We start from the raw sequence: 57,527 nt of genomic DNA, 5'->3' as shown, positions 1-57,527 counted from the left end.
TGCACGACTACGCGGGCGCGGTCGACGGACAGGGCAATGAACTGCACGTCACCCTGGTCGCCATCGCCGACGAGCTGGCCGCCGCCGCGGACCTGGTGAAGGGCAAGCTGGGCGGCGTCCCGATCGCGGTGGTGCGCGGGCTGGAGTACGACGACGACGGCTCCACCGCCGCCGATATCCCGCGCCGGGGCGTGGACGACCTGTTCTGGCTGGGCACCGAGGAATCCATCGAGCTGGGCCGCAATCAGGCGGTCCTGATGCGGCGGTCGGTGCGCCAATTCGCCGACACCCCCGTCGAACCCGGCATCATTCGCGCCGCGGTCGGGGCCGCGCTCACCGCGCCGGCCCCGCACCACACCCGCCCGGTGCGCTTCGTCTGGCTGCGCAAGCGCGGGCTGCGCGATCAGCTGCTGGAGGCCATGGCGGAGAAGTGGCGCGCGGATCTCTCCGGCGACGGCCGCACCCCGGAGAGCGTGGAACGGCGGGTGGCGCGCGGCCGCATCCTCTTCGACGCCCCCGAGGTGATCATCCCGTTCTGCGTTCCCGATGGCGCGCACGACTATCCGGACGAGCGCCGCCGCGCGGCCGAGCGCACCATGTTCACCGTGGCCGTCGGCGCGGCGGTGCAGGGGCTGCTGGTCTCGCTGGCGGTCAAGGGCGTGGGCAGCTGCTGGATCGGCTCCACCATCTTCGCGCCCGAGGTGACGCGTGACGTCCTCGGCCTGGAAGCAGACTGGACGCCATTGGGAGCCATTGCCATCGGCTACCCGACCGAGGAACTCGCACCGCGCGAGATTCGCGAATCGGGCATTGGGCTGGTGGAGCTGTGAGCGCCGAATCGTTGCACAAATCCGCCACCGAACTGCTCGAAACCTGGTCCCCGGCAACGGGTCCGGAGCAGTCCCTGCGCGAGGCCATGCTGGCCTTCCTGGGCTCCGCCCCGCGCGGCTGCCTGCGCGAGCACGCGCCCGGGCACATCACCGCCTCGGCCATCGTGCTCTCCCACGACGAGCGCGAGGTGCTGCTGACCCTGCACCCGCGCGTGGGCCGCTGGATCCAATTGGGCGGGCACTGCGAGGAATTCGATGACACGGTCGCCGCGGCGGCCTTCCGCGAGGCCACCGAGGAATCCGGCATCGACGGCTTGGTTCTCGAACCGGGCCTCTACGGCGCTCAGGCGCACCCCATTACCTGCTCGCTCGGCGTACCCACCCGCCACCTGGATCTGCTCTTCAAGATCAAGGCTCCGAAAGGGGCTGTCCCCGTCCGCAGTTCGGAATCCGACGACCTGCGCTGGTGGCCGCTGGACGCGCTGCCCGCCGATGCCGACGTGCAGCTGTTCTGAGATCCGGCAGAGATTCCACCCCGCCGTGCCCGTGTTAGAGTCCGCTCTGTACACGTTCTCAGGGCGGGGTGGAATTCCCCACCGGCGGTAATGGCGTCCGGACCGATCCGGAGCGCACGAGCCCGCGAGCGCCGCACATCCACGGATGTGCGGGTCGAGCAGATCCCGGTGTGATTCCGGAGCCGACGGTCACAGTCCGGATGAAAGAGAACGCGACACGGTGCAGTCCGGTCGTTCGCGGCCGGTCCTGTTCGCGTCGCCATGCCCTGGGTGACATAGCGAACAGGAGAAGATCTCATGTCACCCAATCGAATCGCCATCATCGCCGCCCGCTGGCACGCCGACATCGTCGACCAGGCGGTACAAGCCTGCCGGATCACCCTCGCCGACAACGGCTATCGGGACGTCGATGTCATCGAGGTCCCCGGCGCCTTCGAAATCCCGCTGCGCGCCAAGCGCCTGGCCGCCAGTGGCGAGTACGCCGCCATCGCCGGCTGCGCCCTGGTGGTCGACGGCGGCATCTACCGGCACGATTTCGTGGCGGCGACCGTCGTGGACGCGCTCATGCGCGTCCAGCTCGACACCGATGTGCCCGTCTTCTCGGCGGTGCTGACCCCGCACCACTTCCACGAGCACGAGGAGCACCTGACGTACTTCGGGCGGCACTTCGCGGTCAAGGGCGAACAACTCGGCAACGCCATCGTGGCCACGCTGGGGCTCGACGTCACCGTCTGACGACGACAATCGGGCCGGTCACTGTCGAGACCGGCCCGACTCTCCGCCGGGCAGTGACAACGCAGGCCAGTGGCTCGATTCACGGTACGTGACCACTACACCGAGACCGATGCACCGTCCCAGCTTCTGGCTGGCCGTGGGTGTGCTTATCGTCGGCGCCGCCGCCATAGGCTTCGGCTTCGCCGGGCATTCGTGGCACATCTCCCTCCTGCGCATCGTGCTCCCGGCCGGTCACGTAGATGACCGACCCGACTTCTATGCCCTACAGGCTCTTCCGCTCAGCCAGCCGACCCGTGGGCGACACCCGCGCCCAGCTGGTCATGCGATCACCGGGAACTGGTGGCGGCATTCGTCGAGAAGGGTCCGCCACCAGTTCCCGGTCGATGGTGTTTCACATCGAGCTCACCGAGCAGATGGAAACCGCCGCCGCGCAAAGGGGTTGCGCGGCGGCGGTCGTATGGTCCCGGCCCGGGGGTGGGTTAAGCCGAAACCAAGTTCTTCTCCCCCTTGTCGATGGCAGGGGATTCGACTGGGTGGTCGTCGACCATGGTCGTCTCGTCGAAGGGGATCTCCTTGTCGAGTACGGCGCGGACCCGGGTCGGGTCGATGGTCTTGGTCCAGGTGCCGATCAGCAGGGTGGCGACGGCATTACCGGAGAAGTTGGTGAGGGCGCGGGCTTCGGACATGAAGCGGTCGATGCCCACGATCAGGCCGACGCCGTCGAGCAGGTCGGGGCGATGGCTCTGCAAGCCGCCCGCGAGGGTGGCCAATCCGGCGCCGGTGACGCCGGCCGCGCCCTTGGAGGCCAGGATCATGAACAGCAGGAGGCTGAACTGCTCGGCCAGGGTCAGGGGGTTGCCCATGGCATCGGCCACGAACAGGGTCGCCATGGTCAGGTAGATGGCGGTGCCGTCCAGGTTGAACGAATAGCCGGTCGGGACGACCACGCCCACGGTGGTGCGCTCCACGCCCACGTGCTCCATCTTGGCGATCAGGCGGGGCAGCGCCGATTCCGAGGACGAGGTGGCGACGATGAGCAGGTATTCGCGGGCCAGGTAGCGGCACAGCTTGAAGATCGAGACGCCCGAGACCGCGCGCAGCAGCACGCCGAGAATGCCGAAGACGAACACGATGCAGGTGAGATAGAAGGCCACCATCAGCAGGGCCAGCTGCTTCACCGCGTCGAGTCCGGTGCGGGCCACCACATTCGCGATGGCGCCGAAGGCGCCGATGGGGGCCAGCCACAGGATCATGGTGAGCACGCGGAACACCAGCTTCTGCAGCAGCGCGATACCGCGCAGCAGCGGCTCGCCGGTCTTGCCCATGGCCTGGATGGCGAAGCCGATCAGCAGGGCCACGAACAGGGTCTGCAGCACCTTGCCGGCGGTCAGCGAGGAGAACAGCGTGGTGGGGACGATCTCCTTGATGAAGTCCCAGGTGCCGCCCGCGCCCTCGGCGTCCTTCACGTACTTGGCGGCGTCCTTGGCGTGCCCGGCCACATCCAGTCCGGTGCCGGGCTGAATGATATTGCCGACCACCAGGCCGATGCCCAGCGCCGCGGTGGACATGGCCAGGAAGTAGGCGATGGCCATGCCGCCGACCTTGCCGACGCTGGCGGCCGCGCGCACCGAGCCGATGCCGAGCACGATGGTGCAGAAGATGACCGGCGAGATCATCATCTTGATCAGGTTCACGAACAGGGTGCCGAGTTCGCCCACCTGCTTGCCGAAGCCGGGTGCGAGCCAGCCGGCCAGGATGCCCGCCAGCACCGCGACGATGACCGCCAGGTAGAGCCAGTGCGTGCGGTCGCGCTTCTTCGGGGTAGGTTGCGCGGGCTCGTCGTGCCGCTCAGCTGTCGTCGTATCACTCATCAGGGAATTGCCTCCGGGTACTGCCTGCCGTGAGCCCGCTCACGTGGTTGTGAAGAATGATGGTTTGCCCAGTGATGCAGGTCACTGTTTCGTAAGTTTTGTTCACAGAGAGGAACGGTTCGGAAACGGTCGTGCACGGAGGCGAAGTGATAGGTCGAAGAACGCGGGCCCGCCGCACGCTGGCCGGGCAGGTGTTCGTGGTCCAGCTGGTGGTGCTGGCGGCGGTCATCGCCGCGGGCACCGCGCTGGCGGTGGTGCAGGCGCGGCGGGCGCAGGACGACGCCACCCGGGTGCAGGTCACCGATATCGCGGTGACCGTGGCCGCATCGCCGTTCACCATCGCGGCGGTGCGGGGCCCGGATCCGACGGGGCAGTTGCAGCCGGTGACCGAGCGCACCCGCAAGGCCGCCGAGGTCGACTTCATCGTCGTCATGGCGCCGGACCGGACCCGCTACACCCACACCGATCCCTCGCGCATCGGACATCCGTTCAGCGGCACCATCGATCGCGCGCTGGCGGGGGAGACCTTCACCGAAACCTTCACCGGGACACTGGGTCCCTCCATTCGCGCGGTCACGCCCGTGCGCGACGAGGCGGGCGAGATCATCGCGCTGGTGTCGGTGGGGGTGACCCGCGCGCACATCGGCGATCAGGTGCGCGATCAGCTGCCCAGCATCCTGACCATCGCCGCCGCCGGGCTGGCGCTGCTGACGCTGGCCTCGTTCCTGTTGCGCCGCAGGCTGCTCCGGCAGACGCACGGGCTGGGAGCGCGGGAACTGCAAGCCCTGTACGAGCACCACGACGCCGTGCTGCACTCGGTGCACGAGGGATTGATCGTCTTCGACAAGACCGGCGAGCGGGCCGAGGTCGTCAACGATCAGGCCCGGCTGCTGCTCGAACTGCCCGACGGCCGGGTGACCCGCGCCGATCTGCCGGTTTCCCTGCAGCGCTTGGGAACCGGGGTGGTGCGCGACGAGATGCACGTGACCTCCGATCGGGTCCTGGTGGTGAACCAGGACCTGGTCGAGCACGACGGCCGCCATATCGGCACCGTGCTCACCCTGCGCGATCACACCGAATTACGGGATGTGCTGGGCGAATTGGATTCGGTGCGCGGCTTCGCGGAATCGCTGCGCGCCCAGGCGCACGAGGCCGCCAATCGCCTGCACACCGTGGTCACCATGGTGGAGCTGGGCCGCGCCAAGGAGGCGGTGAACTTCGCGACCGCGGAACTCGAACTGTCCCAGGCCCTCATCGACCGGCTCACCGGCGCGGTGGCCGAGCCCGCGGTGGTGGCGCTGCTGCTGGGCAAGGTGGAGCAGGCCGCCGAATACGGTGTGGAGCTGACCGTCACCGGCGACACCCTGCTGGATTCCACCGATCCGCTGACCGCGCACGAAATGGTGACGCTGCTGGGCAATCTCATCGACAATGCGCTCGAGGCCGTCGGCCACGACGAGGATGCCTGGGTGGAAGTGACTGTGCGACGGGAGGATCAGGACCTGTACGTGAAGGTGGCCGACAGCGGCCCGGGCATGTCCGAGGAAGTATTCGAGCAGGCCACCGAGCGCGGCTACTCCACCAAGACCGACCACCACGGGCTGGGACTGGCGCTGGTGCGGCGGCTGGTGGCGCGGCACGGCGGCGAACTGCGGGCGCAGCGCGAGCCGGAATCGGCGGTGCTGGTGCGGTTTCCGCGACGCGGGGTGGGTCCGGCATGATCCGCGTCCTGATCGTGGAGGACGAGCCGCTCATCGCCGAGGCGCATCGCTCCTATCTCAACCGGCTGAGCGGTTTCGACGTGCGGGCCGTCGTGCACACCGGCCGCGAGGCCATCGCGGCGGCGAAAAGGTCACAGGAATCCGGCGAGCCCGTCGATCTGGTGTTGATGGACATCGGTTTACCGGATATGAGCGGTCTTGCGGTCGCAGCGGCGCTGGCGGGATTGCGGCCGCGCCCCGATGTCATCGCGGTGACCTCCGCGCGCGATCTGGCCATGGTGCGCGCCGCCGTCGCACACGGCGTGGTGCTGTATCTGCTGAAGCCGTTCACGTTTTCGGCATTCCGGGAGAAGCTCGAGCGCTATCTCGAATACCGCGCGGCCCTGCCGGCGGGCGAGGCGGCGGTCTCGCAGCAGGACATCGACCGCGCCTTCGGCGCGTTGCGCACCCCCGAGCAGCGGGCGAGCACCCCGAAAGGCATTGCGCCGCAGACGATGGAGGAGGTCTCGCGCGCCGTGCGATCGGCCGCCGCAGGGCTGTCCGCCGGCGAAGTCGGGCGAGTCGTCGGCGTTTCGCGGGTTACCGCGTGGCGATACCTGGAACGTCTCGCCGAAGACGGCGTGGTGGATCGCCGGACCGACTACGGTCGCACGGGTCGGCCACAGGTTCGCTATATGTGGTTGCACTGAGCTTGGATTCACCAGTCGTTTGCCCGTGAGGTGCGGTGACGCGGGTCACATGGTCGGTTGCCCGAGCAGGTCCTACCGATGATGTAACAGTTGCCACCCTCGAGCGACGAACGGTGTCGTAACAAGCCTAGGGTTTGTATATATCTAGCTTCGAAGTTCTGAGGTATCTAATTAGCGGGGCGAACGTGCAAATGGTTGGCAAACGGTCGGGTTCGCCGGACCCGAAACGCCACCTGTGGGTGTTGGGGCTCATCGCCCCGGGGGCTGCGCTGTTGCCCTCGCAGCTGGTCCTGCGGACCGGCTCCGAGGTCTTCTGGTGGATCGGGCCGATCCTGGTGCTGATCGTCATTCCGGTGCTGGACTGGGTCATCGGCGACGACGGCAGCAACCCTCGCGACGAGGACTACGAACTGCTCTCCAACGACCGGTACTACCGGTGGTGCACTTACCTGTTCCTGCCCATCCAGATGGTCGGGCTGTGGATCGCGGCCTGGATGTGGGCCGGCGACGACCTCTCGGTCGTCGACAAACTGGGCCTGGCGGCCACCCTGGGCTTCGTCAGCGGCATCGGCATCAATGCCGCCCACGAACTCGGCCACCGGGTCGAGAGCCTGGAACGCTGGCTGTCGAAAATCGCACTGGCGCAATCGGGCTACGGCCACTTCTTCGTGGAGCACAATCGCGGCCACCACGCCCGCGTCGCCACCCCCGAGGATCCGGCCAGCGCCCGCATGGGCGAATCCCTCTGGGAGTTCCTGCCCCGCAGCGTCATCGGCGGCTTCCGCTCCGCCATTCACCTGGAAGGCGAGCGGCTGCGCCGAAAGGGGAAGCGCTGGTGGAGTATCCACAATCACATCCTGCAGGCATGGAGCATGACTCTCGTCCTGTTCGGCTCCCTGGTCCTCGCCTACGGCCCCGCCATCCTCCCGTACCTGTTCCTGCAAGCCGCCATCGGCGCCGCCCTCCTCGAAACCGTCAACTACGTCGAGCATTACGGCCTGCTGCGCCGCCGCCGTCCCAATGGCAACTGGGCCCGCTGCTCGCCCCGCGACAGCTGGAACAGCGACCGCTTGGTCACCAATATCTTCATGTTCCACCTGCAGCGACACAGCGATCACCACGCCAATCCGGGACGCCGGTACCAGACCCTGCGCACCTCGGAAGAGGCCCCGCAACTCCCGGCCGGCTACGCCACCATGATCGTGCTCGCCCTCATCCCGCCGCTGTGGCGCTTCGTCATGGACCCGCGCCTGCTGGCGCACTACGGCGGCGATGTGCGCCAGGCCAACATTCAGCCCCGCAAGCGCGAACGGATCCTGGCCCGGCATATGGCCGCCGCCTGATCCGGCCACGCCGCCGCGCACCCTTCGCTGTGTCGCCTCCGATCGGCACCGACTAGCCTTCCAAGGGAAGCAGCCGACCAGGAGAGGCAGATGACGACCGCAGTGTCCAGCAATATGACGCCTGACGTCCGCAACGGGATCGATTACAAGGTGGCGGACCTGTCACTGGCCGAGTTCGGCCGCAAGGAGATTCGCCTTGCCGAGCACGAGATGCCCGGGCTCATGGCCCTGCGGCGCGAGTACCACGAGGTGCAGCCGCTCAAGGGTGCGCGCATCTCCGGGTCGCTGCACATGACCGTGCAGACCGCCGTGCTCATCGAGACCCTGGTCTCGCTCGGCGCCGAGGTCCGCTGGGCCTCCTGCAATATCTTCTCCACCCAGGATCACGCCGCCGCGGCCATCGTGGTCGGCCCGCACGGCACCGTCGAGGAGCCCAAGGGCGTCCCGGTGTTCGCCTGGAAGGGCGAGACCCTGGAGGAGTACTGGTGGGCCGCCGAGCAGATGCTCACCTGGCCGGGCGAGCCGGCGAACATGATTCTCGACGACGGCGGTGACGCCACCATGCTGGTGCTGCGCGGCGCCCAGTTCGAGAAGGCCGGCGTCGTTCCGCCCGAGGACGAGACCCACTCGGCCGAGTACAAGGTGTTCCTGAACCTGCTGCGCGCCAGCCTGGAAGCCGACAAGGGCAAGTGGGGCAAGATCGCCGAATCGGTGCAGGGCGTCACCGAGGAGACCACCACCGGCGTGCTGCGGCTCTACCAGTTCGCGGCCGCGGGCGAGCTGACCTTCCCGGCCATCAATGTCAACGACTCGGTCACCAAGTCCAAGTTCGACAACAAGTACGGCACCCGCCACTCCCTGGTCGACGGCATCAACCGCGGCACCGACGTCCTCATCGGCGGCAAGAAGGTGCTCATCTGCGGTTACGGCGATGTCGGCAAGGGCTGCGCGGAATCGCTCAAGGGCCAGGGCGCGCGCATCCAGGTCACCGAGATCGACCCGATCAATGCGCTGCAGGCGCTCATGGACGGCTTCGACGTGGTCACCGTGGAATCCGCCATCGGCGACGCCGACATCGTGGTCACCGCGACCGGCAACAAGGACATCATCACCCTCGACCACATGAAGGCGATGAAGGACCAGGCCATCCTGGGCAATATCGGCCACTTCGACAATGAGATCGACATGGCCGCGCTGGAGCGCTCCGATGCCGAGCGGCTCAATATCAAGCCGCAGGTCGACCTGTGGACGTTCAAGTCCGGCAAGTCCATCATCGTGCTGTCCGAGGGCCGCCTGCTGAACCTGGGCAATGCCACCGGCCACCCGTCGTTCGTCATGTCGAACAGCTTCTCCAACCAGGTCATCGCCCAGATCGAGCTGTGGACCAAGCCCGACGAGTACGACAACGAGGTGTACCGCCTCCCGAAGCACCTGGACGAGAAGGTCGCTCGCATCCACGTCGAGGCGCTGGGCGGCGAGCTGACCAAGCTCACCAAGGACCAGGCCGAGTACATCGGCGTGGACGTCGAGGGCCCGTACAAGCCGGAGCACTACCGGTACTGAGCTGACCCAACTCCCGGGGCTCTCAGGGGGCTTCGCCCCCGAACCTCTGATGAAAAGTCCGGCCCGTCACCTTGGTGACGGGCCGGACTTTATGTGTGGCAGCTCAACTCACTTGTTGTAGGCCTTCGGGAGGGGGTAGCCCTTCTCTTCCATGACCTCTCGCGCCCGGTTGGGGTAGTCGGTGATGATGCCGTCGACGCCCTGGTCGAGGACGAGGGCGATGGTCTCCTTGTTGTTGACCGTCCACGGGATCACCTTGATGCCCATTTCGTGGGCCTTGCCGACGTATTCGCTGGTGGTGGTGAGCTTGAAGCCCGGGTCGCCCACCTTGGCGTCGCTGTCCCAAGGGTTCACGTAGCTGGGTGACGAGATGTCCGCGCCCAGAGCCTTGATCGCGCCCAGCGGATCCTCGGGGTGATCCTCGTAGCGGATCGGTTGCAGCCAGGGGCTGTTCGGCTTGAAGGTGGAGTCGTCGTAGAGCGCGACGGTGGGGATGGCGGGGTTCTTGGCCTTCACCAGGGGCAGGCTGCGCCAGTCGAAGCTCTGGATCTCGACCTTGTCGGTGGCTCCGGCTTCGCTGACCGCGCCGAGGATGACGTCGACGAATTCCTCGGGTGTGGCCGACTGGTCCGGGTTTTCGGCCTCGAGCTTGGTCTCGATGTTGTAGCGCAGGCCCTCGAAGGCGCCGGGATAGGTCTTCACCAGTTCGAACAGCTCCGGCAGCCGGGCGATCTTGTTGCCCGGAAGCTCTTGCGCCTCAGGGAAATCGTCGAGCTTCTTGCCGCAGTCGAGGGTGTGGATCTGGTCGTAGGTCAGCTCGTGCACGAGCTTGCCGACATACGGGTACTGCGGGTCGTCCGGGAAGGCCGGGGCGGTGTCGGAGCACTTCTGCTCCTGGATCTTCGGGTCGTGCCAGATGATCGGGACATTGTCCTTGGTCAGCACGATGTCGAGTTCGAGCGTGGTGACGCCGAGTTCGATGGCCTTGGCGAAGCCGGGCAGCGATTCCTCGATGGTCATGCCGCGCCCGCCGCGATGCGCCTGCAAGTCGAACGGGCGGTTGGGATCGGCCGAGGCGGTGGCGGTGGACGAGGTCGAGGACTTGTCGTCCGAGCTATTGCCACAGGCGGTCATACCGAGGGCGGCAACCGCGACGCCGGCGAGGGCGATTGTCCTTCTGACGTGCTGGGAGCTCCGGTGGGAGAAGGTCATGGCCGGGACTATAGCAATCCGAAGGCAAATTCAAGCGGGGCGAATCGGGCGCGTAACTTGCCAAGCGCGCTGGTCAGGTAGTCTCGCGGGCATGGGTGCGCTGGTGGTGCTGGAAGGGCTCGACGGTGCGGGTAAACGCACGCTGACCGAGGCCGTCCTGACCGTGCTGCGCGCTCGCGGACTGCGTGTCGCGACCCTGGCCTTCCCGCGCTACGGCCGTTCCGTGCACGCCGACCTCGCCGCCGAGGCGCTGCGCGGTCAGCACGGCGACCTGGCCGCCTCGGTGAATGCCATGGCGCTGCTGTTCGCGCTCGACCGGGCCGACGCGCGCGATGAGCTGTCAAAATTGCTGGCGGACAACGACATCGTGCTACTGGACCGCTATGTGGCCTCGAACGCCGCCTACAACGCGGCCCGGCTGCATCAGCATGCGACCGGTGAAATCGCGGCCTGGGTAGCGGAATTGGAGTTCGGCCGTTTCGGACTGCCTGTCCCGGATGTCCAGATTTACCTGGATGTCCCGGTTGATGTGGCGGAGGAGCGGGCCCGGCTGCGCGGCGAAGCGGACGAAACGCGCGCCCTGGATGCCTACGAGAAAGACGGTGGGCTGCAGCGGCGGACCGGTGAGGTCTATCGTGAACTCGCCGAAACCGGCTGGCACGGACCGTGGTGGGTGCATCGGAGCGGTGACGATCCGGCAACACTCGCAGTTCGGATGGCGGAAATTGTTGCTGGATAGGGTTGGATGTGCGCCGACAGGTCACGAGTGTTGGCGTGGCGGCCTGATTGGAGCCGGAGAGGTGACAACATAGTCTTATGAAACCCAAGATTCTGGTCGTCGACGACGATATGGCTCTCGCAGAGATGCTCACGATCGTCTTGCGCGGCGAGGGCTTCGACCCCCACGTCGTCGGCGACGGCACGCAGGCGCTGACTGCGGTCCGGGAGCTGCGCCCGGACCTGGTCTTGCTGGATCTCATGCTGCCCGGCATGAACGGCATCGACGTGTGCCGGGTGTTGCGAGCCGATTCGGGAGTGCCCATCGTGATGCTGACGGCGAAGACCGATACGGTCGACGTCGTCCTGGGTTTGGAGTCCGGCGCCGACGATTACATCGTCAAGCCGTTCAAGCCGAAGGAACTGGTCGCTCGGGTGCGGGCCCGCCTGCGCCGCACCGAGGAGGAGCCGCAGGAACTGCTCTCCATCGCGGATATCGTCATCGACGTGCCGGCGCACAAGGTGACCCGCGGCGGACAGCAGATCTCGCTGACTCCCTTGGAGTTCGATCTGCTGGTGGCGCTGGCCCGCAAGCCGCGTCAGGTGTTCACCCGTGAGGTGCTGCTCGAACAGGTCTGGGGTTACCGGCACGCCGCCGACACCCGCCTGGTCAATGTGCACGTGCAGCGCTTGCGCGCCAAGGTGGAGAAGGATCCCGAGAACCCGGAGATCGTGCTGACCGTGCGAGGTGTTGGCTACAAGGCCGGACCGCCGTGATCGCTGGCTCCAGAAACCGCGTTCAGCGGTTGCTGGCGGTAGTGGTGGCCTGGTTTCGCAATGTAGGTGAGCAACTGGGCCACGTCTGGCGACGTTCGCTGCAGTTGCGCGTCGTCGTGTCCACTTTGACGCTGTCGCTGATCGTGATCACGATTCTCGGAGTCGTGCTCACGGGTCAGATCACCGACCGTCTGCTGGACGCGAAGATCAATGCGGCCGTCGAGGAGATGACCCGCGCCCGCAATACCGTGCAGGCCACCCTGACCGGCGTGCACGATTCGAGTACCCAGCTGGCTCGCCTGGAGGATGCCCGCCGCGCCCTGACCGGGGGCGGCGGCTCCCAATCCGGCGGCGCCGCAGGCAGTTACGATTCCGCGCTGGCCATGGTCGGCGATTCGCAGGCCGAGCTGACCGCCGGGCCGATCCAGGAAATCCCGCCGGAGCTGCGGCATTTCGTGCAGGAGCGGCAGGTCAGCTATCAGTTCGCCACGGTCTCCGATCCCAATGGCTACCGCGGCTCCGCGCTGATCATCGGCAGCCCGGCCGCCGACATCCCCACGCTGGAGATCTACCTGGTCTTCCCGCTCACCGCCGAACAGCGCAGCCTCGGGCTCATGCGCGGCACCATGCTCATCGGCGGCATCGTGCTGCTGGTGCTGCTGGCCGCCATCACCGCGCTGGTGACGCGACAGGTGGTGCTGCCCATCCGTTCCGCGGCGCGCATCGCCAGCCGGTTCGCCGACGGGCGGCTCAAGGAGCGCATGCTGGTGCGCGGCGAGGACGATATGGCGCGACTCGCCATGTCGTTCAACGAGATGGCCGAGAGCCTGTCGAATCAGATCACCCAGCTCGAAGAGTTCGGAAATCTGCAGCGGCGCTTCACCTCCGATGTGAGCCACGAACTGCGCACGCCGTTGACGACCGTGCGCATGGCGGCCGATCTCATCCACGGCTCCAGCGACGATCTGGATCCCGCGCTGGCGCGCTCGGCCGAACTGCTCGTCAACGAGCTCGACCGGTTCGAGGGCCTGCTCAACGATCTGCTCGAAATCAGCCGGCACGACGCGGGTGTGGCCGAGCTGCAAGTGGAATCGCTGGATGTGCGCATGTGCGCGCGGGCGGCGGTCTCCACGGTGCGGCACCTGGCCAAGGAATCCGGGGTCGAGCTCGTGGTGGACATGCCCGAGGAACCCCTTGTCGCGGAAGTGGATCCGCGGCGCGTGGAGCGGGTGCTGCGCAACCTGCTCGCCAATGCCATCGACCACAGCGAGGGCAAACCGGTGCTCATGCGCATGCGCGGCGACGCCGATGCCAATGCGGTCGCCATCGTGGTGCGCGATCAGGGCGTGGGCCTGCGGCCCGGCGAGGAGAAGCTGGTCTTCAACCGGTTCTGGCGCTCGGACCCCTCCCGCATGCGCCGCTCCGGCGGCACCGGCCTGGGCCTGTCCATCAGCGTCGAGGACGCCAATCTGCACGAGGGCAAGCTCGAGGCCTGGGGCGAGATCGGCATCGGCGCCAGCTTCCGGCTGACCCTGCCGCTGGTGCGCGGCCGCAAGCTCGGCCTCAGCCCGCTGCCCCTGGAACCGCCCAAGGTGCGCGGTGCGGTGGTGGCCGAACAGCCGGCCATCGAGGCCCCGCCCGCCGACGCCGACGGTGCGGGGGCCGAGACCGCCACCTTCGTGGAGTTCGAATCCACGACCGCCGCACCCGATTCCGAGCCCGACGCCGCGGCCTCCGGACCGAACGGGGAACGGCCCGCACCGGACAGCGACACTCCCGACGACAGCGTGCTCGCCGACCCAGGGGACGGAAAGCCATGAGGATGCGGTCCTTACGACTGGCAACGGCGCTGGTCGTAATCGGATGCTTGTTGGTGCCGACGGGGTGTGCCAGCCTGCCGGATTCGTCCGCGCCGCAGGCGCTCGGCACCCTGGACCGGCAGCCGACCTCCGCCGACCCGGCCCCGCCCATTACCGGGCGGGAGCCGGATCGGTTGCTGCAGGACTTCTTCCAGGCCACCGCCGATCCCACCAACCGGCATCAGGCGGCGCGGCAGTATCTCTCGCCGGCGGCCAATGTGCGCTGGGACGACTCGGCAGGCACCACCATCGTGGATACGCCCAATACGCTGCGCGAGTCGCGCACCGACGCCACCGCCACCTATGTGGTGCGCGCCCGCAAGATCGGCGAGCTGGAGGCGGACGGCTCCTATCGCGCCACCGAGGGCACCTTCGAAACCAAGATCGAGATGATCAAGGTGGACGGGGAATGGCGAGTCGACGAACTACCCGGCGGGGTCGTGGTGGAGCAGAGCGCCTTCGGCAAGGCGTACAAGCGGTTCTCGCTGTTCTTCCCCAATGCGGCCGGCAATGCCATGGTTCCGGACCTGCGGTGGGTCTCCGAACGCAAGGACACGCTGACCCAGCGGCTGCTCGGCCTGCTCAGCGAGGGGCCGCAGCCCGCGCTGGGCCCGGCGGTGCGCAATCCCATGTCCGACCCGGTGGCGCTGCGCGGTCCGGTGACCAAGGCCAATGGCGAACCCGCGGGCGTCGGCATCGGCGCGGGCGGGGTGCAGATCGACTTCGCCGGGGCGGCGAACCTGGATCCCAGGGCCAAGGAACTGCTCGCCGCGCAGGTGGTGCTGACCCTGTCGGGCGCGGAGATCATCGGGCCCTACATGCTCAATGCGGAGGGCAAACCGCTCGACGAGCGCAAGGCCGTCACCGGATGGAATCGCTCCGATGTGGAGCAGTTCAGCCCGGAGGTGCTGGCCCGCAACAAGATCGGGCTGCACGCCATTCGCGACGGCGCGCTGGTCAAGGTCGCCGAATCCGGCATCGTGCCCGCGCCCGGATTCTTCGGCTCCACCCGCACCCTGCAATCGGTGGCGCTGACCCCGGACGGGAATCTGGTCGCCGCCGTGGCCGACTCGGGCCGGCCCGAACCCGAACCCGCGCGCACGCTCATTATCGGGACCTACGACGGCACCGGATTCCCGGTGGCGACCGGCGGCAGCATCTCCCGCCCGTCCTGGACCGCCGACGGGAGCTCGGTCTGGGCGGTGGTGGACGGGGACAAGGTCATCCGGGCGGTCAACGACCGCGCCACCGGCAATGTGTCGCGCGAGGACGTCGACATCTCCGGGCTGTTCACCTCGCAGGTGGCCGGGGCCGACCCGCCGCGCACACCCATCACCGAATTGCGCATCTCGCGGACCGGGGCCCGCGCCGCCATCATCGCGGGCGGGCGGATCTACGTGGCCGTGGTGGTGCGGCAGGCCGACGGCAAGTACGCGCTCACCGCGCCGCTGCCCATCGCCCCCGGCCTGAGCACCTCGGTGGTGTCGGTGGACTGGCTCAGCGGCGACACCCTCGTCATCGCCCGGGAGGGCAATGTGGTGCCGGTGCGCACCGTGCAGGTCGACGGTTCCGGACTGTCCGAACTCACCAGCCGCAACCTGACGCCCCCGGTCCGCCTGGTCAGCGCCTCCCCGGAGCATCAGTACGTCGCCGACTCCCGCGCCGTGCTCGAGCTGGCGAGCAATGCCGAAGACGGCGAACGCTATTGGCGCGAGGTGCCGGGCCTGGGCGGCAACGCCGTGCCTGTCCTGCCGGGTTGATGCGGTCCACCGCCGTCATCCCGGCGTGCTTGTGGCCGGGACCTCCACCCGTGCGCGTGGATTCCGGCCAAGAACACGCCGGAATGACAAGGTGGGTGAGGCGGGTGATTTGTCCGGGCGGAGCGCGCAATTCGGGCCATTCGCGGGAAAGGGGAGGTCGGGCGCCGGCCGGCCGCGCACACTGGAGGCATGGGGGAGCTGCTGGATCTGATCCTGCCGCGCAGCTGCGCTGGCTGCGGGGCGAGCGGAACCGGGTGGTGCGCGGACTGCGCCGGCGCGCTCTCCGGTCCGCCGATCCGGATTCGCCCGCGGGCCGATCCCGGGGTGCCCTGCTGGGCGCTGGCGGGCTATCGGGGCGCGCCGCGCCGGGCCGTGCTGGCCGCCAAGGAGCACCGTCGCAGGGATCTGGCGGTCCCGCTGGGGCTGGCCCTGGCCAGGGGGCTGGATCATTTGCGGGACGCCGCCCGGCCGCTGCTATTGGTGCCCGCGCCCAGCCGCCGGGCCGCGGCGCGGCGACGCGGCGGGGATCCGGTGGTGCGGGCGGCGGCCGTCGCGGCGAGTTGGCTACCCGATTGCCGAGTGTTCGGCACGTTGCGCATGCGGCCCGGTGTGCGGGATTCGGTGGGTCTCGACTCCGGTGACCGCCAGCACAATCTGTGCGGGCGGATCATCGTAGTCCCCGACTGTCCCCCGACCGGGTGGTTTGCGGCAAATGCCGAGGTAGTGCTGGTTGACGACGTGCTCACCACCGGCACCACCATGCGCGAGTCGGTGCGCGCGCTGGCCGGTGCCGAGGTGCCCGTTCGTGCCGTGCTGGTTACCTGCCACGCTTGATTCTTCGAAATTTGCGTGAACACTGGCGGACAGGTCGCTGGCGCATTAGCGTGGCGATCAGACACCCGAACTCGAACGTTTGGAGGTGGCGCCTCGGACATCATGTGCCGAGCGAATTTCGATCGGCACACGTTTCAATCCCGCCGCACGAGCGGATTGTGCGGCCAGATCCGGGAGGTACGCGTGACGACTACTTCACGACCTTCAGCGAAGAACACAGACACCGCGGTGCTGCTGGACGACGCTTACTTGTCAGACGAGCAGACTGCTGCTCGGGCCACCAACGCGGATGTCGTGGTCAAGGGCCGAACCCTCGGTGAGGGTGGAGTGCCCGATCACTTCCGAATTCACGTCGCGGACAAGCTGTCCCGCTTGGAACGCTTCGACCCGACGATCTACCTCTTCGACGTGGAACTCACCCACGAACGCAACCGTCGTCAACGCAAGAACTGCCAGCGGATCGAAATCACCGCCCGCGGCAAGGGGCCCGTCGTACGGGCCGAAGCGTGCGCGGACAGCTTCTACGCCGCCCTCGAGTCGGCGGTCGAGAAGCTGGAGAGCCGGTTGCGCCGCCTGAAGGATCGCCGCCGCGTGCATCACGGGGACAAGACGCCGATCTCGGTCTCGGAGGCCACCGCCGGTCTCATCGACGACGCCCTCTTCGCCTCGTCGAACGGCACTTCCGATGCCCACGACCACGCCGCGGAAGCCGACGAGAACGCCGGTCCCGGCCATGTGGTGCGCACCAAGACCCACCCGGCCATCCCCATGACGGTCGATGACGCCCTCTACCAAATGGAGCTCGTCGGCCACGATTTCTTCCTGTTCCAGGACAAGGAGACCGACCGACCGTCGGTCGTCTACCGCCGCCACGCCTTCGATTACGGCCTCATCCGGCTGGCGTAGGAACGGATTACCGCACCCATATCCGACCGGGGCTGCAGGGGCCCCGGTCGCTTGCTGTTACAGCGTGTAACGCATCCGTCAGGTGTGTACACACTCGCGTGTACACTGGCGGTATGACCGAGATCAGCACCCGCGAACTCCGTACCAACCTGGCGAAGTACATCGACGCCGCCGAGGCTGGTGAGCAGGTGATCATCCTGCGTGACGGCACCCCCGCCGCCGCCCTCGTGCCGCTGTCGGTCGTCGAAGCGGTGGATGACGCCGAAGACGAAATACTGGCGCGTGAGGCCGCCGCCCGCCTCGCCGACGGCACGCCGACCGTGAGCATGGCCGAAGTGCTCGCCGACATTTTCGAGGCGCGTCAGTGAAATACGCGTTCCGGTTCCATGAATCAGCACGCCGAGAATTGCGCGCCCTGGAACAGCAGGACGCTATGCGAATCCTCACCGCGCTCACGGCCCTCGGAAATGATCCCTACGCCGAAGGGCTCGCCATCCGGAAACTGGTCGGCGTGGACGCCTACCGGTTGCGCGTCGGCCGGTTCCGAGTCGTCTACCAAGTGCAAGACGATGTGCTGGTGATACTGGTCGTGAAAGTCGGGTGGCGGCGCGACGTGTACCGCGACCTGTAGACCAGGAACTATGAACGTCGAACGGCCCCTACCGCAGGAGGTGGGGCCCGTTCTATGACCTGGTGCCGCGGCGGCCCAAGATCGAGGAGCGCACCACGGGGGAGGTCATGGGGGAGTCGGCCGAGAAAATGGCTCGCATCCATGGGATTTCGCGCGCGGCGCAGGCCGGGTTCGCCGCGCGGTCGCATCATCGCGCGGCCGCCGCCATCGATTCCGGCCGCTTCGACGGCGAGGTCACCGCGGGCAATGCCAGCCCGCTCACCGACGGCGCGTCGGCGGTGCTGCTCATGAGCGAGGAGAAGGCCCGTGAACTGGGCTTCGAACCCCTCGCGGCCTTCCGGTTCTGGAGCTACGTCAGCGTGGACCCCGCGATCAGGTCCTGATCGGCCGGCCATCTCCATGCCCCGCGCCCTCGAAAAGGCCGGAATGTCCTTGGCCGACGTCGATTTCGTGGACATCCACGAGGCCTTCGCCGCGCAGACCCTGTCCGTGGTCTCGGCCCTGGCCAGCGATGAATGGGCCAAGACCCGCCTCGAGCGCGACACCGCGGTCGGCGAGATCGACCCGGCCATCCTGAATGTGCACGGCGGCTCCGTCTCCCTCGGCCACCTCTTCGGCGCCACCGGCGTGCGCATGGTCACCACCATGGCCAACGAGCTGGCGCGCACCGGTAAATCGACCGCCCTGCTCGGCATCTGCGCGGCCGGCGGCATCGGGGCCCCGGCCATACTCGAGCGGGTCTGACTCTCCGATCACATGTGACGGATATTGCCTTCCTGTCGTGCGACAGGTTTGCTACCTGCGGATTCGTGCTGGCGGAAGACTGAAATTGTCTCGTGGATCACGCGGTTTACTGAGTGCGCTCATTTTGAGCGTTTGGGCAGGTCAAGCCTAGTCTGAAAGCGGAATTGGGATTCAGAAGTCGAAATGAAAGCTGGCGTTTCGTCATGTCCGTTCGAAAGATTGCCTACTCCGCTGTCATCGCCGTTCCCGTCGCCATTGCCGTGACGCTCGCGGGTGCGGGCTCCGCCTCCGCCGCGACGGTCGACCCACAGCCCGCCGCCCCCGCCGAGGTGCAGCGCGATCCCACCACGGGTATCCCGGTCGACACTCTGAACACCATGGGCCAGGACGCCGCGATCGGCGCCGGTATCGGCGCGGTGACCGGCGGCGTCGCGGGCGGTGTGGCCGGCGGCGTCGTCGGGCTGCCCGCCGGTGTGGTCGGCGCCGCCGTGGGCGCTCCGATCGGCGCGGCCGCCGGTGGTGCACTGGGTGCGGCCGTCGGAATGTCCACGGTGCTGGTCCCGCTGCCGCCGGTCGAGGCCGGGGCTCCGATCGTCTCCATTCCGGTGAGCATCGGTGGCGCCGCTCTTGGCGCTCCGGTCGGCGCTGCTCTCGGATTCGCTGCGGGCGAAGCGATTCCGGTCGCCATCGGCGCCGCCGGTGGCGCCGCCGCCGGTGCGGCCGCGGGCGCGGCCATCGGCGCGGGCGTCGGATACGCCACCGCACCGCAGCACTGATCATCGCGCGTACCCGCCGGAGCTCCGATTCGTACGGGCGGATCGGGGTTTCGGTGATCGTGATTCGGGAAGTCTTCGGTAACGGAGAATCGATCAGGACGGGTGCGAGATATGTTCGGCAAGAAGGCAATCGCCACCGTGGGGGCGGCGGTCGCGCTCGGCGCCGGCGGTAGCGCCGTGGCCATGGCGGATACGACGGTGCCGACCGATCCGGACATGAAGCTGGTGCTACAGGACTATCGCGACCATGTCGGTGAGCGGTTCCGGGTGCACGGGCTGGTCTACTCCGATGCCGCCGCCTGGACCCTGGTGTACGTCACCGATGAGCCGTCCGAGTTCTACACCATCGACGGCGCGCGGGCGGAGGTCGCGCGGCCGACGGCCGAGCCGATCACCCAGGGCGATATCTTCACCGGCACCATCAGCATCACCGGGCGGGCCGGATTCAATGATCCGGAGGTCAAGCTCGAGGACGTGCGAATCGTCGGCCGGCAGTGGTGAGTTCGCGAGTTCAGTCGCGCGCGCTGTAGGTCCCCCAGTGGATCGCGGCCTCCAGGGGCCGCCGTGTGCGCCAGCCGAAGCGTTCCAGGTCCGGAACGGTCTGGAATTCGTCCACCGGGCCGACGCAGAGCCAGGCCACCGGCTTCACCTCCGCGGGCACGCCGATCAGCTCGGCCAGGAACGGAGTGTCGTAGAAGCTCACCCAGCCCACGCCGATGCCCTCGGCGGTGGCGGCCAGCCACAGATTCTGGATGGCGAGAATCGTTGAGTAGATGCCGGTTTCGGGAACCGACGCGCGGCCCAGCACGTGCGCGCCGCCGCGGGCCTGGTCGTGGGTCACCACGATGCCGGTGCCGGACTCGGTAATGCCCTCGATCTTGATGGGGTCGAAGGTGGCCGCACGATCGGCCGGGAGGGAGTCGTGGAATTCGCGGCGCTTGTCCGCGACATGCCCCGCGAACTTCTCCAGCACGGCCCGGTCGCGGACCACGACGAAATCCCAGGGCATGGAATTCCCCACGCTGGGCGCGCGATGCGCCGCGTCGAGAATCCGCAGGAGGGTGTCGTCGGGGACGAGCTCCCCGGTGAACTCGGCCCGCACGTCGCGACGCAGGCGGATGGCGTCGTAGACGCTCGGACATTCAGCTGGGGAGATCGGGCCTTCGGAACACACGGGGATCAGTCAACCAGGTCGCGACAACGCCCCCGCCGAAGGACCGGCGGGGGCGTTTCGGAGCGGTGTCAGCCGACGAGCGCCGGTTCGCGGCGGCGGGTGAGCTTCTTGCGGCCCTGGGCCAGCGCGGTGCGCAGGCCGCGGCGCTTGCCGGTCGCCGGATCGATGACGGTCGCGCCGCCGAAGACCTTCTCCGACTTGGTTTCCGGGGCGTCGTGGGTGCTGCGGCGCAGGTACTTGTTGGGCAGCGACAGCTTCATGATGGTGCGCCACGCCTTCGCGTACTGCACCGGCAGCGATCCGGTGGTGTACGGCAGGTCGTACTTGTCGCACATGGCCCGCACCCGCACCGCGATATCGGCGAGCCGATTGGACGGCAGATCCGGGAACAGGTGGTGCTCGATCTGATGGCTCAGATTGCCGGTCATGAAGTGCATGAGCTTGCCGCCGGAGATATTGGCGCTGCCCAGCATCTGGCGCAGATACCACTCGCCCTGGGTCTCGCTGTCCACATCGCTGCGGGTGAACTTCTCGGCGCCGTCGGGGAAGTGGCCGCAGAAGATGACCGCATTGGTCCACACATTGCGCACCACATTGGCGGCCAGGTTGGCGGTCAGCGTGCCGAAGAAGGCGGGACCGGTGAGCAGCGGGAAGAGCAGGTAGTCCTTGCCGACCTGCTTGCCGATCTTCTTCAGCACCAGCTTGCGGTCGGCGTCGAACTGCTTCCACTCGGGGCTGTCCTTGGCCCACTTCTTCTTCGCGACCTTGCCGAGCTCCAGATGCTGGATGGCGACGCCGTATTCGAAGAACATCTGCAGCAGCAGGTTGTACACCGGCTGGCCCAGGTAGAACGGCGTCCACCGCTGATCGCGGGTGACGCGCAGCAGGCCGTAGCCGATGTCGTCGTCCATGCCCAGGACATTGGTGTACTTGTGGTGCAGGAAGTTGTGGGTGATCTTCCAGTGCTCGGCCGGGCCGGCGTTGTCCCATTCCCAGGAGGTGGAGTGGATCTCCGGATCGTTCATCCAGTCCCACTGGCCGTGCATGACATTGTGGCCGATCTCCATGTTCTCGATGATCTTGGCCGTGCCGAGCAGGGCGACGCCCGCGAGCCAGGCGGGCGGGAACAGGCTGAAGAAGAGCACGCCGCGCCCGCTGATCTCGAGCGCGCGCTGTAGGCGGATCACGCGTCGGATGTAGCGGGCGTCGGCCTCGCCCCGGGAGGATTCGATTTCGCGGCGGATGGCGTCGAGCTCTGCACCGATGGCCTCGACATCCTCCGGGGTGAGGTGCGCGTATTCCTTGACATCCGAGATCGCCATGCTGGTTACACTACCGTAGGTTACGGTTCCGTAGGTTACCTACGAATGAATCCCTAACGTGTCGAACACCGCATTGCGTTCGATATCGGAATCTGTTAGCGCTTGCGCCGCAAGAAGCGCGGGAACGACCGCTCGCGTCCGGCCTTCTCCTGCAGCAAAGCCTTTTCCTGCCTTGCCTTTTCCTGCAGCGCCGCCCTGGCCTCGCGCAACACTTCCTTCTCGTGCTGCGCCTTCTCCTTGAGCGCCACCTTGGCCTCCTGCAGCGCCGAGCGCAGCCCGCGCCGCTTGCCCGTCACCGGGTCCACCCCGGTCCAGTGATGCTCCGCCAGCCACTCGCTGCCGTGCTCGGCGATCCACTCGCTGCCATTGGCCAGCGAGGGCATGGTCGGCAGCGTGATACCGGCGAACTTGCGCTCCGAGGAGGTCTCCGGGGCATCGTCGGAGGTGCGCTTGAGGAACTTGTCCGGCAGCGCCAGCTTGTGAATCGTGCGGAACGCCAGCAGGTACTGCTTGCCCAGCGAGCCGGTGGTGTAGGGCAGGTCGTACTTGTCGCACAGTTCGCGCACCTTCACCGACACCTCGGGGTACCGATTGCTCGGAATATCCGGGAACAGGTGGTGCTCGATCTGGTAGCTGAGGTTGCCGCTCATGAACCCCATGACCGGGCCCGCCTTGAAATTGGCGCTGCCCAGCATCTGCCGCAGATACCACTCGCCGTGCGTCTCGTTCTCGAACTGCTCGACGGTGAACTTCTCCGCGCCGTCCGGGAAGTGGCCGCAGAAGATGACCGCGTAGGCCCACATATTGCGGATCAGGTTCGCGGTGGCATTCGCCTTCAGCGTCGACTTCCACGCCGGTCCGGTGAGCGCCGGGAAGATCACGAAATCCTTGGCGACCTGGCGACCGGCCTTCTTCCAGAAGTCCTTGTTGGGCTCGGAGAGGATCTGGTTGCGCGGGATCCCCATCTGATCCTTCATCGCCGACAGATCGTGCAGCGCGATGCCCCACTCGAAGGTCGCCGCCAGGATCAGATTCGCCACCGGCTGGGCCAGGTTGATCGGCTTCCATTCCTCGTCGCGCGTCATGCGCAGGATGCCGAAGCCCAGATCCTCGTCCATGTCGAGGATATTGGTGTAGGTGTGGTGCGAGTAGTTGTGTGCGGCCTTCCACTGCGCCGACGTCCCCGTCATATCCCACTCCCAGCTGGTGGAGTGGATCTCCGGGTCGTTCATCCAATCCCATTGCCCGTGGCTGATGTTGTGCCCGAGTTCCATGTTCTCGATGATCTTGGCGACCGAGAGCAGGGCGGTGCCGGCCAGCCAGGCCCAGCGGTTCCTGGAACCGAACAGGGTGGCGCGGCCGGCCGCCTCGAGAATGCGCTGGGCGGCGATGGTGCGGCGGATGTACTTGGCGTCGCGTTCGCCGAGCGACGACTCCACATCACGGCGAATGGTGTCGAGCTCCTGACCGAGGGTCTCGATATCGGCCGCCGTCAAATGAGCGAAAGCCTTGATGTCGGTGATGGCCACCGGCGATCCTTCCGTGGTTGATCTGCCTCGCGCCGAACGGCGGATGCGCGGTTCCGAATGGCGACCGCTTCAGGCTCGATTGCTATCGAGGGTAGCCGTTCGGCGGCGCGAGGGCCGCACACGGTCCGCGCGTCACACGTCGAGGGTGCAGTCGCCGGCGGCCGCCGAGATGCAGGTCTGCACTTTGTCACCGGCGCGATGCTCATTGCCGTTGCGCAGATCGCGGACGTGACCGTCGGTGACGGTGAGCACGCAGGTCTGGCAGATGCCCATGCGGCAGCCGAACGGCATCTGCACGCCCGCGCTCTCACCCGCCTGCAGCAGCGTGGTGGCGCCGTCCACCTCCACGCTGCGGCCGGTACGGCCGAAGGTGACGGTGCCGCCCTCGGCGGAGGCATTGCGCTCGATCTCGAACCGCTCCACATGCAGCTTGTCCGCGATTCCGGCCGCCGCCCAATGCTTCTCGATCTCGTCCAGCATGGCGGCCGGACCGCACGCCCAGGTCTCGCGCTCGCGCCAATCCGGCACCCGCTCATCCAGATCGGCCAGCGCGAACTTGCCGTGCTCACCGGTGAGGTGCAGGTCCGCGGTGAAACTCGGGTGCTTGTCGTGCAATTCGCGCAGCTCGTCGCCGAACATGACATCGTCCGGGGTGCGCGCGGAGTGAATGTGCCGCACATCCGGAACCACGCCGCGCCGATCCATGGTGCGCAGCATGGCCATGACGGGCGTGATGCCCGAACCGGCCGTCAGGAACAGCACCCGCGCCGGCGGCGGCTCCGGCAGCACGAACCCGCCCTGCGGCGCGGCCAGGCGCACCACGCTGCCCACCGGCACGCCGTTGACCAGATGGCTGGACAGGAAACCCTCCGGCATGGCCTTCACGGCGATCGAGATGAGCCGCTTGCTGCGATGCTCGGGATCGGTCCAATCCGGCGGGCAGGTCAGCGAATACGACCGCCAGTGCCAGCGCCCGTCCACGAGCACGCCGATACCGATGTACTGCCCCGGGGCGAACTTGAAGTCGAAACCCCACCCCGGCTTGATCACCAGCGTGACCGAATCCGCCGTCTCCTTGCGCACCTCCACGATCCGCCCGCGCAGCTCGCGCGCCGACCACAGCGGATTCACCAGGTGCAGATAGTCATCCGGCAGCAGGGGAGTGGTGATCCGAGCCGCGGCCCCGCGCAGTGCGTTGAGCTTCGTGCGGCCTGCGATGGCGCTCTCGGTGACCGGGGCCTCCAGCCATTCCTTGAGGCCGCGCACCGAGAATCCACCAGCTTTCAAACCCATGATTGCGGAGCTTTCCTGTCGATTGCGGCGAGGTCGTCCCCGCAAGGTTACGGCATCGTAGGTTACGGCGCCGTAGTAAGGGTCTGGGGTTAGGGGATTGGGGCACAGCCCTCTCCCCTCCCTAAGGGGGTTTGGGGACTTAGCCCCTCTCCCTCTCTAAGGGGGTTTGGGGGCTTAGCCCCCATCTCCCTTACTGCTTACAGCAGGTCGAGCAGGAACGGCAGTTCCTGCGCCGCATACCAGGCGAGCTGGTGATCCTCGGCATCCCCGAGCACGAATTCGGCATCGGAGTCACCCAGATCGGCGGCATCGATCACATCCACGGCCTTGGCCACCTCCGGCTCGGCCTCGGCCAGGTCGACGTGCACCGAGGCGATCCGGTCGTAGGCGATCGGAGCCGACAACCGCACCACCGCGTCGTCGAGATCCGGCCGCAGCGTCGCCCCATCCACATCGGCCGCGATGACCGCCCGCCGGAAGATCGGCCGCCGCACCGGCGTCTCGCCGTCGTCGTCGGACCCGGACTCCGCGGCATTCTCCTCCGCGGCCTGCTCATCGGCCAGCAGCCGCAGCGAGGCCCGCGCGGCTTCCGCCATGGCCACCTCGGCGAGCTCCTCGTCATCACCGGAGGCATAGGCCTCCCGCAGCGCGGGGGTGACGGCGAACGCGGTGTCGTTCATCGCCCGGATCTCCCGGTCCGCGACCAGGTCCCGCAGCATCGGCACCGTCGCCGGGACGTAGACACGCAGCTTCTTCGTGACGCCGGACTCACTGGACGCAGGCACCGAGCATCTCCTCCATCGACTCGTGCACCGAAGCGGTCAGCACCGCGATATCGGCCATGGCGTCGCGATCGGCGGTGAGCCCGTAGAACACCCGTCCGTCATAGGACGTGAGCCCGATACTCAGAGCCTGAAAGCGCAGCAACGGCGATACCGGGTACATCTCCAGCATCCGCGCGCCGCCGATGTACATCGGCTGCTGCGGACCCGGCGCATTGGTGATCACCAGATTGAACGTGTGCTCAGCAAAAGTACTCGCCGATCGCACGCTCATGGCGTGCAGGCTCGCCGGAGCGAATCCGGCCATGTGCACCAGGGTCCGCGCGCGCACACCGCGCTGATGCTGGACGTGTACCTCGGTGGCGTGCTTGATGTGCGCCAGCCGGATCACCGGATTCGGTTCGCCGACGGGCAGATCCACCAGCAGCGAGGTCACCTCCCCGGCCGGTTTCAGCTCCGCGCTGTCGGCGTAGACCGACATGGGGACCACCGCGCGCAGCGTGTCGGCCTCGGTCAGCACCTGGCCGCGGGAGAGCAGCCAATTGCGCAGCGCACCGGTGACCACGGCCAGGATGACGTCGTTGATGGAGCAGTCGAATCGCTTGCGGATCTTGCGGTAGTCCTCGAGATCGGTGCGCACCACCTCGACCCGGCGATTGCGGGAGGTCCGGGTGTTCAGGGGGCTGTCGGGCGCGCCGATGGCGGCGGTGCGCAGCATGGACACCATCTTCTGCACGGCCTTGCCGGTGGCGTCGAACAGCGCGAACGCCTCGGCGCTGTGGTGGCGCGCCACCTCCAGGGCCTCGCGCGGCTGGGTGGCCAGGTGCAGCACCGCGCCGACCAGCAGTTCCAGATCGGCGGGTTCGCGTTTCGGGCCCCAGGCGGCATGGGCGACCTCGCGCGGCGCGGCCGAGGTGTCCAGGATCACATGCCCGATCTCCAGCGCGCTGTCGCCGTCCACCAGCGCCGAATGCGTTTTGGTGAAGATGGCCGTCCGCCCCTCGGACAGGCCCTCCACCAGGTACATCTCCCACAGCGGCCGGGTGTGGTCGAGTGGGCGCGAGGCCAGCCGGGCGACCAGATCCAGCAGCTGGTCATCGGTGCCCGGCTCGGGCAGCGCCGAGCGCCGGATGTGATAGGTGATGTCGAAATGGGCGTCGTCCACCCAGACCGGCCGGCCCAGGGCGAACGGGATCTCGCGCACCTTGCGCCGGTACAGCGGCACCAGCGGCAGCCGCGATTCGACCAGGTCGACCAGGCCGTCGTAGTCCAGTGGCGCCTTGCCGGAATTCCCGGTCGGCGCGGGATTGCGCAGGATCGCCAGGGATCCGATGTGCATCGGGTTGCTGCTCGACTCGAGCCGGTAGAACGACGCGTCCTGCGGCGTCAGTCTGGTGATCACGCTGCCCCGTACTCCCTTGTCCTGCCTGCGCCCGCATGCTTTTCCCCTGCCGAGGCGTCGGCGGCCGGCGTCGCGCGCCGATTGTGAGCAAGCTATCGCAATCCGATCACCAGGGGGAACCGTCCGGGCGCCACTGCCCGCCGCGCGCCATCGTCGGCGATCCCGGCCCGGGTGTGCGGGCGCAAGCCTCCGCACGCCGGACCTTGTCCATGGTACGCCAGGCGGGTCTGAAACACCTTCTCCAACAATGCGATTCATGAGCGAATCGCCGCAGCTCACGAAGGCTGTCCGGGGCTGAACGCAATTCACCCACGCCTACACAGCTGCTACACAGCCATGCGCATTACCATGGCAATGCGTGCGCGCCCGCGTGCGCCTTTCCCGCCGAGGCGGGCGCCCAGACGACCACCGACCAGAGGAACGACAAGACCCGTGCCTGCGCTGACGCTTTCGAGGTTGCTACGGATTGGTGAAGGTCGCACGGTCAAGCGGCTTGCGAACCTGGCGGATGAAGTCATCGCCCTGGAGGACGAGTGGTCGGCTTTGACCGACGCCGAACTCCAGGCCAAGACCGATGAGTTCAAACAGCGCTACGCCGACGGGGAATCCCTCGACGAGCTGGTGCTGGAGGCCTTCGCGACCGCGCGGGAAGCGTCCTGGCGAGTGCTCAACCAGAAGCACTACAAGGTGCAGATCATGGGCGGCGCCGCCCTGCACATCGGCAATGTGGCGGAGATGAAGACCGGTGAGGGCAAGACCCTCACCTGTGTGCTGCCCGCCTACCTGAACGCCATCAGCGGCGACGGCGTGCACGTCGTGACCGTCAACGACTACCTGGCCAAGCGCGATGCCGAGTGGATGGGCCGCGTGCACCGCTTCCTCGGTCTCGAGGTGGGCGTCATCCTGTCGGGCATGACCCCGGCCGAGCGCCGCGCGGCCTACAACGCCGACATCACCTACGGCACCAACAATGAATTCGGCTTCGACTACCTGCGCGACAATATGACCCACTCGCTGGACGATCTGGTCCAGCGCGGGCACAACTTCGCCGTGGTCGACGAGGTCGACTCCATCCTCATCGACGAGGCGCGCACCCCGCTCATCATCTCGGGCCCGGCCGATGCCTCCTCGAAGTGGTACGCCGAGTTCGCGCGCATCGCGCCGCTGCTGAAGAAGGACCTGCACTACGAGGTCGACATCAAGAAGCGCACCATCGGCGTGCACGAGGCCGGCGTCGAATTCGTCGAGGATCAGCTCGGCATCGACAACCTCTACGAGGCCGCCAACTCGCCGCTGGTCAGCTACCTGAACAACGCCATCAAGGCCAAGGAGCTCTACACCCGCGACAAGGATTACATCGTCCGCGACGGCGAAGTGATCATCGTCGACGAGTTCACCGGCCGCATTCTGGTGGGCCGCCGCTACAACGAGGGCATGCACCAGGCCATCGAGGCCAAAGAGGGCGTGGAGATCCAGCCGGAGAACCAGACCCTGGCCACCATCACGCTGCAGAACTACTTCCGTCTCTACGACAAGCTGTCCGGTATGACCGGTACCGCCGAGACCGAGGCGGCCGAGCTGCACCAGACCTACGGCCTGGGCGTGGTGCCCATCCCGACCAATAAGCCGATGATCCGCGCCGACCAGTCGGACCTCATCTACAAGACCGAAGAGGCCAAGTACTCCGCGGTCGCCGACGATATCGCCGAGCGGCACGAGAAGGGTCAGCCGGTGCTGGTCGGCACCACCTCGGTGGAGCGCTCGGAATACCTGTCCAAGCTGCTCACCAAGCGCGGCATCCCGCACTCGGTGCTCAATGCCAAGTTCCACGAGCAGGAAGCCCAGATCGTCGCCGAGGCCGGCCGGCCCGGCGCGGTCACCGTGGCCACCAATATGGCCGGTCGCGGCACCGACATCGTGCTCGGCGGCAACCCGGACATCATTGCCGACCTGCTGCTGCGCAAGCAGGGGCTGGACCCGGTGGAGACCCGCGAGGAGTACGAGGCCGCCTGGCACGGCGCGCTGGAGCGGGTCAAGGAGCAGACCGAGGCGGACGCCGACGAGGTGCGCGAGGCCGGCGGCCTCTACGTGCTCGGCACCGAACGCCACGAATCGCGGCGCATCGACAACCAGCTGCGCGGCCGCTCCGGCCGCCAGGGCGATCCGGGTGAATCCCGCTTCTACCTGTCGCTGGGTGACGAGCTCATGCGGCGCTTCAACGGCGCGGCGCTGGAGTCGATCATGACTCGGCTGAACCTGCCCGATGATGTGCCGATCGAGGCCAAGATGGTCTCGCGCGCCATCAAGTCCGCGCAGACCCAGGTCGAGCAGCAGAACTTCGAGATCCGCAAGAACGTCCTGAAGTACGACGAGGTGATGAACCAGCAGCGCACGGTCATCTACGCCGAGCGCGCCCGCATCCTCAATGGCGAGGACATGGAGGGGCAGGTCCAGGAGATGATCACCGACGTGATCACCGCCTACGTGCAGGGTGCGACCGCCGAGGGGTACGTCGAGGACTGGGATCTGGAGAAGCTGTGGGGGGCGTTGAAGACGCTGTACCCGATCGGGCTGGACTACCGGGAGCTCAGCGGGCAGAACGCCGACGGTGAATTCGGCGAGCTGTCCCGCGAGGAGCTGCTGGAGGCTGTGCTGGACGACGCGCATGCGGCCTATGAGCGCCGGGAAGCCGAGATCGACGGGCTCGCGGGCGAGGGGAGCATGCGCAATCTGGAACGCCAGATTCTGCTGTCGGTGCTGGACCGCAAGTGGCGGGAGCATCTTTACGAGATGGACTACCTCAAGGAGGGCATCGGGCTGCGGGCCATGGCGCAGCGCGACCCGCTGGTGGAATACCAGCGTGAGGGGTTCGACATGTTCTCGGCTATGACCGACGGGTTGAAGGAGGAGTCGGTCGGGTTCCTGTTCAACCTGCAGGTCGAGGTGCAGCAGCCGCAGCCGGCGGGGGTCAATGTGGGGGCGGGGCTGCAGTCGCCGGTCGGCAACCGGCCGCTGCCGACCCAGGAAGCCGCGCCTGCGACCGGGAACGGCGCTCCGGCGGCCCTGCGCGCCAAGGGTATCGACGAGTCCGGACCGCGCGGGCTGAGCTACTCGGGGCCGGACGAGGGTGGTCGGGCGGCCGTACACAGTGACGCTGAGGAGTACGGGCAGCAGGCCGGCGGGGCCGGCACCCGGCGCGAGCGCCGGGAGGCTGCGCGGTCCCAGGGCAAGCTGGACAAGGCGCCGAAGTCCAAGCGCCGGCGGTGATTTGATAGCTGTTGAAAAGCATTGACCCCCTGGGCTTCCCGGGGGGTCAATGCTTTTTTCATGCGCTCGGGGGGCCGGCGGGCCGGGGTGGCTAGTCGAGGTTGACGGATTCGCCCCAGTAGCGGGGGTCCCAGTTGATCAGGATCATTCCGGCCACACTGCCGGTGCAGGCGCCGCAGGCATCGACGTGGATGTGGCTGTCCACGTCGGTGTCGCCGTCGAGGACGGCGCGGGTGGAGAGCCAGACGGCGCGGAGGTACATGGTTGCGGGTCTGCCGCAGCGGACGCAGTCGGGGAGGTTGTTCGCGGGGTCGTTGCGGCCGATGCGGACCTCGGGGGTCACCGGTGCGCCCGGGCCGAGGGCCGCGTCGAGGAGTGGGGAGAACTCCTTGCGCTCATGGTCTTCCACGTCGGCAGGCTAGCGACTTCCGAAAGCGGGCGCTACCGGTACGGATGTAGGGGGCATAACGGTCGGCTCACCGTATGGTCGTAGGGGGAAATCACCCTGGGGTAGCGTCCCCGGATCGCTTGTGCGGACTCATGATCGGGGGCGGCTCGGCGACGGTCAGGGGTTCGCTGAGGGAGAGGCGGGCCCGTGATGAGGCGTGTGGTGGTGGTTGCGGCGGCGATCGTATCGTCTGCGGCGCTCTGGCATTTCGGCAGCGGATTGCATCCGCTGGCGGGGTTGGCGTTTCTCGCGCCGCTTCCGGTGCTGTTGCTCGCGCCGCGTGTGAACGGGGTGACGGCCTTTCTGGCCGGGCTGCTCGCGTGGCTGGGTGGTCAGGCGCAGATGTGGTCGTACTTCACCGTGACGCTCGAACAACCGGCGGCCTTCACCGTGGCGCTGCTCGGCGGCTCCGCGCTCGTCTTCGGCGCGCTGGTGGCGCTGGTGCGGGTGCTGCTGTTGTGGGAGCGGCCCGTGCTGGCGGCGCTGGTGGTGCCTGCGGGCTGGGTGACGCTGGAATACGTGCTGTCGCTGGTGGGTTCGACCGGAGCCTGGTGGAGCATCGCCTATACGCAGGCCGAGGTGTTGCCCTTGATCCAGACGGCCGCGGTGACCGGCGTCTGGGGGCTGACCTTCCTGATCCTGCTCGTGCCCGCGGCCATCGCGGCGGTGACCGCTCCGGCGACCACACGGGCGCAACGGATTCGGGTGGGCGGCGGACTGGCGGTGGCGCTGGTGGCGGTGACCGCGTTCGGCACCTGGCGGCTCAGCGCGCCCTATGATCGGGAGAACGTCCGTGTCGGGCTGGCGGCGATTTCCCAACCGCCGGACTATGCTCCGGTGGATTCGGCCGACGGCCGGGATATGGTGGCCCGCGCGGTCGCCGAGATCGAGCGGCTGGCCGATCGGGGTGCGCGTGTCGTGGTGCTTCCCGAAAAGGCGTGGCGCGCCGATGAATCCAGCTTGCCGCTGCTGTCGGGGCCGCTCTCGGAGGTGGCTGTCCGGCGCGATGTCCACGTGGTGGCGGGCCTCGTCCTCACCCGGGGCGGGACGAGCGTCAATGCCGCGATCGACTTTCCGTCCGGCGTGGTCTACGCCAAGCACTACCTGGTTCCCGGCCTGGAGGACGAGCTCACCCCCGGAACGGAATTCCAGCTCGTCCCGGGTGAACCGTGGGCTCTGGCAGTCTGTTTCGATCTGGACCGCCCGAACCTGGTGCGCGAGAACCACCGCCGCGGCGCGACGCTACTGCTGGTCCCGGCCCTCGATTTCACCGATGATCACTGGCTGCACAGCCGCATGGCCGTCGTGCGCGGTGTGGAATCCGGTATGGGTGTGGCCCGGTCGGCGCAGTTGGGTGAGCTCGTCGCCAGTGATTCGCGCGGGCACGTCCTGACCTCGGTGCGCGCCGACATCTCCGCGACCGCGACCGCGCTGGCCGATATCCCGCTGACCGAATCCCGCACTGTGTACGCCCGTTTCGGCGACTGGTTCGCCTGGCTGTCGGTGGTGCTGTTCCTGCTCGCCGCGATCGCCGCGGCACCGCTGCGGCTGCGCGGCCGGCACTGAGCGCCGGGCGCACCGACTGTCGAGGGCGGTGGTCAGGGCGCCCACCGCGCCCGATCCCACTCGTCCTGCCAATCATCCGGGTCGGCCGCCCCGGGCGGGAGGTCGCCGTCCGCGTCCTCGGGTGACTCGTCCTCGGGGGACTCCGGTGGCGTTTGCTCCGGTTCGTCCTCCGATAGCGGGGTGCCCTCGACGTCGTCGTCACCATTGCTCATGCGATCCCTCGCTGCTCCTCGATTCCGGACCGAGCCAGGCTGGCAATCTTTTGGCTAATCTACTTCGCCGGGGGCGGGATCGGGCGGCAGGGTGTCTCCCCGCCGCGTCGGCGCGATCGTGTGCATTGCCGCTGCGCGAATCAAACAAATCGACGCCGAATTACGCTGACTTGCGAATGCGTATCACGCACTATTCGGAATGCAATGTGAATCGAAATGGAATGCCCACTGATCGGAATGCGGAATTGTTTCGCGCATGCGAATTCGACCCGATGCCGATAAGCATCGAGCGGTGGTACGAATTGGGTCACTTCGATTGACGATTTGTGCCTCGATGCGCAATCCCCGCGGTGCGCGCCGCCGGCATCCCCCTCCGGAAAGCTCGTGTGTGAACGGCCGGTCGGCCGCTGGACGGACGTTACGGTCCATGGTGCCGAAGGGGATCGGCCGCTGTATCGGTCACTGAATCCGTCGGTAGGTTTACCCGCTGCTCAGAGCGATGTAGATCACTCTCCGGCAGGCATTGTGCGGCTTATCGGCCGCGGCATCGGCCGATCCGGCGCGGCGCGCACTTATGTGCGCGACTTTGCACATTTAATTGCCCATGATGTGGACTTGAAATTGATTACAGGTTGACAAACGGGGTAACTTGCGTCGTGCGCGAGAAACAAGTGCTCTATGGGCGGGGACAAGAACAGGACGAGCTGGATCGAATGCTCGTCGCGGCCCGATCCGGTAGTGGATCGGCTGTCGTCTTGTGGGGTGATCCGGGTATCGGCAAGTCCGCGCTGCTCAATGCCGCCGCCGACCGCGCCGGCGAATTCCGGATACTGCGCTGCCGCGGCTCCCATCCGGAGTCGGAACTGCCTTTCGCGGCGCTGCACGAACTCCTGCTGCCGGTCGCCGGGCGGGTGAGCGCGCTGCCCGCGCCGCAGGCCGCCGCCCTGGGCACCGCGCTCGGCGCGGAATCCGGTCCCGCCGATGACTTCCTGGTCGGGGCGGCGCTGGTCGCCCTGCTGTCCGCCCTGGCCGCCGAAGGCCCGGTGCTGCTGATCGTCGACGATGCGCAGCTGGTGGACGATGCCACCGCCCGCGCCCTGGTCTTCGCGGCCCGCAGGCTCGTGGTCGCGCCCGTGGTCCTGCTGTGCGCGCTGCGGGACGATCCGGCGGCGACGGTGTGGAGCCAACTTTGCGCAAGGCCGCTCACCGGGCTGTCCGACGCGGATGCGCGATTGTTGCTGGAGGAGGGGCGCCCGGGTATCGCGAGCCAGCGCGCCGCCCGCGCGCTGCAGGCGGCGACCGGCAATCCGCTGGCGCTGCGCGAACTCCCGATCGAGGCCGAGGAATTCGCGGGCATCGCCCGCGGGCCCGTTCCGCTGGGACCGCGGCTGCGCGCCGCCTTCCGAGACCGGATCGCCGAGCTGCCGGATCCGGTGCGCACGCTGCTGCTCGTGGTGGCCGCCGAGGCGCGCGGGGTGATCGGCATCGTCGCGACCGCCGCCACCGCCCTCGATATCCCCGAATCCGCCTGGGAGCAGGCGGAATCGGCGGGCTGGCTGGAGATCGGCGACGGCCGGGTCGAGATGCGGCACCGCCTGCTGTGCACGGCCGCCTACGATGCCGCGACCCCGGCGCAGCGGCGGCGGGTGCACCTCGCCGTGGCCGCGGCGCTCACCGGCCCGGCGGACGCCGACCGCGCCAGCTGGCATCGCGCGATCGCGGCCGATCGTCCCGACGCGGAACTGGCGGCCGCGCTGGCGGCGGGCGCGGAACGCGCCGAGACCGATCCGGCGACCGCCGCGGCCATGCTGCGCCGGGCCGCCGCCATCACCCCGGACCCCGCCACCGCCGGGCTCCGCCTGGCCGCGGCCGCCCGGCAGGCCTGGGAGGGCGGCGATATCGAGTCGGCCTGCCGGCTGCTGGACCGCGCCGCCGAACGCGTGCCCGCCGACCGGCTGGCCGTCGCCAGCGGCGGTCTGGCCGGCCGCCTGGAACTGGTGACCGGTGAACCCGAGCGCGCGAGCCGGATCCTGTTGCGCGACGCCGAGATCGTCGATCCGGTCAGCGCGGCGAGCCTGCGCACCCTGGCCCGCCGCGCCCGCTGGGCGGCCGGTCACGACGATATCGACCGCCCCGATTTCGAGGCCTTCCATTCCGCGCCCGATCCGCGCACCGCCCAGCGGTTGCTCCCGCCCGCCGCGCTGGTGCTGATGTGGGGCATGGCGGATCGGGCGCTGGAGCCCTACACCCAGGCCGCGCGCTGGCACACCGCCGAGACCTCGCCGGGCGCGGTCTGCCTGCTACCGCAATTGGCCACCCTGCAATTCGCGAACGGCCGCTGGGCGGCCGGCGAGGAAACCCTGGCCGAGGCGTTCGAGCTGGCCCGCTCCGGGGGCGTGCGGAACATGCTGGCCCAGTGCTGGAATCTGCGGGCCCGGCTGGCCGCGCTGCGCGGTGATGCCGACACCGTCGCCGAGAGCGTGGACCGCGCGCTCGCGCTGGCCCGGCCCAGCGGCGCGAATGTGCTGATCGCCCAGTCCTATTGGCAGCTCGGCTTTCTGGCCCTGGGCACCGGCAATGCGGAGACCGCGCATCTGCGGCTGCGCGCGCTGATGCAGCCCGGCCACGAGGCCCGCCACCCCACCTATGCCCGGCTCGCCGCGCTGGACATGGTCGACGCCGCCTGCCGGGTCGGCCGATTCGACGAGGCGGCCGAATACTACGAGCTCATTCGCGACTGGGCGGTGCATTCCCGGGCCACCTGGGCGATCGCGGACGCTTACGCCTGCCGCGCCCTGCTCGGCGCCGACGATCGCACCGATCACTACTTTCGCCGCGCCCTCGCCGTCGGTGATGTCCGCCACGGTCCGGTCCGCCACGCCCGCATCCAGTTGCACTACGGCAAATGGCTGCGCCGCAACCGCCGTCGCGGCAATGCGGCCGAACAGCTGCGCGCCGCCCTGGAAGCCTTCGAGCGCGCCGGCGCCGACCAGTGGGCCACTCGCGCCCGCCTGGAACTGGATCTGACCGGCAAGCGCCCCGCCGTGGCCGAGAACGGCTCGCTGCTGACCACTCAGGAATTACGCGTGGCCCTGCTGGCCGCGCAGGGCATGACCAATCGCGCGATCGGCGCGGAACTGCTGCTCAGCCCCCGTACCGTCGGCCATCATCTCTCCCGCATTTTCGGCAAACTCGGCCTGAGCGGCCGCGCCGAACTCGCCGCCATCGATTTCGAGAACGGTATGCGGATCATCCGTCCAATTTGACGATCGCCTGGTAAAACGCCGAATGCCATGAATGGTTATAACCAGTCATGGCATTCGATATTCATCGAATTTCAGCGGGCGGATCGTACGGCGGATTTCCGGGCGCCGTCGCCGGCGGCGGCCGCAGCGGGCTCACCGCACACGCCGACGACCCCACCTCGCACAGCCACCGGCCCACCGGATCCGCAACAGCGACGGCCGGAGCGGCCGCGACCCCGAGCGCCGCCGATATACCCAGTGCGGCAACGGTTCTACGAGCTAGCAAAAGATCCTGACCCCTCCATCGACAACGGCTCGCACGGTAGCGGCGCCGGGCGCGCGGGGCATCGGCCGCGCAATCGGTCGCCGAATCCGCCGTCGTATCGGTCGTCAGGGGGCGGTCTGGGTGCGGAACCAGGGGTCGTTGGAGTTGAGAGCCGTGAGCAGCAGGCGGATGGCGGCCACACGGCGTTCCTTGCCGGGGAGGTTGTCCAGGGCGCATTCCGGGTCGGTGGGCGGGCCCAGGTGGGTGCAGCCGCGGGGACAGTCCTCGATGGCTTCGGCCAGGTCGGAGAAGGCGCTGATGACATCGTCGGGGGTGATGTGCGCCAGGCCGAAGGAGCGCACGCCCGGGGTGTCGATGACCCAGCCGCCGTCGGGCAGGGGGAGGGCGACCGATTGGGTGGAGGTGTGGCGGCCCTTGCCGACGCCCGAGACCTCGCCCACGGCGCGATCCGCGTCGGGGACAAGGCGATTCACCAGGGTGGACTTGCCGACGCCGGAATGGCCGATGAAGGCGGTGAGGCGGTCGCCGAGGAGGTCGAGGACCGGCTCCAGAGGGTCCTCGATGCCGCCGTAGACGATGGTCAGGTCCAAATCCTCGAAGGCCGAGGCGAATTCGGAGTCGGCGGCGAGATCGTGCTTGGTCAGGCACAGAATCGGTTGCAGGCCACCGACATACGCGGCGACCATGGCGCGCTCGACAAAACCGGTGCGGGGCGGGGGATCGGCGAGGGCCACCACGATGAACAGCTGCTCGGCGTTGGCGACGACCACCCGTTCGAACGGGTCGGTGTCATCGGCGGTGCGGCGCAGCACCGTTCGGCGATCGGTCACCCGCACGATGCGGGCCAGGGTGTCGGGTTTGCCGGACAGGTCGCCGACCACGTCCACCTGATCGCCGACGACGATGGGGGTGCGGCCCAGTTCCCGCGCGCGCATGGCGACGATGTGCCGGTCCGGATCGCCGTCGAGGACACAGCCCCAGCGGCCGCGGTCGACCGAAACCACCATGGCCGCTTCGGCATCCAGATGCCGGGGGCGGGTCTTGGTGCGCGGGCGCGTGCCCTTGCCCGGGCGGACCCGGACATCGGTCTCGTCGTACTCGCGCCGCCTCAGTGGTCTGCTCCGGACCGGGAGAGCATGCTCTGCCAGAGTTCGACGAAATTGGGCAGGGTCTTGGCGGTGGTGCCGATGTCCTCGATCTCGACACCCGGCACCGTCAGGCCGATGATCGCGCCCGCCGTCGCCATGCGATGGTCGGCGTAGGAATGCCACTGCCCGCCGTGCAGCGGCGCGGGCACGATGTAGAGCCCGTCCTCGGTCTCGGTGACCTTGCCGCCGAGCCGGTTGATCTCGGTGGAAAGCGCTGCGAGCCGGTCGGTCTCGTGTCCGCGCAGGTGCGCGATGCCGCGCAGCCGGGACGGCGAATCCGCCAGCGCCGCCAGCGCCGCCACGGTCGGGGTCAGTTCGCCGACATCGTGCAGATCGATATCGATACCGGCCAGCCGCTCCGGCCCGCGCACGGTGAGCACGCCGTCGAAGATGCGCGCCTCCGCGCCCATCCGCACCAGGATTTCGCGGATCACGTCACCGGGCTGGGTGGTGTACCGCGGCCAGTGCGGAATGCTCACCTCGCCGCCGGTGACGGCGGCCGCCGCCAGGAACGGGGTGGCATTGGACAGATCCGGCTCGACCTCCCAGTCCACCGCGCGGATCGGGCCGGGCGACACCGTCCAGGTCTGCGCCTTGCGCGGATCGGTCGGCGCGTCCACCCGCACATCGGCCTCGCGCAGCATCTGCACGGTCATCTCGATATGCGGCATGGACGGCAGCGCCGCACCGCTGTGGTTCACGGTGATGCCGTGCTCGAACCGCGCCGCCGAGAGCAGCAGCCCGGAGACGAACTGCGAGGATCCGGAGGCGTCGATGGTGATCGGCCCGCCGCGCAGCGATCCGGTGCCGTGCACCACGAAAGGCAGTGCGTCGCCGTCGATGTCGGCGCCCAGCCCGCGCAGCGCCTCCAGGATGGTGCCCAGCGGCCGCACCCGCGCCTGCTCGTCGCCGTCGAAGGCCACATCACCGGTGGCCAGCGCGGCCACCGGCGGCACGAACCGCATGACCGTTCCGGCGAGCCCGCAATCGATGACCGCGCTGCCGAATTCCTTCGGGGGCGTGACGGTGAGGGTGTCGCCGTCCCCTTCGATGGTGGCGCCCATGGCCCGGAGCGCCTCGATCATGAGGTTGGTGTCGCGACTGCGAAGCGCTCCGGTGAGGGTCGACGGCCGATCGGCCAGGGCGGCCAGGATCAGCGCCCGGTTGGTGATCGATTTGGACCCGGGCAGGGTCACGGTGGCGTGCACGGGAAGTTCGACATGGGGCGCGGGCCAGAAAGTCACCGCCCCATCTTCCCAAACGATCGATGCCCGGCGGGGGTGCACGCCCCCTTTCCGGGCAATTCTGGCATCGACTACTTGGCGCGCCCGTGAATCAGCGGCACGATCTTGCGCAGCAGCTTCATGGTGCGGTCGGTGCGCGAGTACGACAGCAGGGCCATGCCCGGAATCGTGAACTTCTGCACCGCAATGGAATGCGGCCGGGTGAACTCCAGCAGGCCGGGCGCGCCGTGGATGCGGCCGATGCCCGAATCCCCGCTGCCGCCGAAGGGCAGCCCGGAGATGGCGGCGAAGCCCAGCACCGAGTTGACCGAGGTGGCGCCGACCTTCAGGCGGCGGGCGATCTCCAGGCCCTGCTTGCGCGAGTAGACCGCCGAGCCCAGCCCGAAGGTGCTGTTGTTGGCCAGCTCCACGGCCTCGTCGACGCCATTGACGGTGCGGATGGTGACGGTCGGGCCGAAGGTCTCCTCGCACACCGCGGCGGAGGATTCGTCGGCGTCGACAATGATCACCGGCTCGATGAACGGGCCCTTGATCGATTCCGGCCCGCCCAGCACGGCCTTGCCGCCGTTCTTGAGCGCGTCCTCGATGTGGCGGCGCACGATGTCGATCTGGCTGGGCATGGTCATCGGGCCGTAGGAGGCGCCGGACTCGGAACCCGGCTTGACATCGGTCAGGATGCGCTTGACCTCGGCGATGAACTGATCGGCCACCGATTTGTCGACGTACACCCGCTCGACGCCGGCGCAGGTCTGGCCGCTGTTGGCGGTCGCGCCCCAGGCCACGGCATCGGCGGCGGCCTTGATATCGGCGTCGGCGGCCACGATCACCGCGTCCTTGCCGCCGCATTCCAGCAGCACCGGGGTGAGCGTGTCGGCGGCCGAGGCCATGATCTTCTTGCCCGTCGCGGCCGAGCCGGTGAACGCCACCTTGTCCACGCCCGCGCGGACCAGCGCCGCGCCCGTGGCGCCGAAGCCGTTGACGGTGATGAAGACGCCGTCCGGCAGTTCCGGATTCGCCTCGGCGAAGCACTTGGCCACGAAATTGCCGATGCCCGTGGAGAATTCACTCGGCTTGAACACCACGGCATTGCCGGCGGCGAGGGCGTAGGCAATGGAGCCGTTCGGCGTGTAGACCGGGTAGTTCCACGGCCCGATGATGCCGATGACGCCCAGCGGCCGCTGCTCGAGATGCGCGGAGAAGTTGGCCATCAGCGCGCCCGGAGCGATCTTCTTGGGCTTCAAGACCTTCTCGGCATTGGAGGCCGCCCACTTGATGTGCTCGAGCGCCAGCATGAGCTCGAGGAAGGCGTCGTCGACCGGCTTGCCGTTCTCGGCGTGAATGAGCTCGCACAGTTCGTCCGACTTGGCGACCAGTTTGCTGCTCCAGCGCAGCAGATGCTTCTTGCGCTCGGCGTAGGTCAGCGCGCCCCAGGTGGCGGCGGCGGTGCGCGCCTTGGCCACGGCGGCGCGGACCGCATCCTCGTCATCGATCTGGTAACTGGCGAGGGCCTCGCCGGTGGCCGGGTTGACGGATGTCAGCGTGGCGGCGTGGTCGATCGAGGCGGTGTCGGAAGCAGACATGATGGCGGCAGTCCCCTAATGAGAGTGTGATGGGACGAACGTCTCACAGGTCACAACTGAAGTCAATCGCCATCAGATCATTTGCCAGTCGCTCCGCGCGGCGCCGCCTCGAAACTGTCGGTTGCCGGTGGCAGCATGGTCGGCATGTGCGGCAGATACGCGACGACGACGAATCCCGCCACGCTGGCCGCCGAGCTCGACGCCATCGACGAGACCGGCGACAAGGGCTTCAACCCCAACTACAACGTGGCGCCCACGAATCAGGTGCTCACGGTGGTGGAACGGCATGATCGCGACCATCCGGAGGACCCGGCGACGCTGCGGCTGCGGGCCATGCGGTGGGGCCTGATCCCGCCGTGGACCAAGGCGTCCGAACCGGGCGTGCCGGTCAAGGGCAAACCGCTGTTCAATGCCCGCGCTGACAAGGCCGCCACCACCGCGTCCTTCCGCGATGCGGTGAAGAAGCGCCGCTGCCTGGTGCCCATGGACGGCTGGTACGAGTGGGTGACCGAGCAGGATTCGCTCGGAAAGGCCGTCAAGAAGCCCTATTTCATGTCCCGGGGCGACGGTGAGCGCCTCTATATGGCCGGCCTGTGGTCGGTGTGGCGCGACCGCGGCCAGGGCGACGAGGCCAAGCCCTTGCTCTCCTGCACGATTCTGACCACCGATGCCGTCGGCGAGCTCACCAAGATCCACGACCGCATGCCGCTGCCCATGCCGCGGGCGCACTGGGAGGCCTGGCTGGATCCCGATCATCCGGCGCCCGCCGAGCTATTGGAGACGCCCACGCCCGCCGATATCGCGGATATCGTCATGCGCGAGGTGCCGTCGCTGGTGAACAGCGTCAAGAACAACGGGCCCGAGCTCCTGGGCGCGGCGGACGAACAGGCCGGGCAGATCAGTTTGATCTAGGCCCGGCCCGCGGTTCGACCGATCAGATATTGCATTTCATCGACGGCAGTGCGAAACCCAGCCCGCACTTGAGCAGGCCGGCGGTGGTGTCGATGGCCTTGGTCATGATGCCGCTGCCGAGCGATTCCGCCTTCTCGACGGTCTTGTCTTCCTTCGGCGGCTGCCCCGGCTGACCGGGCGTGCCCGGATTCGGGGAGAGCGGATACTGCGGGGCCTGCGCCGGCATGCCGACGATGGGCGCGGCGGAGGCCGCGGTGACGGTCAGCGGGCCGGACCCCGGCGCCAGCAGCAGCGCGGCGGAACCGGCGACCACGATGGTTCGAATACGCAGATGGGGGGACATAACCGCATCACATCCTCGGGTCGAACGAATCCGGTCGGTACGCACGCCGTCCAGTAATGCACACATCCGGGCGCGAACGGTGGATTCGCGCCCGCATGCGTGGCGATGTACGCCGGATTGTTGCCGTCGGCTCCGCACTCAGCGCGCGGACCGCGATTCGGTGAACACCGGGATCTGCATGGTCACCGGATCGGTGATCGGGGTGGTCTTCACCAGATCGACCATGGGGCGGTTGCCGGGCCGTTCGTCGTCGAGGACCAGTTCGCCGAAGCCGATCTTCCGCTGGATCTTCTTCATCCAGCCCGGCGCCCACCAGCAGTCGTCGCCGAGCAGTTTCATGGTCGCCGGCACGAGCAGCATGCGGATCACGGTGGCGTCGATGAGCAGGGCCGCCACCATGCCGAATGCGATGTACTGCATGAGCACCAGATCCGAGAAGGCGAAGGCGCCGGTGACCACGAGCAGGATCAGCGCGGCCGCGGTGATGATGCGACCGGTGTGCGCGGTCCCGATGCGGACCGCCTCCGTGGTGGAGGCGCCCCGCGCGCGGGCCTCGACCATCCGCGAGATCAGGAAGACCTCGTAGTCGGTGGACAGGCCGTAGACGAGGGCGATGATCAGGATCAGCACCGTCGCCTGGATCGGCTGTGGCGTGAAGTTCATCAGCCCGGCGCCGTGGCCGCCGATGAAGATCCAGGTCAGGATGCCCAGGGTGGAGCCGAGCCCGAGAGCGCTCATGATCGCCGCCTTGATCGGCAGAATCAGCGAGCCGAAGGTCAGGAACATCAACAGCGTCGTCACGAGCAGGACCAGCGCGATCATCAGCGGCATCCGGTCCAGCAGTGCGTCGATGCTGTCCTTCTGGATGGCGGGCACCCCGCCGACGAACAGACTCACCCCGTCGCCGGTCTCGATCGACCGCAAATAGTCGATGGTGGCGTCCGCGCGGCGGGAATCGGTCAACAGCGCACTGGTCCGATAGACGGCCGTTTGAGTGGCGGACCGCTGTGGCATACCGAATTTCCCGGCAAGCCCCGGTGCGTCGTTCGCCTCGTTCCAGACGGCGCCGACCTTCGTACTGTCGGCGGCGACGATGACCAGTTCGATCGGGTCGGCCCGGCGCCCGGGGAACGCCGTATCGATCTGCTGCTGCGCGAGCCGAGTCTCATTGTCCGGCGGCAGATATCGCTCGCTGAACCCCCCGAAGGCCAGATCCCGCACCGGCAGAATCAACAGCAGCAGCACAACGGTCAGCGTGCCGCCGATCTTCAACGGCCGCTGCATCACCCAGCGCGTGCACCTGCCCCAGAACCCGTTCTCCACCTCCTCCGCGGTCTTGGTCCTGCGCAACCACTTGATCCCCAGCATGTCCACCCGCGGCCCGAGCACCGCCAGCATCGCGGGCAGCACCGTGATCGCGGTCAGCGCCGCCAGCGACACCGCCGAAATAGCGCCATAGGCAATCGATTTGAGGAAGCTCTGCGGAAACAGCAGCATGCCGCCGGCACTCGTGACGATCATCGTCGCGGAGAACGCCACCGTGCGCCCGGCGGTCATCACCGCGCGCCGCACCGCCGCCTGCGTGTCGTACCCCTCGGCGAGCTCCTCCCGGAAACGACTGACGATGAACAGCCCGTAGTCGATGGCCAGCCCCAAGCCGATCATCGAAACAACCGGCTGGACAAACGAATTGACTTCGAAGTACTTGGTCAGGAAGCGGATGATCCCGTTCGCGCCGACCATCGTCAGCCCGCCCACGATCAACGGCAACGCGGCGGCGACCACGCCGCCGAAGATGAAGAACAGCAGCACCGCCACCACGGGAAAGGCGAGCAGCTCCATACGCCGGATGTCCTCGGCCATGGTGTCGTTGAGCGCACCCGCCACCGGTTTCAACCCGCCGACCTGCACGGTCACACCCGGGATATCGAAGGCGTCTTCGACCAGCCGGTAGTTGTACAGCATCGCGTACTCGCTGTCGCCGCGGATCGCGATCGACGCGACCGCGTACTTCCTATCGGGCGTAGCGAATTGCGGCCCGCTGGCCCTGCCGGTCTCGGTGGGCCAGTAGGCTCCGTTGATCCCCGCGATCTGCCCGGCGTACTTGCGCGGCAAGCTGTTCAGGCTGTCGATGACCTTCCGGCTGAGCTCGGAGTCATCAACGGTCCCTTCCTCGGGTGCGGTATAGATCGCGATAATGTCCGCATCGTGGCTCTGCGGGAATGACGCCCCGATCAGCCACGCGGCCTGTGCGGATTCCGACCCGGCGTCATCGAGCCCCCCGGAACCGAGATGATTCCCCAGCCCGAACCCGTACACGCCCAGCGTGAGCAATCCGGCGACGACAATGCCGAGCACCCCGAACCGTTGTCGGTACACGAGGCTGCCCCAGCGCGCGAACACTAGGTTCCGCCGATCATCAGGACTTCCCCCAAAAAGACTTTCCGGATTTGTGCAACTTCGGGAGAGGTTAGTGTGCATCATCGGCGCCTGCAAACGCGCCGCGAGCCATGGTGATAGCGACCGGCTTTGAATCGCCGTGAACGGACGGCAAAATATCGATTGCTTGTCGGCATCGTGACCGGGGTTACGATCACCAGCTATGTGTTCAGTGGATCCAGGTCGAATTCTCGGCGGTACGGTGTGACGAAACCAGATAACGCCGTTGCCGATCCGGCCGCGCCGGTCGAGGAAAAAGTACGCACCCATCGTGGCCGGTTCGAGTTTCTGGACGCGCTCCGCGGTGTGGCGGCACTGGCGGTGGTGATCGGGCATTGCTCGGAGCGGCTGTGGCCCGAGTACGCGCGGTTCTCGGCATCGTATTTCGGGGCCGGTATGTTCGGGGTCTTCGTCTTCTTTATGGTCAGCGGCTTCATCATTCCCGCGTCATTGGAACGCGGGCGATCGCTGGGCGCGTTCTGGGTGGGCCGATTCTTCCGCTTGTACCCGCTCTTCTGGGGCAGCTTGATCGCGGCGATGGTCCTCTATGCCGCAGGCCGGTTCAGCCTGCAATCGGGCTTCGCGGCCGATCCCGTGTTGAACCTGGTCACGAATGCCACCATGGCGCAGTTCTTCCTCGGCGCGCCGGATACCCAGGTGATCGGCGCCGCGTGGACGCTCACCTATGAGCTGGCGTTCTACATGATGGTGTCGCTGCTGTTCCTCGCCGGACTGAACCGCCGATCGGTACCGCTGGCTTTCCTCGCCCTCGGCTTGATCCTGCCTGCCGGGCTGCTCCTGCAGGTCAGGATGGTCAACGGTCCGGAGGCGAACCTTTCCGGTCGCGTGCTGGTCGTGGTTGCGACGGTGGCGATCGCGGTGTTCTTCGCGCGCCGGGCGGCCACCGGGCGCGGGGCCGTCGCCGCTGTGCTGCTCGCGTCGATCGTGGTCCCGTTGGTGCTCAACCAACCCGGACCGTCCGGATACACCACCGCGATCTTCGCCACGATGTTCGTCGGCACGGTGCTCTACCGGATGACAGCGGGGGAGATCGGCGCCAAGCTCGGCTGGGGAGTGTTCGGGTTCGCCGTATGCCTGATCTTCGCGCTCAAACTGCTCCAGCAGCCCTATCTGGACCCGCACACCGGCGCCGTGGTGACCTGGAAAAAGGAGGCCATCACCATCATCGGCGCCTACCTGCTGTTCGGGGCGGCGTTGCTGTTGCGCCGGTACGCCTTCCCGCGCCCGCTGATGTTCCTGGGCCGAATCAGCTACTCGCTGTACCTCATGCACGCCCTCGTATTGCAGGCCATTTCCCCCTGGACGGTGTCGGTCGCCGGAATACCCGCGACCTGGCTCACCTGGGGCGCCTGGATGATCGGCTCGATCGCGCTCGCCACCTCGACCTACTACGCGATCGAGAAACCCTGCCAGGACCTCGGTCGTCGTGTGATCGCCAAGATGGACGCGCGGGCGTAGCCGGCGGTTGCGACCGGCCCCTGCGCGGGGCCGGTGCGCGAGCCCCGTCAGCGATGCTCGGTGCCCGCGTAGGCCGATCCTGCGGCCAGCAGGTGGGCGCCCTTGCCGAACAGGTCGACGAGGAATCCAAGAATTTCCATGATGGTTTGTGTTCCTAACTGTCAGGGTATTGATGGACCTGTATTTCGGTGACAAGCGTTATCACACGTCCGCTCGATCGGATCTGTCATCGAATCCGTCATTGAATAGGTCATTGGATCCGTCATTGAATTGGTCATTGTGAGAAGGCGGGTTCTGCATTTGCGAAGTGCGATGGCAGGCATTAATGTCTGAATCCGCATAATCCGAGCAGGATCGCGAGCTCTCGCGCTCATCAAGTTCGCTGCCGGGGAGGAATCAGTTCGTCGGCGAACAGATGCGATGCCACCAATGGGAGTGGGGCGTCGGACGCGTCTGTCGGAAAGTGTCAGGGGTAGTTCATGACAGCGGTCGTTGCGGTTCGTACCGAACCGGAAGACCTTTCGGATACCCATCCGCCGTTCGCTTTCCGTGGCGTCGCGATCATGTCCGCGCTTTCGTTGATAGTGCTGACGGTCACGGCGGGGCGGTACGAGTTCTTCGGCGATGAACTCTATTTCCTTTCCGCCGGGCGGCGGCTCGACTACACCTATGCGGATCAAGGTGTGGTGGTGGCGCTGTTCGCTCACATCGCGGATGTGCTGGCGCCGGGATCGGTGACGGCGGTGCGGATTCCGGCCGTCGTGATGGCCGTGGGCGCGATCGTGGTGTCGGCGCTGATCGCCTACGAACTGCGGGGCAATCGCCGCGTGCAGTTGCTCGCCGCGTTCACCTATGGGACGTCCTATCTGCTGGTGACCCAGTGTGCGCTGAGCACCTTCTCCTTCGACGCCACGCTCACGGCCGTGATCACCTGGCTGCTCATCCGCTGGGTGCGCACTCGCCAGGATTGGCTGCTCGTGGTGGCGGGAGTGGTTGCGGCGCTGGACATGCAGGTGAAGTGGATGATTCCGCTGGTCTGGGCGTGCTTGGGCGTGGCGGTCATCCTGTGCGGCCCGCGGGAGATCCTGCGCCGGCCCGGGCTCTGGGTGGGCACCGGCATTCTCGGCTTGTCGGTGCTCCCGATTCTGTATTGGCAGTCGCAGCACAACTGGCCACAGCTGGCCATGGGCCCGATCATCGGAGCGGAACAGGACGCCACGGGCTACGGTCCGCCGGGATTCTTCCCGCAATGGCTCGGTTTCGCCGGATTCACCGGCTGCCTGCTGATCGCGGTCGGCTTCTACGCGGTGGTCAAGCAGGAATCGCTGAAACCGTATCGCTTCATCGCGGTCGCGCTGCTGCTCATGACCGCGTTCGTGGTCATCACGCACGGCCGGCCCTACTACCCGACGGGCTTCTTCCCCGCCATGTTCGCCATCGGGGCCGTCGGCCTGTGGCAGTACCCCCGGAAGCGGTGGATGAACCGCGCGATGATTCCGGTCGTCGCGCTCACGGTGGTCACCTACATCGGCACGCTCACCCTGCTGCCGCTGCCGCCCAGCTGGCGCAGCGTGACCGAGACCCCCATCGATCTCGGCATCCGGTCGGCGTTCTGGGGAACCACCAACTGGGACCGCATGGTCGCGGCCGTCGACACCGGCTACCAGACCCTGACGCCCGAGGAAAAGGCGCACTCCGCCATCATGACCCAGGGTTATTGGCAGGGCGGCGCGGTCGAGCAGTTCGGCGGCGAGTACGACCTGCCCGCCACCTACAGCCCGAGCCGCGGCTTCGGATTCTTCGGCCCCCCACCGGATTCGGTCACCTCGGTCATCTTCGTCGGCCTGGACACCGCCGAACCCGATCTGCGCTCCCGTTTCGCCGAGGTCGAACGCGTGGTGCAGCTCGACGACCCCATGGGCATCCCCGGCATCGACCGCATGGTCGCCGTCTGGAAATGCAAGGGGCCCAAGCAGCCCTGGCCGATCCTGTGGGACACCATGACCACGCTGTACTTCGATCTGGGCCACTGGCGCGACTCCCGCTTCACCACGCGACCCACGCACTGAGCGGCCCCGGCCGTCGCAGCCGGGGCCGTCCGGCCTAGCCGATGGCTTCGGTATCGGCCTCCACCACGGCCTCGCGCCGGGCCTGGATGCCGCCCGCGGTGCGCAGCGGCACCTCCTTCCAGAACAGCACCAGCACCATGGCGATCAGCGCGACCCCGGCCGCCGACAGGAACACGGTGTCCATGGCGTCGGCGAAACCGGCCTTGAACGGTTGTGCCAGAGCCGGATTCAACTGCTGAATGACGGAACTGTCGTTGAGCACCTGCGCCGCCGCCGAGGTGTCCTTGTCGGCGAGGCCGGTGGCGAGCGCGGCGTCCACCGGATTGGGGCTGTGCATGCCTTCCGCGACAGCGGCTTTGAACTCCGGCTGCGTCGCCGCGGCCTGTAGTTCATTGCTGATGTTCGGCGAGACCTGTGCGAACAGGATGGACAGGAACACCGCCACGCCCAGCGTGCCGCCGATCTGCCGGAAGAACGTGGCGGCCGCGGTCGAGACGCCCATGTCCTGCGGCGGCAGCGCGTTCTGGATGGCCAGGGTCAGCGGCTGCATGAGGTTGCCCAGGCCCAGGCCGGTAATGAGCATGAACGACATGGTCACCCACAGCGGCGTGTCCACCTGCACGAAGTGCAGCAGGAACAGCCCCAGCACCAGCAGGCCCGCGCCCAGCGGCGGGAACAGCCGGTAGCGCCCGGTGCGCGCGATGAGCTGACCGGCGAACACCGAGGCCGCCATCATGCCCACCACCAGCGGCAGCATCTGCATGCCCGCCAGGGTCGGGCTCGCGCCCCGCACCACCTGCAGGTACTGCGGCAGCAGCGTGATGCCGCCGAACATGGCCGCGCCCACCACGACCGAGATGACCACGCCGAGCGCGAAGGTGGAGTTCTTGAACATGCGCAGCGGAATCAGCGCGGCGTCACCCTGTTTCGCCTCCACGGCCACGAAACCGATCAGGCCGAGCCCGCCCACCACGTAGCAGGTGATGGAATTCGCGCTGCCCCAACCCCATTCGCGGCCCTGCTCGGCCACCACCAGCAGCGGCACGATGCCGAGCGCGATGGTGAGCACGCCGAACCAGTCCACGGCCTGCTTGGCGCGCGCCACCTTGGGCAGCTTCAGCACCTTCGACACCACGGCCAGCGCGATGATGCCCAGCGGCACGTTGACCAGGAACACCCAGCGCCATCCGGAGATGCCCAGGATCTGGTCCTGCCCGGCCAGCACGCCGCCCAGCACCGGCCCGACCACGCTGGAGGTGCCGAACACGGCCAGGAAGTAGCCCTGGTAGCGGGCCCGCTCCCGGGGCCCGACCATATCGCCGAGGATGGTCAGCGCCAGCGACATCAGACCGCCCGCGCCCAGGCCCTGGAAGGCCCGGAAGGCCGCCAGCTGGTACATCGACTGCGCCAGCGTGCACAGGAGCGAACCGGCCACGAACAGCGTGATGGCCGCCAGATAGAACGGCTTGCGGCCGTACATGTCCGAGAGCTTGCCGTAGAGGGGAGTGGCCAGCGTGGCGGTGATCAGATACGCGGTGGTCACCCACGCCTGCATCGAATACCCGTGCAGGTCATCGGCAATGGTGCGGATGGAGGTCGACACGATCGTCTGATCGAGCGCGCCCAGCAGCATGCCCAGCAGCAGGCCGCTCAGCACGACCATGATCTGCTTGTGGGTGAAACCTGCGGGATTCGCCTCTGCTCCTGTGTTTTCTGCGGTAGTCGTCACGAATTACTCTCTGCGGATTCAGGTTTCGGGAAAAGAAGGGATCGGGACGCCAGCTCGGTGAGCATGGCCTGCCGCCCGGCCTCGTAGTCGTCCACGAAGCGCTCGAACAGCCCCGCGAAGGCGTCCCGCTCGGCGGGCGTCCACCGGTCGAAGATCGTGCGCAGCGCCTGATTGCGCAGGGCGCGGATCTCGGCGGCCGCGGTGCGGCCCAGCTCGGTCACGGCCAGCACGCTGACGCGTCCGTCGGCCGGATCGGCCCGGCGCTCCAGCACCCCGCGCTTGACCAGGCTCGCCACCTGGCGGCTGATGGTGGAGGCGTCGGAGTAGAGCGAGTCGGCGAGCGCGCCGGAGCGCATGGGCCCGCAATGGAGCAACTGGAACAGGATGGCGAAGGCCGCCGGCTCGATCTCGCCATTGGTGGCGGCCGCGACCTGGGCATTGGTGCGGTCGCGCAGACGACTCAGCCGGGTCATCTGAAAGCCGACGATATCGAGCAACTCATCGGTGACGGGGTCATCGGTCACGGCCGACCACCTCCTTGCATCAATCAACTGCTTGCACTAATCAACTAGTTGTACTGTGCAAGTATGTGGAGATAGTTGCTAGAAGGCAAATAGTTTTTCCGGAAAGGTGGCTCAGCTCACCGCGGCGGCCTGTTCAGCTCACCGCGACGGACGCCGTGACCGCACCCGTCAACCACACCAGATCCGCCGGCGCGAGCTCGATCTCCAGCCCCCGCTTCCCCGCGCTGCACAGCACCCGATCCCACTGCAACGCCGATTCGTCGACCACCGTCGGTAGCCGCTTCTTCTGCCCCAGCGGCGAAATCCCGCCCAGCACATAGCCTGTCGTGCGCTCGGCCTTAGCCTTGTCCGCCATGGCGGCCTTGCCGCCGCCCAGCGCCGCGGCCGCCGCCTTCAAGGACAGCGTGGTCGGCACCGGCAGCACCGCGACCGCGAGCCCGCCCGAGCTCAGCTCGATCACCAGCGTTTTGAAGATCTGTTCCCCGGTCAGCCCGAGCTGCTCGGCCAGCGCGTCCACGGCCTCCATGCCGTACGAATCACTGCGCGGGTCATGGGTATACGCGTGCACCCGGTGCTCGACCTCGGCCTGTACCAATGCCTTGATCGCGGGAGTCGAAGCAGCCGCCATGCGCCTCACCTTAGCCACCCGCGCTGATCTTCTCGCGGGGGTTTTCGGGGCGCGGCCCCCAAGATCACCTGGGGGTTCGCGGGCGAGGCCCCTGAGCGTTCCGGGAGTTGGACAAAGGCGGGAACAGGGCGACGGGTCGGCCTGTTGCACGCATTACGCGTTTCGCCGAAACCGAATGGCCCACGGTGAGCGAGCGCCACACTCATTCATCGAAGGAGGAGTCCGTGACCGTTCTGGTCCTCGATCCCCCGGTGCGGACCGGGCCATCTCTCACATCGCTCGATGCCGGTTTTCTAGCGCTCACCCCTCGCACGGTAGATTCAATTGCTACCGCGATCGAAGGGATTAGCGTGACGAGCGACGACGACATGGTGGTCGATCGCGATGACGACTCGAATATCGACGAGGGCATCGACAGCGACGATCTGGCCGTGGAACACGACGAAGCGGACGAGAACGGTGCCAGAAGCGCCGACTCCGACGCCGACCTGGCCCGGCGTTTCGAGCGCGACGCACTGCCGCTGCTCGACCAGCTGTACGGTGCGGCATTGCGCATGACCCGCAATCCGGCCGATGCCGAGGACCTGGTGCAGGAGACCTTCGCCAAGGCCTACCAGGGGTTCCGCTCCTTCCGGGAGGGCACCAACCTGCGCGCCTGGCTGTACCGGATCCTCACCAACACCTACATCAACTCGTATCGGAAGAAGCAGCGCCAGCCCGCGCAGTATCCGACCGACGAGATCACCGACTGGCAGCTGGCCTCCACCGCCGAGCACACCTCCACGGGTCTGCGGTCGGCGGAGATGGAAGCCCTGGAGGCGCTGCCCGACGACGACATCAAGGCCGCTCTGCAGGAACTTCCCGAGGAATTCCGGATGGCGGTGTACTACGCCGACGTGGAGGGCTTCCCCTACAAGGAAATCGCCGACATCATGGGGACTCCCATCGGTACCGTCATGTCCCGGCTGCACCGCGGGCGCAAGCAGCTCAAGGGCCTGCTCGCCGATGTGGCGCGGGAACGTGGATTCAACCGGTCGGGCAGCGCCGCACGTCAGGAGGTAACCCAGTGAGCGACGATATGGAATTGGACTGCTCGTCGGTGCTGGCCGACGTCTGGCTGCTCCTGGACAACGAGTGCGACGAGACGGCCAAGGCCCGGCTGCAGGAGCACATCAACCGTTGCTCGCCCTGCATCGAGGCCTACGGCCTGGAGGAGAAGCTCAAGTCGCTGCTCAACCGCAAGTGCGGCGGGGAGCGCGCTCCGGAGTCGCTGCGGCAGCGGCTGACCATGGAGATCCGGACCACCTACACCCAGGTGGAGACCCGCGTGGACTCGGCCGACTAGGTCCGGAAATGCCAGAGCGGCATGGTTTCCCGCTGGGGGAAGCCATGCCGCTCAATGCTTTTCGAGCTCAGCGAACGGCTCAGGAATTCGGCCGCTTGCCGTGGTTGGCTGCGCTCTTCTTGCGGCCACGCTTCTTACGTCCACGCTTACCCATAGGTAGTCTCCCTTCTGATTGGAGGCCATTCTTTCATGTGTGGTTGGGTGTAACTTCAGCGGACCAGGTCAACGCAACGTAGGAGAGTCAGTGGCTGAGGAAGTCCTCGCGGAGATGGTGTCGACCGTGCAGAAGATCAGCGTCTCCGTCGGTGACCATGTGCGGATCAATGACGAGTTGATCATGCTGGAGTCCATGAAGATGGAGATTCCGGTCGTCGCCGAGACCGAGGGCACCGTCACATCCATCAACGTCAAGCCCGGCGACGTGCTCCAGAAGGGCGACCTGATCGCCGTCATCAGCTGAGAGGTGGCGCACACCCGGGCCCCGGAACCGCGCGATTCCGCCAACCGTTTTGCGGCGTGCGAGGATTACGCGTGATGCGGTGCAAGGAGCGTGGGTGAATGTCGACACTGAGCGATCTACTGGCCGAGCACACCGATCTACCGGGTGCGGCCGTCGATCATCTGCAGCGAGTCGTGGGCGACTGGCAGCTGCTGGCCGATCTGTCCTTCGCCGACCTGACCCTGTGGGTGGGCACCGGGCCGATCGCCGAGGGCGCGAATATCGTGTGCGTCTCGCAGTGCCGCCCCACCACCGCGCCCACCGTGCACCCGGAGGACCTGGTCGGCTCGCTGGCCACCAAGGATTCCCATCCCGATATCTTCGAGGCGCTGCTCACCGGTGAGATCGTGCGCTCGGATTCGGATGTGGAGACCACCGGCGTCTACCACCCGCATCCGGTTCACGCACTGCGCGAAGCCATTCCGGTGCGCATCGGCGGCGATGTGATCGCCATTCTCGGCCGCGACACCGATGTGCAGCGGCGCAAGATGCGCTCCAGCCTGGAGATCGCGTACATGTCCTGCGCCGACGACCTGTGCCAGATGGTCTCCGACGGCACCTTCCCGGCGCTGGAGGATCGCACCGGTTCGCACTCCAGCCCGCGCGCCGGCGACGGCTTCATCCGCCTCGACACCGATGGCCTGGTCGTCTACGCCAGCCCCAATGCGCTCTCGGCCTATCACCGGATGGGCCTGCAGAACGATCTGGTCGCCCAGGACCTGGCGCTCACCACCCGCTCGCTCATCACCGACCCGTTCGACGCGCAGGAAGTGGTCGGCGATATTCAGGCGGCGCTGGCCGGAAAGGCCGGTCGCAGAATGGAAGTCGAGGCCCGCGGCGCGACCGTCCTGCTGCGCACCCTGGTGCTGCGCCCGCACGGTGAACTCGGCGGCGCCGCCGTGCTGGTCCGCGATGTCACCGAGGTCAAGCGCCGCGACCGCGCCCTGCTCTCCAAGGACGCGACCATTCGCGAGATCCACCATCGCGTGAAGAACAATCTGCAGACCGTGGCCGCGCTGCTGCGGCTGCAGGCCCGCCGCACCGAGAACGAGGAGGCCCGCCTGGCGCTGACCGAATCGGTCCGCCGCGTCACCTCCATCGCGTCGGTGCACGAAATGCTGTCGATGTCGGTTGACGAGGAAGTCGATCTCGACGAGGTGGTCGACCGCCTGCTGCCGATAATGGCCGATGTCGCCACCGTGCACACGGCCCGGATAAAGGTCCGCCGCGCGGGATCGCTCGGCGTCTTCTCCGCCGAACGCGCGACCCCGCTGGTCATGGTCCTCACCGAATTGGTGCAGAACGCCATCGAGCACGCCTTCGATCCGGGCGAGAACGGCACCGTCACCATTCGCTCCGAACGCTCGGCCCGCTGGCTCGACGTGATCATCAGCGATGATGGCCGCGGCCTCCCGGACGGTTTCAGCCTGGAAGCCTCCGACCGGTTGGGCCTGCAAATTGTCCGGACCCTGGTTACCGCCGAGCTAGGCGGCTCGATCGGATTGCATCCGGGCGCCGACGTCGGCACCGACGCCGTTCTGCGAGTTCCCCTCGGCCGCCGGTCCGCGCGCTGAAATACTGCGTCCGATCATTCGTTCGAAACAAAATCCCGTTGAGCGGGAATTGTTCTCAACGAATTCTCAGGTGCGCCGGAGTTCTTTTCGGGGTCCGGGGCGGAGCCCCGAAAGCTCCAGGGGGTTCGGGGCGAAGCCCCTGAGAGTTCCGAGAGTTGGTCCAAACACACTGAAGCCCGGCACCTGTGGTGGTGCCGGGCCGAATTGCGTTATGGCCGGGGGCTGGGGGCTCGGCCTTAACGCCTGTCGTCTGAAGTTAGACGACGGTGCGGGTACGGGTGCGGGCGTTGCGACGCTTCAGCGCACGACGCTCGTCTTCGCTCATACCACCCCACACGCCGGCATCCTGCCCGGACTTCAGGGCCCAGGACAGGCAATCGGCAGTGACCGGGCAGCGAGCGCAGACCAGCTTGGCATCGGCAATCTGCGCGAGCGCCGGACCACTGTTACCCACCGGGAAGAACAGCTCGGGGTCCTCGTCGCGACAGATGGCCTTGTGGCGCCAGTCCATTCCTCTGCTCCTTTGCTAGGGCATGCGCATGGCTCTGCCCTTCGGGTTTGTGGTCCGTTCACTTGTGCGACTCGAATGTTTCCGCACGGTTGCTTGTGAATGCTTTCACGAACACCGTAGATGTCAATAGATACCTGGTGCACCGTGGGGAAGCTCACGCTGTAAGACCCCTACATCGGGGGCCTGCCGTGTCATTTGTACTCGGTCGAGCGGGTTTTCGCAGCACAACAGCGATTGTTCTCAGGTGTGTCGGGCCCGCTACGGCTTCGGCGCGACCACATCGAGGATATCCGCAACCGCTGTGAAATTCACCATGTTGCGTCGGCCGATGAAGTCGCCGTCGATTTGCAACCCGATGGGCTCCGCCGCCGTGATCTGCACCGACGGCACGTCATCTTCTCGAAACAATTTGTGGCCCTGGGGATTTCCATCCGCGGAGAGCAACTGCCTGGCGACCAGCAGGGTCGGCACGACACCCATCGTGCGCATGGCAAACACCCCGAGACCGGTTTCGAACGAGGTTCCCGGATTCGTGACGACGGGCGTGTTGTCGAGATAGGTCCACGGACTGGCGTTGGTCACGAATGCGTAATGCACCTCCGTGACCGGTTCGTGACCTGGAATCTCGAGGCGCACATGAGGATCGCGCCCTTTGGCGCGGAAGAACTGTTTCACCGTGGTGCGCAGATAGCGCGCGGGAGTGGCGGGTTTTCCATTGGCGCGCTTGTGGTCGATCACCTCGCACACATCGGCGTCGAGGCCGACGCCGGCGCTGAACAGGAACCAGCGATCGTCGTCGGAGTCCACCTGCGCGCTGTGCACCAGGCCGAGCCCGATGCGCCGGTCGGTGTCCACGGCGAGCAGATCGATGAGCTGATTGGTGGCGGTCACCGGATCGGGGGAGATGCCCAGCGAGCGCGCGAACACATTCGCCGAACCGCCGGGAATGACGCCGAGCCGCGGCAGCCATTCGCGCTCCGGCCGGCCGGGCAGCGGCAGGAAGCCGTTGATGGTCTCGTTCACGGTGCCGTCGCCGCCGTGCACCACGATCAGGTCCATGCGGGTGTCGGCCGCCCATTTGCCCAGCTCCGCGGCATGTCCGCGATGTTCGGTGTGCGCGACGGTCAGCTGGGTGCGGCTCTCCAGGGCGTGAGCGAGCAGATCGCGAGTTTCCGGGGTCGTCGAGGTGGCATTCGGGTTCACGATCAGCAAGGTCCGCACCCCCCGCATGCTACTGACCGCCGTTCAACGGCGAACGCTCGCCGCCGCGATTTCCTGTTCACAGGCACGCGTTTCGGTGCGAGGTGTGGGTCGTAGGCTGGGCGGGTGGCTGAGCAGAACTCCGGCGAGAAGAAGACGGCGCAGAGCGGCGATGCGGTGCCGACGACCGTGCGCGGTGCGGGCGCACTGGTGGCGTTCGAGGGCGCGCTCGGCCTGATCGCCGCGATCGCGCTGGTGGTGACCGGTCTGACCGGGTCCGCGCAGAGCGCCAAGAACAGTTATCTCACCGCGGGATACGCGGTGATCGTCGGCGGCGCGGTGCTCGCGGCGGGGCTGGGGCTGCTGCGCGGCAAGCGCTGGGGGCGGGCCATCGCCGTGCTCACGCAGCTGCTGCTGCTCGGCGTCGCCTGGTACATGTTCACTTCGGGCCGACCGGAATTGGGGACGCCGGTCACGCTGGTCGCGCTCGTCGCGCTGGGGTTCTTGTTCGCGCCGGCGTCGAACCAGTGGATGGCCGCGGGCTACGACACGTCCGAATGAGCCGCTGAATTCGCCGCTGAGCGGTTTTTGGTCGTCCGTCCACACATGGGTGTGCCCCCAGTTCTGGGGGCACAGGAAATGGGCGAATAGCCGGTTGCCCATCAGTCGCTGATTTCGGACAATCTGGTCATGAGGAAGTCTCGCTCGGCATTGTTGGCGGCGAGCTCGATGGCCTCCGCATACGTTGTGCGAGCCTCGGCGGTCCGGCCGAGGGCGGCGAGGAAGTGCGCGCGGGCGGCCGGCATGTAGACGTAACCGGAAAGTTGCGGCTCGGTGGCCAGCGCCTCGAGGGCGTCAAGCCCGGCGGACGGGCCCCGCGCCATGCCGAGGGCGACGGCGCGATTGAGCGCCACCACGGGGGAGGGCCACAGCTGGATCAACACGTCGTAGAGGCCGAGCACCTCCCGCCAATCGGTGGCCGCGAAATTCGGGGCCTCGCCGTGCACCGCGGCAATGGCGGCCTCGAGGGCGTAGCGGCCCGGCCGATGGGTGAGGGCGGTGCGGACCAGGGCGATGCCCTCGGCGATCTTGGCCCGATCCCAGCGCGAGCGATCCTGATCGCGCAGCGCCACCATGCCGCCGTCGTCATCGGTGCGGGCCGGGCGGCGGGCGTCGGTGAGTAGCAGCAGCGCGAGAAGTCCTGTCACATCCGGGTTTTCGGGTAGCAGCAGGTGCAGCATGCGGGCCAGGTCGGTGGCGCGCTCGGTGAGATCGCGGCGGATGAGCTCCGCACCGGAGGGCGCGGTATGGCCGGTGGTGAACAGCAGATGCACCACGGTGAGCACGGCGTCCACGCGTTCGGGCAGTTCGGCCGGGGCGGGCACGCGATACGGAATGCGGGCGGCGGCGATCTTCTTCTTGGCGCGGGTGATTCGCGCCGCCATGGTGGACTCGCTGACCAGGAAGGCGCGCGCCACCTCCGCGGTGGTGAGGCCGCAGACCAGCCGGAGCGTCAGTGCCACTTGGGCTTCCGGTGACAACGCGGGGTGGCAGCAGGTGCAGATCAAGCGCAGCCGGTCATCGGGAATCGATTCCGCCGCACTGTTTTCCGCGACATCGTCGACTTCGGCGGATTCGACGAGCAGGGGCAGCGCGCGGCGCATGGTGGACTGCCGGCGCAGCAGATCGAGGGCGCGATTGCGGGCGACGGTGGTCAGCCAGGCCGCGGGTTTCGTGGGTACGCCCTGCTCACCCCACCTGGCCAGCGCCTGCGCGTACGCGTCCTGCACGCACTCCTCGGCCAGATCCAGATCGCGGGTGACGCGCACCGTCGCGGCGAGCACGAAGGCCCACTCGCGCCGGTGCGCATCCGCCACGGCGGCGGCCACCGCGGCATGATTCACGGTGCCGCTCAGTCGAATTCCATAATGGGCCGGACCTCTACGCCGCAGCCCGGCGGCATCGGGATCTGCTTGGCGACGGCGATGGCGGCATCGAGATCGGCCGCCTCGAGCAGGTAGTAGCCGCCGAGATTCTCCTTGGTCTCCACGAAAGGTCCGTCGGTGACCAGGAATCCGTTGCGGCCGTCCGGCCGTATGCTGGTGGCCGTGGTGCGCCAGGCCAGCGCCTCACCGCCCAGGATGGCATCGCGGTTCTTCTCCTCGAACCGCGTGTGCTCGCCGAGCACCTGGGTGAGCTCATCCGGATCCGGGTGTTCCCAGCGGGCGTCGTCGAAGATCAGCGCCAGGTATTTCGACATTGTTGCTCCTCGGGTCGTACGGTCCGCTCTTCGG

The 57,527-nt window shown here is 67.4% G+C and carries 51 protein-coding genes, 1 pseudogene and 1 riboswitch (1 of these 53 running past the window's edge); of the genes and pseudogenes, 29 read left to right on the top strand and 23 right to left on the bottom strand.

Going from position 1 to position 57,527, the window contains the following annotated elements; genetic code table 11:
• From ACFVIV_RS26480 to ACFVIV_RS26470, 3 genes are all read left to right on the top strand, one after another.
• Positions 1-830: the 3' portion of a coenzyme F420-0:L-glutamate ligase gene (locus tag ACFVIV_RS26480; RefSeq protein ID WP_379200741.1), read on the top strand. The gene continues 532 nt to the left of window position 1, outside the view; only the last 830 of its 1,362 coding nucleotides appear in the window; its start codon lies beyond the left edge, outside the window; its stop codon occupies positions 828-830.
• Positions 827-1,345 (top strand): NUDIX hydrolase, encoded by a 519-nt coding sequence (locus ACFVIV_RS26475; RefSeq protein WP_379200739.1) that lies wholly within the window; start codon positions 827-829, stop codon positions 1,343-1,345. The genes ACFVIV_RS26480 and ACFVIV_RS26475 overlap by 4 nt, the downstream gene beginning before the upstream one ends.
• A gap of 50 nt (positions 1,346-1,395) precedes the next feature.
• Positions 1,396-1,561: riboswitch (FMN riboswitch) on the top strand.
• An 81-nt stretch (positions 1,562-1,642) separates the two neighbouring features.
• The gene (locus ACFVIV_RS26470) at positions 1,643-2,080 is read left to right on the top strand and encodes a 6,7-dimethyl-8-ribityllumazine synthase (RefSeq protein ID WP_379200738.1); all 438 of its coding nucleotides are present in this window, start codon (positions 1,643-1,645) and stop codon (positions 2,078-2,080) included.
• 479 nt (positions 2,081-2,559) lie between these two features.
• Here the strand turns inward: ACFVIV_RS26470 and ACFVIV_RS26465 are convergent, their stop codons facing one another.
• Positions 2,560-3,951: a cation:dicarboxylate symporter family transporter gene (locus ACFVIV_RS26465; RefSeq protein WP_379200736.1), complete on the bottom strand. Its 1,392-nt coding sequence runs from the start codon at positions 3,949-3,951 to the stop codon at positions 2,560-2,562.
• A 146-nt stretch (positions 3,952-4,097) separates the two neighbouring features.
• Between ACFVIV_RS26465 and ACFVIV_RS26460 the strand changes: the two genes are divergently transcribed.
• The 4 genes from ACFVIV_RS26460 to ahcY all read left to right on the top strand — a co-directional run bounded on the left by ACFVIV_RS26460 (position 4,098) and on the right by ahcY (position 9,267).
• The gene (locus ACFVIV_RS26460) at positions 4,098-5,672 is read left to right on the top strand and encodes an ATP-binding protein (RefSeq protein WP_379200734.1); all 1,575 of its coding nucleotides are present in this window, start codon (positions 4,098-4,100) and stop codon (positions 5,670-5,672) included.
• Complete coding sequence (locus tag ACFVIV_RS26455; protein WP_379200732.1) at positions 5,669-6,361, top strand: response regulator; 693 nt, start codon at positions 5,669-5,671, stop codon at positions 6,359-6,361. The genes ACFVIV_RS26460 and ACFVIV_RS26455 overlap by 4 nt, the downstream gene beginning before the upstream one ends.
• 191 nt (positions 6,362-6,552) lie before the next feature.
• A complete protein-coding gene (locus ACFVIV_RS26450; protein WP_379200730.1) occupies positions 6,553-7,704 on the top strand; it encodes an alkane 1-monooxygenase in 1,152 nt (383 codons plus the stop codon).
• Between the two features lie 90 nt (positions 7,705-7,794).
• On the top strand, positions 7,795-9,267 hold the full coding sequence (ahcY, locus tag ACFVIV_RS26445; RefSeq protein WP_379200728.1) for an adenosylhomocysteinase: 1,473 nt from the start codon (positions 7,795-7,797) through the stop codon (positions 9,265-9,267).
• Between the two features lie 108 nt (positions 9,268-9,375).
• Here the strand turns inward: ahcY and ACFVIV_RS26440 are convergent, their stop codons facing one another.
• Positions 9,376-10,479, bottom strand: a complete 1,104-nt coding sequence (locus ACFVIV_RS26440) for a glycerophosphodiester phosphodiesterase (protein ID WP_379200727.1) — start codon at positions 10,477-10,479, stop codon at positions 9,376-9,378.
• 91 nt (positions 10,480-10,570) lie between these two features.
• On the opposite strand from ACFVIV_RS26440, the gene ACFVIV_RS26435 reads away from it, so the two are divergent.
• The 11 genes and pseudogenes from ACFVIV_RS26435 to ACFVIV_RS26385 all read left to right on the top strand — a co-directional run bounded on the left by ACFVIV_RS26435 (position 10,571) and on the right by ACFVIV_RS26385 (position 19,984).
• A complete protein-coding gene (locus tag ACFVIV_RS26435) occupies positions 10,571-11,218 on the top strand; it encodes a dTMP kinase (protein ID WP_379200725.1) in 648 nt (215 codons plus the stop codon).
• A gap of 77 nt (positions 11,219-11,295) precedes the next feature.
• Complete coding sequence (mtrA, locus tag ACFVIV_RS26430) at positions 11,296-11,973, top strand: MtrAB system response regulator MtrA (protein WP_029931579.1); 678 nt, start codon at positions 11,296-11,298, stop codon at positions 11,971-11,973.
• On the top strand, positions 11,970-13,793 hold the full coding sequence (gene mtrB / locus ACFVIV_RS26425; RefSeq protein WP_379200723.1) for an MtrAB system histidine kinase MtrB: 1,824 nt from the start codon (positions 11,970-11,972) through the stop codon (positions 13,791-13,793). Before mtrA ends, mtrB begins: the two co-directional genes overlap by 4 nt.
• Positions 13,790-15,592 carry an MtrAB system accessory lipoprotein LpqB gene (gene lpqB / locus ACFVIV_RS26420; protein WP_379200721.1) on the top strand — a complete coding sequence of 601 codons (1,803 nt, stop codon included), beginning with the start codon at positions 13,790-13,792 and terminating at the stop codon, positions 15,590-15,592. The genes mtrB and lpqB overlap by 4 nt, the downstream gene beginning before the upstream one ends.
• A gap of 189 nt (positions 15,593-15,781) precedes the next feature.
• Positions 15,782-16,426 carry a ComF family protein gene (locus ACFVIV_RS26415; protein WP_379200719.1) on the top strand — a complete coding sequence of 215 codons (645 nt, stop codon included), beginning with the start codon at positions 15,782-15,784 and terminating at the stop codon, positions 16,424-16,426.
• Positions 16,427-16,675: 249 nt separating this feature from the next.
• On the top strand, positions 16,676-17,332 hold the full coding sequence (hpf, locus tag ACFVIV_RS26410) for a ribosome hibernation-promoting factor, HPF/YfiA family (protein ID WP_379200717.1): 657 nt from the start codon (positions 16,676-16,678) through the stop codon (positions 17,330-17,332).
• Positions 17,333-17,445: 113 nt separating this feature from the next.
• Complete coding sequence (locus ACFVIV_RS26405; RefSeq protein ID WP_379200715.1) at positions 17,446-17,700, top strand: type II toxin-antitoxin system Phd/YefM family antitoxin; 255 nt, start codon at positions 17,446-17,448, stop codon at positions 17,698-17,700.
• Positions 17,697-17,963 carry a type II toxin-antitoxin system RelE/ParE family toxin gene (locus tag ACFVIV_RS26400; protein WP_379200713.1) on the top strand — a complete coding sequence of 89 codons (267 nt, stop codon included), beginning with the start codon at positions 17,697-17,699 and terminating at the stop codon, positions 17,961-17,963. Before ACFVIV_RS26405 ends, ACFVIV_RS26400 begins: the two co-directional genes overlap by 4 nt.
• Positions 17,964-18,010: 47 nt before the next feature.
• Positions 18,011-18,707: pseudogene (locus ACFVIV_RS26395) on the top strand (acetyl-CoA C-acyltransferase); the annotation flags it as partial.
• 203 nt (positions 18,708-18,910) lie between these two features.
• On the top strand, positions 18,911-19,483 hold the full coding sequence (locus ACFVIV_RS26390) for a hypothetical protein (protein ID WP_379200711.1): 573 nt from the start codon (positions 18,911-18,913) through the stop codon (positions 19,481-19,483).
• Positions 19,484-19,594: 111 nt separating this feature from the next.
• The gene (locus tag ACFVIV_RS26385; protein WP_379200709.1) at positions 19,595-19,984 is read left to right on the top strand and encodes a hypothetical protein; all 390 of its coding nucleotides are present in this window, start codon (positions 19,595-19,597) and stop codon (positions 19,982-19,984) included.
• Between the two features lie 10 nt (positions 19,985-19,994).
• On the opposite strand, the gene bluB is transcribed toward ACFVIV_RS26385, so the two are convergent.
• The 6 genes from bluB to ACFVIV_RS26355 form a co-directional block, all read right to left on the bottom strand.
• On the bottom strand, positions 19,995-20,657 hold the full coding sequence (gene bluB / locus ACFVIV_RS26380) for a 5,6-dimethylbenzimidazole synthase (RefSeq protein ID WP_379200707.1): 663 nt from the start codon (positions 20,655-20,657) through the stop codon (positions 19,995-19,997).
• A 68-nt stretch (positions 20,658-20,725) separates the two neighbouring features.
• Positions 20,726-21,979, bottom strand: coding sequence for a fatty acid desaturase family protein (locus tag ACFVIV_RS26375; protein ID WP_379200705.1), 1,254 nt, complete (start codon positions 21,977-21,979; stop codon positions 20,726-20,728).
• 95 nt (positions 21,980-22,074) lie between these two features.
• Positions 22,075-23,508, bottom strand: coding sequence for a fatty acid desaturase family protein (locus tag ACFVIV_RS26370; protein WP_379200703.1), 1,434 nt, complete (start codon positions 23,506-23,508; stop codon positions 22,075-22,077).
• A gap of 132 nt (positions 23,509-23,640) precedes the next feature.
• Positions 23,641-24,801 (bottom strand): ferredoxin reductase, encoded by a 1,161-nt coding sequence (locus ACFVIV_RS26365; RefSeq protein ID WP_379200702.1) that lies wholly within the window; start codon positions 24,799-24,801, stop codon positions 23,641-23,643.
• Positions 24,802-24,998: 197 nt separating this feature from the next.
• On the bottom strand, positions 24,999-25,520 hold the full coding sequence (locus tag ACFVIV_RS26360; protein ID WP_379200806.1) for a DUF6912 family protein: 522 nt from the start codon (positions 25,518-25,520) through the stop codon (positions 24,999-25,001).
• A 49-nt stretch (positions 25,521-25,569) separates the two neighbouring features.
• On the bottom strand, positions 25,570-26,985 hold the full coding sequence (locus ACFVIV_RS26355) for a wax ester/triacylglycerol synthase family O-acyltransferase (RefSeq protein WP_379200700.1): 1,416 nt from the start codon (positions 26,983-26,985) through the stop codon (positions 25,570-25,572).
• Between the two features lie 432 nt (positions 26,986-27,417).
• Here ACFVIV_RS26355 and secA point away from each other — a divergent pair, with 432 nt between their 5' ends.
• Positions 27,418-30,252 (top strand): preprotein translocase subunit SecA, encoded by a 2,835-nt coding sequence (secA, locus tag ACFVIV_RS26350; protein ID WP_379200698.1) that lies wholly within the window; start codon positions 27,418-27,420, stop codon positions 30,250-30,252.
• A gap of 91 nt (positions 30,253-30,343) precedes the next feature.
• Here secA and ACFVIV_RS26345 read toward each other — a convergent pair whose 3' ends face one another.
• The gene (locus ACFVIV_RS26345; protein ID WP_379200696.1) at positions 30,344-30,661 is read right to left on the bottom strand and encodes a hypothetical protein; all 318 of its coding nucleotides are present in this window, start codon (positions 30,659-30,661) and stop codon (positions 30,344-30,346) included.
• Between the two features lie 189 nt (positions 30,662-30,850).
• Between ACFVIV_RS26345 and ACFVIV_RS26340 the strand changes: the two genes are divergently transcribed.
• A complete protein-coding gene (locus tag ACFVIV_RS26340) occupies positions 30,851-32,266 on the top strand; it encodes a nitrilase-related carbon-nitrogen hydrolase (RefSeq protein ID WP_379200804.1) in 1,416 nt (471 codons plus the stop codon).
• 32 nt (positions 32,267-32,298) lie between these two features.
• Here the strand turns inward: ACFVIV_RS26340 and ACFVIV_RS26335 are convergent, their stop codons facing one another.
• The gene (locus tag ACFVIV_RS26335; RefSeq protein WP_379200694.1) at positions 32,299-32,478 is read right to left on the bottom strand and encodes a hypothetical protein; all 180 of its coding nucleotides are present in this window, start codon (positions 32,476-32,478) and stop codon (positions 32,299-32,301) included.
• A 656-nt stretch (positions 32,479-33,134) separates the two neighbouring features.
• Here ACFVIV_RS26335 and ACFVIV_RS26330 point away from each other — a divergent pair.
• On the top strand, positions 33,135-35,744 hold the full coding sequence (locus ACFVIV_RS26330; protein WP_379200693.1) for an AAA family ATPase: 2,610 nt from the start codon (positions 33,135-33,137) through the stop codon (positions 35,742-35,744).
• Positions 35,745-36,113: 369 nt separating this feature from the next.
• Here the strand turns inward: ACFVIV_RS26330 and rsgA are convergent, their stop codons facing one another.
• The 3 genes from rsgA to ACFVIV_RS26315 form a co-directional block, all read right to left on the bottom strand.
• Positions 36,114-37,016 carry a ribosome small subunit-dependent GTPase A gene (gene rsgA, locus ACFVIV_RS26325; RefSeq protein WP_379200691.1) on the bottom strand — a complete coding sequence of 301 codons (903 nt, stop codon included), beginning with the start codon at positions 37,014-37,016 and terminating at the stop codon, positions 36,114-36,116.
• A 101-nt stretch (positions 37,017-37,117) separates the two neighbouring features.
• Complete coding sequence (gene aroA / locus ACFVIV_RS26320; protein WP_379200689.1) at positions 37,118-38,401, bottom strand: 3-phosphoshikimate 1-carboxyvinyltransferase; 1,284 nt, start codon at positions 38,399-38,401, stop codon at positions 37,118-37,120.
• A gap of 71 nt (positions 38,402-38,472) precedes the next feature.
• Positions 38,473-39,981 carry an aldehyde dehydrogenase family protein gene (locus ACFVIV_RS26315; RefSeq protein ID WP_379200687.1) on the bottom strand — a complete coding sequence of 503 codons (1,509 nt, stop codon included), beginning with the start codon at positions 39,979-39,981 and terminating at the stop codon, positions 38,473-38,475.
• A 144-nt stretch (positions 39,982-40,125) separates the two neighbouring features.
• On the opposite strand from ACFVIV_RS26315, the gene ACFVIV_RS26310 reads away from it, so the two are divergent.
• Positions 40,126-40,893: an SOS response-associated peptidase gene (locus ACFVIV_RS26310; protein WP_379200685.1), complete on the top strand. Its 768-nt coding sequence runs from the start codon at positions 40,126-40,128 to the stop codon at positions 40,891-40,893.
• Positions 40,894-40,915: 22 nt separating this feature from the next.
• On the opposite strand, the gene ACFVIV_RS26305 is transcribed toward ACFVIV_RS26310, so the two are convergent.
• A complete protein-coding gene (locus ACFVIV_RS26305; protein WP_379200684.1) occupies positions 40,916-41,236 on the bottom strand; it encodes a hypothetical protein in 321 nt (106 codons plus the stop codon).
• A 138-nt stretch (positions 41,237-41,374) separates the two neighbouring features.
• The gene (locus ACFVIV_RS26300; protein ID WP_379200802.1) at positions 41,375-43,639 is read right to left on the bottom strand and encodes an MMPL family transporter; all 2,265 of its coding nucleotides are present in this window, start codon (positions 43,637-43,639) and stop codon (positions 41,375-41,377) included.
• Positions 43,640-43,981: 342 nt separating this feature from the next.
• Between ACFVIV_RS26300 and ACFVIV_RS26295 the strand changes: the two genes are divergently transcribed.
• Together ACFVIV_RS26295 and ACFVIV_RS26290 are read left to right on the top strand one after the other, a co-directional pair.
• Entirely contained in the window at positions 43,982-45,154 is a 1,173-nt protein-coding gene (locus ACFVIV_RS26295; RefSeq protein ID WP_379200682.1) for an acyltransferase family protein, read from the top strand.
• A gap of 479 nt (positions 45,155-45,633) precedes the next feature.
• Complete coding sequence (locus ACFVIV_RS26290; protein WP_379200680.1) at positions 45,634-47,223, top strand: ArnT family glycosyltransferase; 1,590 nt, start codon at positions 45,634-45,636, stop codon at positions 47,221-47,223.
• 34 nt (positions 47,224-47,257) lie between these two features.
• Here ACFVIV_RS26290 and ACFVIV_RS26285 read toward each other — a convergent pair whose 3' ends face one another.
• From ACFVIV_RS26285 to ybaK, 3 genes are all read right to left on the bottom strand, one after another.
• Positions 47,258-48,952 (bottom strand): MDR family MFS transporter, encoded by a 1,695-nt coding sequence (locus ACFVIV_RS26285; RefSeq protein ID WP_379200678.1) that lies wholly within the window; start codon positions 48,950-48,952, stop codon positions 47,258-47,260.
• The gene (locus tag ACFVIV_RS26280; protein ID WP_379200676.1) at positions 48,949-49,476 is read right to left on the bottom strand and encodes a MarR family winged helix-turn-helix transcriptional regulator; all 528 of its coding nucleotides are present in this window, start codon (positions 49,474-49,476) and stop codon (positions 48,949-48,951) included. Before ACFVIV_RS26280 ends, ACFVIV_RS26285 begins: the two co-directional genes overlap by 4 nt.
• Positions 49,477-49,609: 133 nt before the next feature.
• Complete coding sequence (gene ybaK, locus ACFVIV_RS26275) at positions 49,610-50,104, bottom strand: Cys-tRNA(Pro) deacylase (RefSeq protein WP_379200674.1); 495 nt, start codon at positions 50,102-50,104, stop codon at positions 49,610-49,612.
• A 344-nt stretch (positions 50,105-50,448) separates the two neighbouring features.
• On the opposite strand from ybaK, the gene ACFVIV_RS26270 reads away from it, so the two are divergent.
• A complete protein-coding gene (locus ACFVIV_RS26270; RefSeq protein WP_379200800.1) occupies positions 50,449-51,174 on the top strand; it encodes a sigma-70 family RNA polymerase sigma factor in 726 nt (241 codons plus the stop codon).
• Between the two features lie 8 nt (positions 51,175-51,182).
• Complete coding sequence (gene rsrA, locus ACFVIV_RS26265) at positions 51,183-51,449, top strand: mycothiol system anti-sigma-R factor (RefSeq protein ID WP_379200798.1); 267 nt, start codon at positions 51,183-51,185, stop codon at positions 51,447-51,449.
• Positions 51,450-51,528: 79 nt separating this feature from the next.
• Here rsrA and ACFVIV_RS26260 read toward each other — a convergent pair whose 3' ends face one another.
• Entirely contained in the window at positions 51,529-51,603 is a 75-nt protein-coding gene (locus ACFVIV_RS26260) for a 50S ribosomal protein bL37 (RefSeq protein WP_379200796.1), read from the bottom strand.
• A gap of 90 nt (positions 51,604-51,693) precedes the next feature.
• Between ACFVIV_RS26260 and ACFVIV_RS26255 the strand changes: the two genes are divergently transcribed.
• Both ACFVIV_RS26255 and ACFVIV_RS26250 read left to right on the top strand, forming a co-directional pair.
• Complete coding sequence (locus ACFVIV_RS26255) at positions 51,694-51,909, top strand: biotin/lipoyl-binding carrier protein (RefSeq protein WP_379200672.1); 216 nt, start codon at positions 51,694-51,696, stop codon at positions 51,907-51,909.
• A gap of 98 nt (positions 51,910-52,007) precedes the next feature.
• A complete protein-coding gene (locus ACFVIV_RS26250; protein ID WP_379200670.1) occupies positions 52,008-53,522 on the top strand; it encodes a sensor histidine kinase in 1,515 nt (504 codons plus the stop codon).
• Between the two features lie 256 nt (positions 53,523-53,778).
• On the opposite strand, the gene ACFVIV_RS26245 is transcribed toward ACFVIV_RS26250, so the two are convergent.
• Positions 53,779-54,033 (bottom strand): WhiB family transcriptional regulator, encoded by a 255-nt coding sequence (locus ACFVIV_RS26245; RefSeq protein WP_011211115.1) that lies wholly within the window; start codon positions 54,031-54,033, stop codon positions 53,779-53,781.
• Between the two features lie 258 nt (positions 54,034-54,291).
• Positions 54,292-55,254, bottom strand: coding sequence for a diacylglycerol/lipid kinase family protein (locus ACFVIV_RS26240; protein ID WP_379200668.1), 963 nt, complete (start codon positions 55,252-55,254; stop codon positions 54,292-54,294).
• Positions 55,255-55,359: 105 nt separating this feature from the next.
• Between ACFVIV_RS26240 and ACFVIV_RS26235 the strand changes: the two genes are divergently transcribed.
• Positions 55,360-55,794 (top strand): hypothetical protein, encoded by a 435-nt coding sequence (locus tag ACFVIV_RS26235; RefSeq protein ID WP_379200666.1) that lies wholly within the window; start codon positions 55,360-55,362, stop codon positions 55,792-55,794.
• Positions 55,795-55,895: 101 nt separating this feature from the next.
• Here ACFVIV_RS26235 and ACFVIV_RS26230 read toward each other — a convergent pair whose 3' ends face one another.
• Together ACFVIV_RS26230 and ACFVIV_RS26225 are read right to left on the bottom strand one after the other, a co-directional pair.
• Positions 55,896-57,122 carry an RNA polymerase sigma factor gene (locus tag ACFVIV_RS26230; protein ID WP_379200664.1) on the bottom strand — a complete coding sequence of 409 codons (1,227 nt, stop codon included), beginning with the start codon at positions 57,120-57,122 and terminating at the stop codon, positions 55,896-55,898.
• Positions 57,123-57,145: 23 nt separating this feature from the next.
• Positions 57,146-57,493 (bottom strand): YciI family protein, encoded by a 348-nt coding sequence (locus ACFVIV_RS26225; protein WP_379200662.1) that lies wholly within the window; start codon positions 57,491-57,493, stop codon positions 57,146-57,148.
• Positions 57,494-57,527: the final 34 nt, after the last annotated feature.

Origin of the sequence: Nocardia sp. NPDC127526 (assembly GCF_042672265.1) — a bacterium.
In the GTDB taxonomy this organism is placed as follows: Bacteria; Actinomycetota; Actinomycetes; order Mycobacteriales; family Mycobacteriaceae; genus Nocardia.
This window is presented reverse-complemented; position numbering and strand designations above follow the sequence as displayed.

Excerpts from the sequence above, each read along its gene's own strand:
- ACFVIV_RS26310 (WP_379200685.1), top strand. The coding sequence starts at position 40,126 with ATGTGCGGCAGATACGCGACGACGACGAATCCCGCCACGCTGGCCGCC.
- ACFVIV_RS26290 (WP_379200680.1), top strand. The coding sequence starts at position 45,634 with ATGACAGCGGTCGTTGCGGTTCGTACCGAACCGGAAGACCTTTCGGAT.
- ACFVIV_RS26360 (WP_379200806.1), bottom strand. The coding sequence starts at position 25,520 with ATGCTGCGGGACCTGGTCGCGGACCGGGAGATCCGGGCGATGAACGAC.
- ACFVIV_RS26245 (WP_011211115.1), bottom strand. The coding sequence starts at position 54,033 with ATGGACTGGCGCCACAAGGCCATCTGTCGCGACGAGGACCCCGAGCTG.
- ACFVIV_RS26335 (WP_379200694.1), bottom strand. The coding sequence starts at position 32,478 with ATGAGCAATGGTGACGACGACGTCGAGGGCACCCCGCTATCGGAGGAC.
- rsrA (WP_379200798.1), top strand. The coding sequence starts at position 51,183 with ATGGAATTGGACTGCTCGTCGGTGCTGGCCGACGTCTGGCTGCTCCTG.
- ACFVIV_RS26250 (WP_379200670.1), top strand. The coding sequence starts at position 52,008 with ATGTCGACACTGAGCGATCTACTGGCCGAGCACACCGATCTACCGGGT.
- ACFVIV_RS26465 (WP_379200736.1), bottom strand. The coding sequence starts at position 3,951 with ATGAGTGATACGACGACAGCTGAGCGGCACGACGAGCCCGCGCAACCT.
- ACFVIV_RS26405 (WP_379200715.1), top strand. The coding sequence starts at position 17,446 with ATGACCGAGATCAGCACCCGCGAACTCCGTACCAACCTGGCGAAGTAC.
- ACFVIV_RS26375 (WP_379200705.1), bottom strand. The coding sequence starts at position 21,979 with ATGGCGATCTCGGATGTCAAGGAATACGCGCACCTCACCCCGGAGGAT.
- ACFVIV_RS26415 (WP_379200719.1), top strand. The coding sequence starts at position 15,782 with ATGGGGGAGCTGCTGGATCTGATCCTGCCGCGCAGCTGCGCTGGCTGC.
- ACFVIV_RS26315 (WP_379200687.1), bottom strand. The coding sequence starts at position 39,981 with ATGTCTGCTTCCGACACCGCCTCGATCGACCACGCCGCCACGCTGACA.
- ACFVIV_RS26450 (WP_379200730.1), top strand. The coding sequence starts at position 6,553 with ATGGTTGGCAAACGGTCGGGTTCGCCGGACCCGAAACGCCACCTGTGG.
- ACFVIV_RS26390 (WP_379200711.1), top strand. The coding sequence starts at position 18,911 with ATGTCCGTTCGAAAGATTGCCTACTCCGCTGTCATCGCCGTTCCCGTC.
- ACFVIV_RS26470 (WP_379200738.1), top strand. The coding sequence starts at position 1,643 with ATGTCACCCAATCGAATCGCCATCATCGCCGCCCGCTGGCACGCCGAC.
- ACFVIV_RS26340 (WP_379200804.1), top strand. The coding sequence starts at position 30,851 with ATGAGGCGTGTGGTGGTGGTTGCGGCGGCGATCGTATCGTCTGCGGCG.
- ACFVIV_RS26305 (WP_379200684.1), bottom strand. The coding sequence starts at position 41,236 with ATGTCCCCCCATCTGCGTATTCGAACCATCGTGGTCGCCGGTTCCGCC.
- ACFVIV_RS26365 (WP_379200702.1), bottom strand. The coding sequence starts at position 24,801 with ATGGGTTTGAAAGCTGGTGGATTCTCGGTGCGCGGCCTCAAGGAATGG.
- ybaK (WP_379200674.1), bottom strand. The coding sequence starts at position 50,104 with ATGGCGGCTGCTTCGACTCCCGCGATCAAGGCATTGGTACAGGCCGAG.
- ACFVIV_RS26225 (WP_379200662.1), bottom strand. The coding sequence starts at position 57,493 with ATGTCGAAATACCTGGCGCTGATCTTCGACGACGCCCGCTGGGAACAC.
- ahcY (WP_379200728.1), top strand. The coding sequence starts at position 7,795 with ATGACGACCGCAGTGTCCAGCAATATGACGCCTGACGTCCGCAACGGG.
- lpqB (WP_379200721.1), top strand. The coding sequence starts at position 13,790 with ATGAGGATGCGGTCCTTACGACTGGCAACGGCGCTGGTCGTAATCGGA.
- rsgA (WP_379200691.1), bottom strand. The coding sequence starts at position 37,016 with ATGGTGGTTTCGGTCGACCGCGGCCGCTGGGGCTGTGTCCTCGACGGC.
- ACFVIV_RS26455 (WP_379200732.1), top strand. The coding sequence starts at position 5,669 with ATGATCCGCGTCCTGATCGTGGAGGACGAGCCGCTCATCGCCGAGGCG.
- ACFVIV_RS26385 (WP_379200709.1), top strand. The coding sequence starts at position 19,595 with ATGTTCGGCAAGAAGGCAATCGCCACCGTGGGGGCGGCGGTCGCGCTC.
- ACFVIV_RS26440 (WP_379200727.1), bottom strand. The coding sequence starts at position 10,479 with ATGACCTTCTCCCACCGGAGCTCCCAGCACGTCAGAAGGACAATCGCC.
- ACFVIV_RS26435 (WP_379200725.1), top strand. The coding sequence starts at position 10,571 with ATGGGTGCGCTGGTGGTGCTGGAAGGGCTCGACGGTGCGGGTAAACGC.
- mtrA (WP_029931579.1), top strand. The coding sequence starts at position 11,296 with ATGAAACCCAAGATTCTGGTCGTCGACGACGATATGGCTCTCGCAGAG.